The organism is Frigoribacterium faeni (genome assembly GCF_007988805.1).
GTDB lineage: Bacteria > Actinomycetota > Actinomycetes > Actinomycetales > Microbacteriaceae > Frigoribacterium > Frigoribacterium faeni.
Map to the genome: position 1 here is coordinate 1 of NZ_BJUV01000022.1, position 47,813 is coordinate 47,813.

Annotated in this window: 40 protein-coding genes and 1 tRNA gene; 16 read left to right on the plus strand and 25 right to left on the minus strand. The window is 71.9% G+C overall.

What is annotated here, in order from left to right:
* Positions 1-232: 232 nt before the first annotated feature.
* Positions 233-305, minus strand: a tRNA-Lys gene (locus FFA01_RS10990).
* Between the two features lie 98 nt (positions 306-403).
* On the opposite strand from FFA01_RS10990, the gene bcp reads away from it, so the two are divergent.
* Positions 404-874, plus strand: a complete 471-nt coding sequence (gene bcp / locus FFA01_RS10995; RefSeq protein ID WP_146856040.1) for a thioredoxin-dependent thiol peroxidase — start codon at positions 404-406, stop codon at positions 872-874.
* An 18-nt stretch (positions 875-892) separates the two neighbouring features.
* Here the strand turns inward: bcp and FFA01_RS11000 are convergent, their stop codons facing one another.
* The gene (locus FFA01_RS11000; RefSeq protein WP_146856042.1) at positions 893-1,351 is read right to left on the minus strand and encodes a hypothetical protein; all 459 of its coding nucleotides are present in this window, start codon (positions 1,349-1,351) and stop codon (positions 893-895) included.
* Positions 1,352-1,519: 168 nt separating this feature from the next.
* Here FFA01_RS11000 and FFA01_RS11005 point away from each other — a divergent pair, with 168 nt between their 5' ends.
* Complete coding sequence (locus FFA01_RS11005; protein WP_055796236.1) at positions 1,520-1,768, plus strand: WhiB family transcriptional regulator; 249 nt, start codon at positions 1,520-1,522, stop codon at positions 1,766-1,768.
* A 51-nt stretch (positions 1,769-1,819) separates the two neighbouring features.
* Here the strand turns inward: FFA01_RS11005 and FFA01_RS11010 are convergent, their stop codons facing one another.
* Positions 1,820-3,313, minus strand: a complete 1,494-nt coding sequence (locus FFA01_RS11010; protein WP_146856044.1) for a sensor histidine kinase — start codon at positions 3,311-3,313, stop codon at positions 1,820-1,822.
* Positions 3,314-3,471: 158 nt separating this feature from the next.
* Here FFA01_RS11010 and FFA01_RS11015 point away from each other — a divergent pair, with 158 nt between their 5' ends.
* A complete protein-coding gene (locus tag FFA01_RS11015) occupies positions 3,472-3,981 on the plus strand; it encodes an Rv3235 family protein (RefSeq protein ID WP_146856046.1) in 510 nt (169 codons plus the stop codon).
* An 80-nt stretch (positions 3,982-4,061) separates the two neighbouring features.
* On the opposite strand, the gene secA is transcribed toward FFA01_RS11015, so the two are convergent.
* The 6 genes from secA to mtrA all read right to left on the minus strand — a co-directional run bounded on the left by secA (position 4,062) and on the right by mtrA (position 12,790).
* Positions 4,062-6,896 (minus strand): preprotein translocase subunit SecA, encoded by a 2,835-nt coding sequence (secA, locus tag FFA01_RS11020; RefSeq protein ID WP_146856048.1) that lies wholly within the window; start codon positions 6,894-6,896, stop codon positions 4,062-4,064.
* Between the two features lie 211 nt (positions 6,897-7,107).
* Positions 7,108-7,809 carry a ribosome hibernation-promoting factor, HPF/YfiA family gene (hpf, locus tag FFA01_RS11025; RefSeq protein WP_146856050.1) on the minus strand — a complete coding sequence of 234 codons (702 nt, stop codon included), beginning with the start codon at positions 7,807-7,809 and terminating at the stop codon, positions 7,108-7,110.
* Between the two features lie 134 nt (positions 7,810-7,943).
* Positions 7,944-8,591 (minus strand): ComF family protein, encoded by a 648-nt coding sequence (locus FFA01_RS11030; RefSeq protein WP_146856053.1) that lies wholly within the window; start codon positions 8,589-8,591, stop codon positions 7,944-7,946.
* A gap of 103 nt (positions 8,592-8,694) precedes the next feature.
* Positions 8,695-10,380 (minus strand): LpqB family beta-propeller domain-containing protein, encoded by a 1,686-nt coding sequence (locus FFA01_RS11035; protein WP_146856055.1) that lies wholly within the window; start codon positions 10,378-10,380, stop codon positions 8,695-8,697.
* Complete coding sequence (gene mtrB / locus FFA01_RS11040; RefSeq protein ID WP_146856057.1) at positions 10,373-12,058, minus strand: MtrAB system histidine kinase MtrB; 1,686 nt, start codon at positions 12,056-12,058, stop codon at positions 10,373-10,375. Before mtrB ends, FFA01_RS11035 begins: the two co-directional genes overlap by 8 nt.
* A 51-nt stretch (positions 12,059-12,109) precedes the next feature.
* Positions 12,110-12,790 (minus strand): MtrAB system response regulator MtrA, encoded by a 681-nt coding sequence (gene mtrA, locus FFA01_RS11045; protein ID WP_146856059.1) that lies wholly within the window; start codon positions 12,788-12,790, stop codon positions 12,110-12,112.
* A gap of 149 nt (positions 12,791-12,939) precedes the next feature.
* On the opposite strand from mtrA, the gene FFA01_RS11050 reads away from it, so the two are divergent.
* From FFA01_RS11050 to FFA01_RS11070, 5 genes are all read left to right on the plus strand, one after another.
* Positions 12,940-14,157, plus strand: coding sequence for a hypothetical protein (locus FFA01_RS11050; protein WP_146856061.1), 1,218 nt, complete (start codon positions 12,940-12,942; stop codon positions 14,155-14,157).
* Positions 14,154-14,792 carry a DUF4129 domain-containing protein gene (locus tag FFA01_RS11055; protein WP_146856062.1) on the plus strand — a complete coding sequence of 213 codons (639 nt, stop codon included), beginning with the start codon at positions 14,154-14,156 and terminating at the stop codon, positions 14,790-14,792. Before FFA01_RS11050 ends, FFA01_RS11055 begins: the two co-directional genes overlap by 4 nt.
* Entirely contained in the window at positions 14,789-15,952 is a 1,164-nt protein-coding gene (locus FFA01_RS11060; protein WP_146856064.1) for a DUF4350 domain-containing protein, read from the plus strand. The genes FFA01_RS11055 and FFA01_RS11060 overlap by 4 nt, the downstream gene beginning before the upstream one ends.
* 64 nt (positions 15,953-16,016) lie before the next feature.
* Positions 16,017-16,970, plus strand: a complete 954-nt coding sequence (locus FFA01_RS11065) for an AAA family ATPase (RefSeq protein ID WP_146856066.1) — start codon at positions 16,017-16,019, stop codon at positions 16,968-16,970.
* Positions 16,971-16,972: 2 nt separating this feature from the next.
* On the plus strand, positions 16,973-18,265 hold the full coding sequence (locus FFA01_RS11070) for a DUF58 domain-containing protein (protein WP_146856068.1): 1,293 nt from the start codon (positions 16,973-16,975) through the stop codon (positions 18,263-18,265).
* Between the two features lie 66 nt (positions 18,266-18,331).
* Here FFA01_RS11070 and FFA01_RS11075 read toward each other — a convergent pair whose 3' ends face one another.
* On the minus strand, positions 18,332-19,327 hold the full coding sequence (locus FFA01_RS11075; protein ID WP_146856070.1) for a stage II sporulation protein M: 996 nt from the start codon (positions 19,325-19,327) through the stop codon (positions 18,332-18,334).
* Between the two features lie 18 nt (positions 19,328-19,345).
* Here FFA01_RS11075 and FFA01_RS11080 point away from each other — a divergent pair, with 18 nt between their 5' ends.
* Positions 19,346-20,230 (plus strand): RDD family protein, encoded by an 885-nt coding sequence (locus FFA01_RS11080; protein WP_146856072.1) that lies wholly within the window; start codon positions 19,346-19,348, stop codon positions 20,228-20,230.
* Between the two features lie 32 nt (positions 20,231-20,262).
* Here FFA01_RS11080 and FFA01_RS11085 read toward each other — a convergent pair whose 3' ends face one another.
* The 3 genes from FFA01_RS11085 to FFA01_RS11095 form a co-directional block, all read right to left on the minus strand.
* Positions 20,263-20,577, minus strand: coding sequence for a metal-sensitive transcriptional regulator (locus FFA01_RS11085; RefSeq protein ID WP_182501098.1), 315 nt, complete (start codon positions 20,575-20,577; stop codon positions 20,263-20,265).
* 66 nt (positions 20,578-20,643) lie between these two features.
* Complete coding sequence (locus FFA01_RS11090; RefSeq protein ID WP_146856076.1) at positions 20,644-22,062, minus strand: phosphomannomutase/phosphoglucomutase; 1,419 nt, start codon at positions 22,060-22,062, stop codon at positions 20,644-20,646.
* Positions 22,052-22,264 carry a DUF3499 family protein gene (locus tag FFA01_RS11095; protein ID WP_146856078.1) on the minus strand — a complete coding sequence of 71 codons (213 nt, stop codon included), beginning with the start codon at positions 22,262-22,264 and terminating at the stop codon, positions 22,052-22,054. The genes FFA01_RS11090 and FFA01_RS11095 overlap by 11 nt, the downstream gene beginning before the upstream one ends.
* Positions 22,265-22,334: 70 nt before the next feature.
* On the opposite strand from FFA01_RS11095, the gene FFA01_RS11100 reads away from it, so the two are divergent.
* The gene (locus tag FFA01_RS11100; RefSeq protein ID WP_146856080.1) at positions 22,335-22,784 is read left to right on the plus strand and encodes a metallopeptidase family protein; all 450 of its coding nucleotides are present in this window, start codon (positions 22,335-22,337) and stop codon (positions 22,782-22,784) included.
* Here FFA01_RS11100 and FFA01_RS11105 read toward each other — a convergent pair whose 3' ends face one another.
* The 5 genes from FFA01_RS11105 to manA all read right to left on the minus strand — a co-directional run bounded on the left by FFA01_RS11105 (position 22,785) and on the right by manA (position 29,853).
* Positions 22,785-24,194, minus strand: coding sequence for a DUF5719 family protein (locus FFA01_RS11105; RefSeq protein WP_146856082.1), 1,410 nt, complete (start codon positions 24,192-24,194; stop codon positions 22,785-22,787).
* The gene (locus FFA01_RS11110) at positions 24,187-27,027 is read right to left on the minus strand and encodes a glycosyltransferase family 2 protein (RefSeq protein WP_146856084.1); all 2,841 of its coding nucleotides are present in this window, start codon (positions 27,025-27,027) and stop codon (positions 24,187-24,189) included. The genes FFA01_RS11105 and FFA01_RS11110 overlap by 8 nt, the downstream gene beginning before the upstream one ends.
* Positions 27,028-27,175: 148 nt before the next feature.
* Positions 27,176-27,493, minus strand: a complete 318-nt coding sequence (locus FFA01_RS11115) for a WhiB family transcriptional regulator (protein WP_146856086.1) — start codon at positions 27,491-27,493, stop codon at positions 27,176-27,178.
* A 192-nt stretch (positions 27,494-27,685) separates the two neighbouring features.
* On the minus strand, positions 27,686-28,645 hold the full coding sequence (gene galE / locus FFA01_RS11120) for a UDP-glucose 4-epimerase GalE (protein WP_146856087.1): 960 nt from the start codon (positions 28,643-28,645) through the stop codon (positions 27,686-27,688).
* A 41-nt stretch (positions 28,646-28,686) separates the two neighbouring features.
* On the minus strand, positions 28,687-29,853 hold the full coding sequence (manA, locus tag FFA01_RS11125; RefSeq protein ID WP_146856089.1) for a mannose-6-phosphate isomerase, class I: 1,167 nt from the start codon (positions 29,851-29,853) through the stop codon (positions 28,687-28,689).
* A gap of 155 nt (positions 29,854-30,008) precedes the next feature.
* Here manA and FFA01_RS11130 point away from each other — a divergent pair, with 155 nt between their 5' ends.
* The 3 genes from FFA01_RS11130 to FFA01_RS11140 all read left to right on the plus strand — a co-directional run bounded on the left by FFA01_RS11130 (position 30,009) and on the right by FFA01_RS11140 (position 33,987).
* Positions 30,009-31,205 (plus strand): acyl-CoA dehydrogenase family protein, encoded by a 1,197-nt coding sequence (locus tag FFA01_RS11130; protein ID WP_146856091.1) that lies wholly within the window; start codon positions 30,009-30,011, stop codon positions 31,203-31,205.
* 65 nt (positions 31,206-31,270) lie between these two features.
* Positions 31,271-32,656 carry an O-antigen ligase family protein gene (locus FFA01_RS11135; protein ID WP_146856093.1) on the plus strand — a complete coding sequence of 462 codons (1,386 nt, stop codon included), beginning with the start codon at positions 31,271-31,273 and terminating at the stop codon, positions 32,654-32,656.
* A gap of 38 nt (positions 32,657-32,694) precedes the next feature.
* Positions 32,695-33,987: an exopolysaccharide production protein gene (locus tag FFA01_RS11140; protein WP_146856095.1), complete on the plus strand. Its 1,293-nt coding sequence runs from the start codon at positions 32,695-32,697 to the stop codon at positions 33,985-33,987.
* A gap of 48 nt (positions 33,988-34,035) precedes the next feature.
* Here FFA01_RS11140 and FFA01_RS11145 read toward each other — a convergent pair whose 3' ends face one another.
* Together FFA01_RS11145 and FFA01_RS11150 are read right to left on the minus strand one after the other, a co-directional pair.
* Positions 34,036-34,800, minus strand: coding sequence for a polyprenol monophosphomannose synthase (locus tag FFA01_RS11145; protein WP_208720907.1), 765 nt, complete (start codon positions 34,798-34,800; stop codon positions 34,036-34,038).
* Between the two features lie 48 nt (positions 34,801-34,848).
* Entirely contained in the window at positions 34,849-36,252 is a 1,404-nt protein-coding gene (locus FFA01_RS11150; RefSeq protein ID WP_146856097.1) for a hypothetical protein, read from the minus strand.
* Between the two features lie 126 nt (positions 36,253-36,378).
* Here FFA01_RS11150 and FFA01_RS11155 point away from each other — a divergent pair, with 126 nt between their 5' ends.
* On the plus strand, positions 36,379-38,922 hold the full coding sequence (locus FFA01_RS11155) for a glycosyltransferase (protein ID WP_146856098.1): 2,544 nt from the start codon (positions 36,379-36,381) through the stop codon (positions 38,920-38,922).
* 95 nt (positions 38,923-39,017) lie between these two features.
* Here FFA01_RS11155 and FFA01_RS11160 read toward each other — a convergent pair whose 3' ends face one another.
* The 3 genes from FFA01_RS11160 to FFA01_RS11170 form a co-directional block, all read right to left on the minus strand.
* On the minus strand, positions 39,018-39,635 hold the full coding sequence (locus tag FFA01_RS11160; RefSeq protein WP_146856100.1) for a hypothetical protein: 618 nt from the start codon (positions 39,633-39,635) through the stop codon (positions 39,018-39,020).
* Positions 39,632-41,734: a hypothetical protein gene (locus tag FFA01_RS11165; protein WP_146856102.1), complete on the minus strand. Its 2,103-nt coding sequence runs from the start codon at positions 41,732-41,734 to the stop codon at positions 39,632-39,634. Before FFA01_RS11165 ends, FFA01_RS11160 begins: the two co-directional genes overlap by 4 nt.
* A gap of 219 nt (positions 41,735-41,953) precedes the next feature.
* Positions 41,954-43,663, minus strand: a complete 1,710-nt coding sequence (locus FFA01_RS11170) for a glycosyltransferase family 61 protein (RefSeq protein WP_167627353.1) — start codon at positions 43,661-43,663, stop codon at positions 41,954-41,956.
* A 192-nt stretch (positions 43,664-43,855) separates the two neighbouring features.
* On the opposite strand from FFA01_RS11170, the gene FFA01_RS11175 reads away from it, so the two are divergent.
* Complete coding sequence (locus tag FFA01_RS11175; RefSeq protein WP_146856106.1) at positions 43,856-44,821, plus strand: glycosyltransferase family 2 protein; 966 nt, start codon at positions 43,856-43,858, stop codon at positions 44,819-44,821.
* A 35-nt stretch (positions 44,822-44,856) separates the two neighbouring features.
* On the opposite strand, the gene FFA01_RS11180 is transcribed toward FFA01_RS11175, so the two are convergent.
* Positions 44,857-45,594, minus strand: coding sequence for an ABC transporter ATP-binding protein (locus FFA01_RS11180; RefSeq protein WP_146856108.1), 738 nt, complete (start codon positions 45,592-45,594; stop codon positions 44,857-44,859).
* The gene (locus tag FFA01_RS11185) at positions 45,591-46,427 is read right to left on the minus strand and encodes an ABC transporter permease (RefSeq protein ID WP_146856110.1); all 837 of its coding nucleotides are present in this window, start codon (positions 46,425-46,427) and stop codon (positions 45,591-45,593) included. The genes FFA01_RS11180 and FFA01_RS11185 overlap by 4 nt, the downstream gene beginning before the upstream one ends.
* Positions 46,428-46,530: 103 nt before the next feature.
* Between FFA01_RS11185 and FFA01_RS11190 the strand changes: the two genes are divergently transcribed.
* Positions 46,531-47,685, plus strand: a complete 1,155-nt coding sequence (locus tag FFA01_RS11190; protein WP_220478053.1) for a glycosyltransferase family 4 protein — start codon at positions 46,531-46,533, stop codon at positions 47,683-47,685.
* Positions 47,686-47,813: the final 128 nt, after the last annotated feature.

Consider the following 47,813-nt stretch of genomic DNA (forward strand, 5'->3'; position numbering starts at 1 on the left):
CTGACGAGCGAAGCAAAGTCCCCCCGCCCCTCCCCCTGCTGACGAGCGAAGCGAAGTCCCCCACCTCAGGTGACGAGCGAAGCGACGTCACCCCCACGTGCAACCGGTACCTGGCGGCAAGAACCCCCCGCCCCCGCCAGGTACCGGCCGCACGTCGGCGGAGCCGACCAGACCCGTACGACGACAAATCCCCCCGTTCATCGTTGGATGAACAGGGGGATCCGATTTGTCGTGCACCCCCTCGGACTTGAACCGAGAACCCACTGATTAAGAGTCAGTTGCTCTGCCAATTGAGCTAGAGGTGCGCGCCGCGGTATGCCCCGCAACGAGGATCAACATTAGCATGACTTTCGACCCACTCAGAACACCCGGGCGTCGTGCGGCGCCCGCAGAACGGAGCACCATGTCCATCAAGCTCGAGAAGGGCGCTCCGGCGCCGTCGTTCACCCTCGACGACGAGAACGGTTCGCCCGTGTCTCTCGCCGACTACTCCGGCCGGAAGGTCATCGTGTACTTCTACCCGGCGGCGTCCACGCCGGGGTGCACGACCGAGGCGTGCGACTTCCGCGACAACATCAACTCGCTGAAGTCCTCGGGCTATCAGGTGCTGGGCGTCTCGAAGGACGCCCCGGCGGCCCTGCGGACGTTCAAGGAGGAGCAGGGCCTGAACTTCCCGCTGCTGAGCGACCCCGAGCTGACCGTGCACGAGGCGTACGGCGCGTACGGCGAGAAGAACAACTACGGGCGCATCGTCACCGGGACGATCCGGTCGACGTTCGTCGTCGACGAGCAGGGCGCGGTCCAGCTGCCGCTCTACAACGTGAAGGCCACGGGCCACGTCGCGTCGCTGCGGAAGAAGCTCGGGCTCGACTGAGCCTGGACCGCGCCGGTCTCAGTAGGTGCGGGGCGGCACGTCGTCGCGGCGCGACGTGGCCGCCACCACCTGCGGCACGAGCAGGAGGACGACGACGACCACGGCGGGAACGATGAGCCAGAGGCCGATGGAGGCGTTGGCGAAGGCCCCCTGCAGGCTCCCGATCCCGACGGCGAACTGCAGCACCTGCCAGACGATGGCGGCGCCTCTGATCCAGGCGCGACCCCGGAGCGTGCCGACGACGATGGAGCCGATCCAGGCGGCCGCGATGAGGGTGAGCACGAGGACGGCGACCGCGGAGGCGTACGACGAGGGCTGCGCCACGACGAGCTCGACGAGCAGGTAGCCGGCGGCGGCGGCCACCACGGCGAACTCCGCGGCGAGCAGCACGACGAGCACCCAGAGCAGCGCGGGACGCCGGGGGGCGGTGGACCGATCGGTCGGCGTTCCGGGGTCGTTCTCGCCTGTTCCGCTCATGCGTGGCCCTCCACAAAATCCTTGATTTGGCCGTACCAGTATGGGACCATATTCGAGGTCGAAGTGACGTGCACATCGCGGTGCGCGCCTCCCGAATTCTTTCTCTTTCCCCCATCCGGAACCTGGTGCTTCGCTGCGCCGGTTCAGCATTTTAAGGAGTACCCATCGATGGATTGGCGTGACAAAGCCGCCTGCTTGACCGCTGACCCGGAGCTGTTCTTCCCCGTGGGGAACACCGGCCCGGCGGTCGATCAGATCGACAAGGCCAAGACCGTCTGCGGTCGCTGCACCGTCACCGAGACGTGCCTGCAGTACGCGCTCGAGACGAGCCAGGACTCGGGCGTCTGGGGTGGCCTGAGCGAGGACGAGCGCCGCGCCCTCAAGCGTCGCGCCGCTCGCGCCCGCCGCGCCAGCTGACCCCGCGTCCACGACGAGGCCGGTTCCTTCGGGAGCCGGCCTCGTCGGCGTTCACGGCTGGGTGAGCCAGCGGAACGGGATCTCGATGGTGACCTCGGTGCCGCTGCCCACGAGGGTGTGCCAGTCGATGGTGCCGCCCAGCTCGCCCTGGATGAGGGTGCGCACGATCTGCGTGCCGAGTCCGGAGCCGACCTTGCCCTCGGGGAGCCCGACGCCGTTGTCGCGGACCTTGACCGTGAGCTGCTCGTCGTCGCGCTCGGCGACGATCTCGACCTCGCCGTCGCGTCCGTCGAGGCCGTGCTCGACCGCGTTGGTCACGAGCTCGGTGAGCGCGAGGGCGAGCGGCGTGGCGTACTCGCTCGGCAGCGCGCCGAAGCTCCCGACGAGGGCGGGCCGGACCGTCGTGTTGTGACTCGACGCCACCTCGGCGATGAGCATCAGCACGCGGTCGAACACCGTGTCGAAGTCGACGTTCTGGCTGAGCCCCTCGGAGAGCGTGTCGTGGACGACCGCGATCGAGGCGACCCGGCGCATCGCCTGGGTCAGCGCCTCGCGCGCCACGTCGGTGTGCGTGCGTCGGGCCTGGATGCGCAGCAGCGAGGCGACGGTCTGCAGATTGTTCTTGACCCGGTGGTGGATCTCGCGGATCGTGGCGTCCTTCGTGATGAGCTCGCGCTCCTGGTGACGCAGCTCAGTCACGTCGCGGCAGAGGACGATCGCGCCCATCCGCTCGCCGCGGTCGCGGAGCGGGATCGCCCTGAGCGAGACCGTGACGCCGCGAGCCTCGATGTCGGTGCGCCACGGCGCCCGTCCGGTGACGACGAGCGGCAGGGACTCGTCGATCACGAGCTTGCCCTGGAGGAGTCCGGTCGTGACCTCGGCGAGGGACTCGCCCTCGAGCTCGCCGTCGAAGCCCATGCGGTTGAAGGCCGACAGCCCGTTCGGACTGGCGAACGTGACCGTCCCGTCGACGTCGAGACGGAGGAGGCCGTCGGACGCCCGGGGCGCGCCGCGGCGGGGGCCGGTCGGGGCGCCGAGATCGGGGAAGTCGCCGGCGGCGATCATGGCGAACAGGTCGTTCGCGCATTGGTTGAAGGTCAGCTCCTGGCGGCTCGGCGTCCGGGCCTCGCTGAGGTTCGTGTGCCGGGTGATGACGGCGATGGGGGCGTCGGTGACGTCGGGCCGGCTGGCGCCGAGGCGACGGAGGACGGGCACGGCGCGGACCCGGGTCGGAGTCTCCTCGTACCAGTCGGGTGCGGCCGAGTCGACGATGCGGGTCGACGTGAACGCCTGATCGATCTGCACGCGCCACTCGGGGCGGACCTCCTGTCCGACGAAGTCGCGGTAGAAGAGCGTCGCGCTGCTGGACGGTCGCGCGTGGGCGACCGCCACGAAGCTCCCCGTCTGCGTGGGCACCCAGAGGACCATGTCGGCGAAGGCGAGATCGGCCAGGAGCTGCCAGTCGCCGACGAGCAGATGCAGCCATTCGACGTCCGCCTCGCTGGAGCGGCCCTGGGCGAGAACGAGATCACTGAGCGTCGACACCGACCCAGTCTAGGTCGGTCGTCCGGCGGCCCGGGAACCGTCCGCTCCCCCGGTTCGTCGGACGGACTTCTCCACACGGCGTCATAAATCTCGCAATTCCATACCGGATGTCATATGTTGAGTGCGACCCGAGCCTCATCCACGAAAGTTCGAGCACCATGTCACGCTCCTCACGAGCCCCTTCCTCTCCCATCCCCACCTCCCCCGACGACGGCGGAGGCGGGCCGACCACCACCGAGAGCCCCGAGTCGGACCGTCACCTCCGGGCCGTCCCCGGTTGCGGGGTCCTCTCGGCGGCGTCCCCCGACCCGTTCTCGGGGAGCACGCGGCCGATCACCGCCGCCGAGGCGGTCGAGGCTCTCGCTCGGTCGGTCCTGGAGGTCCTGGCCGGCGCCCGGGATCTCGAGCAGCTCTCACGCTGGGTCACGGCGGACGTGTACGCCCTGCTCCAGCGCCGGGTCCGCCTGTCGGCCCGTGCCCGGATGGCCCACGGCATCCGGGCCTATCGCCCGATCCTGAGGCTGGGGCCCGTGCGCGTCACCGAGCCCTCGCCCGGAACGGTCGAGGCCGTCGTCGTCGTGCACGGACGGGGGCGCAGCCGCGCCGTCGCGGTCCGGCTCGAGACGACGCGCGGGCGGTGGCGGGCCTGCGCCCTTCACGTCATCTGAACGACGGGTCGCCGCAGACAACGGAGGCGCATCCACCGGGGTGGATGCGCCTCCGTCCTGACCTCACGGCTCTCGCCGGGCTACTTCTTGCCGGCCGCCCGACGCTCGGCGCGGTTGACCGGGGCGGCGCCGTCTTCTCCGCCGGTCTTCTGACCGAAGGCTCCGGTGGTGGACGCGGCGGGCGACGTCCCGCTCGCCGCACGGGCCGCGGCGACCTCGGGGGCGGCGTTCCGCTCGGCGGAGTCCTGCTGACGCTGGGCGCGGGCCGTGGCCGCCTTCTCGAGACGACCCTTCTGGTCGCGCACCTCGACCTCGCCGTCGATGTTCGGAGCGGAGTACTCGAGCGCGGGCGGAGCCTGCTCGCTGCCGAGACCCTTGGCCGCGATGACGGGCGCCTTCTCGGAACCCACCTGGCCCTGCACCTCGACCTCGAGGTTGAAGAGGAATCCGACGGACTCCTCGCGGATCTGCCCCATCATGCTCTGGAACAGCGCGTAGCCCTCCCGCTGGTACTCGACGAGGGGGTCGCGCTGGGCCATGGCCCGCAGACCGATGCCGTCCTTCAGGTAGTCCATCTCGTAGAGGTGGTCGCGCCACCGGCGGTCGATCACCGACAGCACGACGCGTCGCTCGAGCTCGCGCATCGCCGGCTCGCCGAGGGACTCCTCTCGGGCCCGGTAGGCGACCTTGGCGTCCGAGAGGATCTCCTGACCGAGGAACGCGCGGGTGGCCTTGCCCTTCGACCCGGCCTCGGTGATCACCTCGTCGATCGTGATCGAGATCGGGTACAGGGTGCGGAGCTCGGTCCACAGGGCGTCGAGGTCCCAGTCGTCGGGGCTGCCTTCGCCGGTGTGCTGGTCGATGACCTCGTTCACGACGTCGTCGAGGAACTTCGACGCGCGGTCCTGGAGGTCGTCGCCCTCGAGGATGTGGCGACGGTCGCCGTAGATCGCCTCGCGCTGACGATTCAGGACATCGTCGTACTTCAGGACGTTCTTGCGGATCTCGGCGTTGCGCGACTCGACCTGCGACTGCGCCGAGCGGATGGCGCGCCCCACGATCTTGTTCTCGATGGCGAGGTCGTCGGGGACGTTGCCGCGGCCCATGAGGGATTCGGCGGCGCCGGAGTTGAACAGACGCATGAGGTCGTCGGTCAGCGACAGGTAGAAGCGGCTCTCGCCGGGGTCGCCCTGACGTCCGCTCCGGCCTCGCAGCTGGTTGTCGATTCGGCGCGACTCGTGGCGCTCGGTGCCGAGCACGTAGAGTCCACCGGCCTCGATCACCTTCTCGGCCTCGCTCTGGACGGCCTCCTTCTGGGCAGCGAAGACGTCGTCCCAGGCGGACTCGTACTCCTCCGGAGTGTCCACGGGGCTCAGGCCCTTGGCGTTCATCTCGGCCACGGCGAGGAACTCGGCGTTGCCGCCGAGCATGATGTCGGTGCCTCGACCGGCCATGTTCGTCGCCACGGTGACCGCGCCGGCGCGCCCGGCCTGGGCGACGATGGCGGCCTCACGAGCGTGGTTCTTGGCGTTCAGCACCTCGTGCTTCACGCCCTTCTTCGCCAGAAGGCGCGACAGGTACTCGCTCTTCTCGACGCTCGTCGTGCCGACCAGGACCGGCTGGCCCTTCTCGTGCCGCTCGACGATGTCCTCGACGACCTGGTCGAACTTGGCCGTCTCGTTCTTGTAGACGAGGTCGGTCTGATCGATGCGCTGCATCGGGCGGTTCGTCGGGATCGGGACGACGCCGAGCTTGTAGGTGCTCATGAACTCGGCGGCCTCGGTCTCGGCCGTGCCCGTCATGCCCGAGAGCTTCTTGTAGAGGCGGAAGTAGTTCTGCAGGGTGACGGTGGCGAGGGTCTGGTTCTCGGCCTTGACCTCGACGCCCTCCTTCGCCTCGATGGCCTGGTGGATGCCCTCGTTGTACCGGCGGCCGCTGAGGATGCGGCCCGTGTGCTCGTCGACGATGAGGACCTCGCCGTTGATGACCACGTAGTCCTTGTCGCGCTTGAAGAGCGCGTCGGCCTTGATCGCGTTGTTGAGGAACGAGATGAGCGGCGTGTTCGCGGACTCGTAGAGGTTGTCGATGCCGAGGTAGTCCTCGACCTTCTCGATGCCGGGCTCGAGCACGCCGACGGTGCGCTTCTTCTCGTCGACCTCGAAGTCGACGCCGGACACGAGTCGACGGGCGATCGTGGCGAACTCGGCGAACCAGCGGTTCGCCTCGCCGCTCGCCGGGCCCGAGATGATCAACGGGGTGCGGGCCTCGTCGATGAGGATCGAGTCGACCTCGTCGACCACCGCGAAGAAGTGCCCGCGCTGCACCATGTCCTGCGACTGCCAGGCCATGTTGTCGCGCAGGTAGTCGAAGCCGAACTCGTTGTTCGTGCCGTACGTGATGTCGGCGGCGTACTGCTCGCGACGCTGAGCCGGGGTCTGACCGGCGAGGATGCAGCCCGTGGTCATGCCGAGGGCGCGGAAGACACGGCCCATCAGCTCGGACTGGTAGCTCGCGAGGAAGTCGTTGACCGTGATGACGTGCACGCCCCGGGACGCGATGGCGTTCAGGTAGGCGGCCGTCGTGGCGACCAGGGTCTTGCCCTCACCCGTCTTCATCTCGGCGATGTTGCCGAGATGGAGCGCCGCCCCGCCCATCAGCTGGACGTCGAAGTGACGCAGACCCAGGGTGCGCTTGGACGCCTCGCGCACGGCGGCGAAGGCCTCGGGCAGCAGGTCGTCGAGGGACTCGCCGGCGGCGTAGCGCTCGCGGAGCTCGACGGTCTCGTTCTTGAGCTCGTCGTCGGTGAGGGTGGTGAAGTCGTCCTCGAGCTCGTTGACGGCCTTGGCATACGCCTTCAGCCTGCGGAGGGTTCGACCCTCGCCGACGCGAAGGACCTTCTCGAGAACGTTGGCCACCGGTACTCCCTGTGATTCGGTCGAGCGCGCGGGGGGAGCCGCACGCCCCGTGAGGCGGGTCCGAAGGGCCCCGCCGGGAACGGCTCGACCCGCGGACGGACGAGCACAGAATGGTAACAAGACTAGCGGCCGCGGTCCTGGGAACCGACAGATTCGACATCCTGTCGCGTTCCCGGACCGCGGCCGCGTCACCTGCTCCGGATCGCGGACCTCAGAGCGCGAGGCCGGCGCGGAGCGCCGTGGCCGCCTCCTGCAGATCCGGTGCGGTCTGGTCGAGGCCGATGACGCCGTAGTCCCAGCCCTTTCGCCGGTAGACCACGCTCGGCCGATCGGTCTCGGAGTCGATGAACAGGTAGAAGTCGTGTCCGACGAGCTCCATGTAGTAGAGCGCATCGTCGACGGTCATGGGGGTCGACGAGAAGACCTTCGTGCGGATGACGACGGGCGAGTACTCCTCTTCGACCTCGGTCTCGCCCTCGTCGGCGACGACGGCGATCGAGCCGGTCCGCACGGCGTCCAGCGTCTCGGCGGCCGCCGGGGTGACGCCGTGCGTGCTGAAGTCGGCGGTGGCCGCTTCGCGGAGCGACGTGGGACGGTGCTGACCCCGGTGGACCTTCTTGCGGTCCTTCGCGCGCCGCACCCGCTCGAGGAGCCGGGCGATGGCGAGGTCGAAGGCGACGTACTTGTCGCCTGCGGTGGACTCGGCCCGAACGAGGGGTCCCGGTCCGATGAGCGTGATCTCGACCCGGTCGTCCCCGGCCTGCCCGCTGGACTTCTCGTGATGTCTCGAGACCTTGATCTCGAGTGCCAGTGCCTTCGTGGCGAGCTGCGCCACCTTGTCGGCCTTGTCAGTGGCGTAGTCGCGGAAACGATCGGTGATGCCGACGTTTCGACCCGTGACGGAAATTTCCATGACGACCTCCTTTGGCTATCGACGTGCCGCCTGTCAGCCAGGCGGATGTGCTTTCACGCCTTTCGCACCACCGTAACGGTGCGGGCACCTCCTGGTAACCCCCGCGCCACCGCGTCGTGCCACGCCCAGGCGATTCAGATCTGCGACCCGGTCGACGGCGTGGACGCGACGCAGGCGGCGCCCAGCACGTGGGCGCCGCGTTCCGTGAGCGCGCGCTGGGCCTCGAGCAGCGTCGAACCCGTGGTCACGACGTCGTCGACGATCACCACCCGACGGCCCGTCAGGTCGGCACGGCAGCGAAGCGTGCCCTGCCGTTCGCGCTGACGCTGGACGCGATCGAGGCGCTTCTGCGGCCCGCCGCCGCCGACGGACACGAGGAGGCGCGGGTCGGGACCCAGCCCCGCGTCACGCAGCAGGATGCCCATGGGGTCGTACCCGCGCCTCCTCAGCCCGGACGCCGACGCCGGGACGGGCACCACCAGGCTCGCTCCCGTCCCCGGGGCGTCGACCTCGGCGAGCGCCGCCCGGAGGGCGGGGGCGAGCCGGGGACCGAGCCGGAGCCGACCCTGCTGCTTGAAGGCGACCACGACGCGGCGCACCTCGAACCGGTACTCGAGCCCCCACGCGACGGTCAACCCGCTCGTCAGGTCGCGGGTGCCGACCGTCGGCACGAGCCGCCGCCGACAGTCGACGCAGAGCTCGACGTCGGGCCGACCGCAGCCGGCGCAGGCGATCGGCGAGACGACGGAGAGGGCTTCACGGAGGACGCTTCGACAGGACATGCCGACAGGCTGCCGGAGGTCGACCCGGCGGCCGTCGGATCGGCGGACCGTTCCACCGACGGAGGTCGCGCCGGTCGTCTGTGGAGGGAGCCCGGCGGCCGGCTCAGCGCTGGGTCGCGAGCAGGTCCGCCCGGATGCCGGTGTCCTGCCAGCTGCTGCCGCGCGGCTCGAGCACGGTGCCGTCGGCGGTGAGCACCTGCAGCCTCGTGACGCCGTTGCCGCCGACGATCGTGGTGGGGTCGCCCGGGGGTCTGCCCCGCGTGGCCGCCGGGCCGCCGACCTCGGACAGGGTGACCTGGGGCTCGTCGTCGGCCCGGGTGAGCACGGCGATGGACGACTGGTCGGCCCAGGTGGCGTCGAGGGGCTCACCGGTCGGGGCGGCGAGCTCGAGAGGGGCGCCGAGTCCGGTCGGCGTGCCCTCGGCGTCACGGACGACCGCGGCGACCAGGAGCCGGGCGTCGCCGTCGTCGTCGAGGAGGGCGAGGACGCGCGTCCCGTCGCGCGAGACCCGGAACGTGACGACGTCGGTGCCCGCGGGGAGCGACGACGTCACCGGGTGGACCCTGCCGTCCGGGCCGACGGCCTGGACGCCCTTCGGATCGGACGACGGCGTGCTCCAGACGTACCCGGCGTCGTCGAGCGACGGCGCGGCGAGGCCGGGGCGGCGGTCCACGACCCGGCTGCTCCCGTCGGCGCGGACGACGACGCTGCCCTGCGCCGTGCCCACGGCGGCCGAGGTCTGGTCGCCGGCCAGCTCGATCGACGTCGGCTCGAGACCCGCCACGGCGGACGAGAGCCCCGGGAGCTCGCTCACCGAGCTCCGCGAGGCGAAGCCCAGGACGCCGTCGGCGAGCACCAGGGGACGGGCGTCGACGGTCGGGTCGCGCAACGGCGACGCGGGCCCCAGATCGGGCACGTCGAGGACGGTGGACTCGACGCTGAGCTCGACCGCCGTGATCGTCGCCACGGTGGAGAAGCTCGCGAGGAGCTGCGCCTGCATGCGGGCCCGGGCGTCGTCGCCTGCGCCGAGGGCGTCGGCGGTGAGGTCGACCCGTGCCGTGCCGTCGTCGACCGTGATCGCCGTGAGCGAGAGCCGGGTGCCGTCGGGGAACGCCGAGACGACGGCCCCCTGCAGCCAGGACGACGGCCCGTCGAGCAGCGCCGACGCGATCCGCGTGCTGGTGGAGGACCGGGCCAGGAACCAGCGTTCGTCGGGCACCAGGTACGTGTAGGTCGGATCGTAGAAGTACACCGAATGCGACCGGAAGACCGACTGGAACGTGGCCGGGGTGAGCACGATCCCGTCGGGCGCCTCGCTGAGCCGCCACTGGCCGTCCTCCTGGACGAACGCGTAGTCGAGGGTGGTGGGCACGGACGACGTCGCCGGCGTGTAGTGCCCGCTGTCGTCGACCGTGGCCGAGCCGACGAAGGTGTAGTCGAGCTCGTCGTCGGCGACCCGCGTGATCGTCCCCGTCCCCGGGCGGACGGTGACGTTGGCGCGAGGGTCCCACGAGTCGGCGAACCCCGAGGAGAGGAACTGCCGGGCCACCGCGTAGTCGTTCTGCGGACCCGTGCCCGCGGCGAGGAACCCGTTGAGCAGCTGCTCCTGCGAGCTGTCGACCGCGGGACCGTTCGGCGTGTAGACCACGTCGCTGTCGACGACGTCGTTCGTGATCGGCTCGCCCTGCTGGACGCTGCCGCTGTCGGGGATGGCCGCGCAGCCCGTCAGGACCGCGAGCACCGCGGCGAGAGCCGCCGCGGTCGCCCGGCGTCGGGATCGGTCAGACATGGGCGTCGTCCTCGTCGTCGGGCACGGTGCCCGCCCAGGGCTCGCCCGAGACCACGTCGTCGGGGTCGTCGGCGGGGCGGACGGGGAGGGGATGGGTCGTCAGGGCGCCGCCGACCGTCCGGGGCAGGGTCACCACGAAGCGGCTCCCCTCCCCGACGCGGGACCAGACGTCGATCCGGCCGCCGTGCAGCGCGGCGTCCTCGCGGCTGATGGCGAGGCCGAGCCCGGTGCCGCCGATGGTCCGCCGCCTGGAGGGGTCCGCCCGCCAGAAGCGGTCGAACACGCGCTCGGCGTCGGCGGCCGTCATCCCGACCCCGCGGTCCCGGACGGCGATGGCCACGGCGTCCGGGTCGGAGTCGACCTCGATCGTGATGGGGCGTCCCTCTCCGTGCTCGATGGCGTTGCCCAGGAGGTTGCGGAAGATGCGACGGAGTCGCCGGGCGTCGACCTCGGTCTCGAAGTAGCCGCCGTGCGCGACGATGTCGATCCTGCTGCCCGTCTCGAGCGCCAGCGGCTCGTACTCGGCCACGCCGTCCTCGACGAGGCGCACGAGCACGATGCGCTCGAGCTCCAGCTCGACCGCGCCGGCATCGAAGCGCGAGATCTCCAGCAGGTCGGCGAGCAGCAGCTCGAACCGGTCGACCTGGGTGTGCAGCAGCTCGGTGGTCCGGGCCGCCGAGGGCGTGAACGCCCCGCGCTGGTCGTACAGGACGTCGCCGGCCAGGCGGATCGTGGTGAGCGGCGTGCGCAGCTCGTGCGAGACGTCGCTGACGAAGCGCTGCTGGAGACGCGAGAGCTCGGCGAGCTGCGAGATCTGACGCTGCATGGCGTCCGCCATGCCGTTGAACGACCGGCCGAGGGTCGCGACCACGTCCTCGCCCTTCTCGGGGATGCGCTCCTCGAGATGCCCGGCGGCGATCTTCTGACTCGTCTCGGCGGCGAGGCGGACCGGCCCGACGACGAGCCGCACGACCGCGTACGTGATGACGCCGATCAGCACCACGAGCGCGATCGAGCCGATCGCGAGCGTGCGCTGCATGAGGGCGAGGGTCGCCTCGGCATCGGCGAGGTCGTAGACGAGATAGAGCTCGTACTGGCCCGCGGTGGGCACCTGCAGGGTGGAGCCGACGGCGATCCCCGGCGCCGTGCCTCCGGAACCGGACGTCAGCGACACCGGCTGGAGGGCGAGCGACCCGGTGTCGGACGCCACCTGCTCGCGGAGCTCCGGCGTGACGACCGATGCCGGGAAGTCGGGGCTGGCGATGTTCTGGATCGTCCGCGCCGTCGTCTGCCCCGGCGTGCGGAGGATCGCGATCCTGGTGCCGCCGGGGCTCGAGGTGGAGCCGAGGATCGCGCTCTGCGCCTCGTTCTGCAGCGAATCGAGCTCGACCTGGTCGGCGTCCTCGGTCGCGGTCGCGGAGTCGAAGATGTTCTGGGCGAGCAGCGTCGCGCGGAGCGACTCGGACTGCACCTGGTCGCGGCGCTGGTCGTAGAGGTTGGCGCCGATGCTCACCGAGATCGAGGCGGCGATGATCGACGCGCCGACGCCGGCCAGCACGACGGTCAGGGCCACGGTGCGGAGCTCCAACGAGGACCGCCAGACGTGCGCCAGACGCTGCCCCCCGGCCACGAGCCGCCTCGACCGCGCACCCGGCAGGGCCAGCCGCGGGGAGGTCATCGGACCGCGCGCCTCGCCGGGCCGGGCCGGGCGCGGTCGGATCGCATGGCGCTACGCGCTCGCGCCGGCGCGGTAGCCGACGCCGCGGACGGTCGTGACGATGCGCGGGTTGTCGGGGTCGTGCTCGACCTTGGCCCTCAGCCGCTGGACGTGCACGTTCACCAGACGGGTGTCGGCCTTGTAGTGGTAGCCCCAGACCTGCTCGAGCAGCATCTCGCGGGTGAACACCTGCTGGGGCTTGGACGCCAGGGCCAGCAGCAGCTCGAACTCGAGCGGGGTCAGCGAGATGGCCGTCTCACCGCGGCGGACCTCGTGAGCCGCCACGTCGACCCTCAGGTCGCCGACGGTCAGGACGTCGTTGGTGGGCTCGGTCGCCGGACGGAGCCGCGTGCGGATCCGGGCGACGAGCTCCTTCGGGTTGAACGGCTTGACGACGTAGTCGTCCGCGCCGGACTCGAGCCCCTTGACCACGTCGACCGTGTCGCCCTTGGCGGTCAGCATGATGATCGGGACGCCGCTCTCGGCCCGGATCGCCGTGCAGACCTCGAGGCCGTCCATGCCGGGCAGCATCAGGTCGAGCAGGACGAGGTCGGGGGTCGAGTTGCGGAACGCGTCGAGGGCGGCGCTGCCGTCGCTGCAGAAATGGGGTTCGAACTCGTCGGCGCGGAGGACGATGCCGATCATCTCGGCGAGAGCGGGGTCGTCGTCCACCACCAGGATGCGCGGGGTCATGGTCTCCGTCTTCGGCTGGGCCGCTCGGGAGGCGGCACGTCGAACCAGATTAGTGCAGGAGGCGCGCTCGGCTGGCACCCCGGCCCCCGCTGTGAAAACATGGCAGCACTCGCGAGGACGACCTCGCGTGCGGACCACCGGGGGAGCACATGACCGATCCGAACGGCTGGGCCGCTCCGGGCGGCGGCGACGAGCCACGCTGGGGCGAGCGCCTCCCACCCGTCGCGCCGCCTCCGGCCGGCGCCCCGTCGCCCCGACCGGCCCCGGGACCCGGACCGCTGCCTCCGCATCAGGGCGGCTGGGCCCCGCCGCCGAAGCCGGGGCTCGTCCCTCTCCGCCCCCTGACCTTCGGCGAGATCCTCGGGGCCGCGTTCCAGGTCTTCCGTCGCAATCCGCGCACGACGTTCGGCACCTCGCTCCTGGCTCAGGTGGTGATCGCCGTCGTGACCGCCGTCGTCGTGGGAGCCGCCACCTTCGCCGCCCTCGGCCGGATCGACTCCGCACGCGAGTCGGACCTCGAGACCGTCACGGCGGGTGCCGTCGCGGTCATCCTCCTCTCGGCCCTCGTCCCCGCCGCGCTCTCGATCGTGGTCGGCTCGGTGCTGCAGGGGCTCTTCGTGCTCGAGACGTCGCGGCAGATCGTCGGCGAGCGCCTCCGGCTCGGCGGCCTGCTCACCCTCGCGCGCGGACGGATCGGCGCCCTGATCGGCTGGTCCGCCCTCGTGGCTCTGGCGAGCGCCGTCGCCCTCGGCGTCGTGGTCGGCGTCGTCGCCCTCGGCGTCTCGATCGGATCCGGCCCGAGCATCGCCGTGGGCATCATCGCGGGCCTGCTCGCGGGGCTCGGCGCGACCGCCCTCGGGGTGTGGCTGAGCGTCCAGCTCTGCCTGGTGCCGAGCGTGCTCCTGCTCGAGCGGACGACCCTCCGCGCCGCCGTGGCCCGCTCCTGGACCCTCGTCCGCGGGTCGTTCTGGCGCACCTTCGGCGTCGTCGCGCTCGTCCTCGTCATGGTGCAGGTCGCGGCCCAGGTCGTGGCCACGCCGTTCTCGATCCTGTTCGCCCTGCTCGGCGGGGCGTTCGCCCCCACGGGCGACACCCTCGACCCGACGTCGCTCGTCGTGACGGGCGTCGGCTACCTCGTCACGATCCTGGCCACGTCCGTCGTGACCGCGATCGGCGCGGTCGTCCAGTCCGCCTCCACCGGCCTCGTCTACGTCGACCGTCGGATCCGCCTCGAGGGCCTCGACCTCGAGCTCGTGCGCTTCGTCGAGCGGCGTGGCGACGGGGTGACCGACCAGCCCGACCCGTACCGCACGCCCGCGCGGCACGACCCCTCCCCCGACGCACGACCCGAGGCGCCGCACCGGTGACCTCGACGACGGCCGCGGCGGCCCCGCTCCTGCCGGCCCCCGACGACGCCCGTCGCGAGCTCCTGCGCGAGCTGACCGGCCGCGACTACGTGGCCGCGCAGCCGAACTGGCTCGACCGTCTGGCGCAGTCGTTCTGGGACTGGCTCTCGGGGATCCGCTTCGGCGGCGTCGACGGCGCCCCCGGTGCGGCGCTGCTGGTCGGACTCGTCGTCGTCGTGGTGGTCGTCGTGGTCGTCCTGGTCGTCTACGGCGTCCCGCGCCTCGATCGCCGGTCCACGTCGACCGGTGTCCTCTTCGGCGACGACGACGACCGGTCCGCCGACGACCTGCGCGCCGCGGCGCGCACCGCGGCGGCGAGGGGCGACATGGCGACCGCGACGATCGAGGCGTTCCGCGCCCTCGCGCGGTCCTCGGTCGACCGGGGCGTCGTCAGCACGTCGCCCGGCACGACCGCCCGCAGCGTGGGCGTCCAGGCGGCCCGCGCGTACCCCGAGCGGCGCGAGGCCCTGCAGACGGCCGCCCGGGCGTTCGACGGCGTCCGCTACCTCGGATGGCCGGGATCCGAGGCGGACTACCGGGCCGTCGTCGAGCTCGACCTCGCCCTGCGGGACGAGCCCGCGCGGGCCGTCGCATGACCGTCGTCACACCGACCGTCGGGGCCCGGCTCCGCAGCGCCCGCTTCTGGCTGGTGCTCGGCGGCGTCGCCGTCGCCGGAGCGGTCGCGGTGGCCGTGATCGGGTCGGGAGGCGGCACCGGCGGCCGCCCGCTGGGCCCGGCGAACGCGGCGCCGGCCGGCGCCAAGGCCGTGGTCGAGGTGCTGCGCGACGAGGGGATCGACGTCTCGGTCACCACGACCCTCGACGCGACCTCCACGGCGGTGTCCGGGGACCCCGAGCGCACGAGTCTCCTCGTCGACGACGCCGACGGATTCCTGACCGACGGCCAGTGGGACGATCTGGGCCGTCTCGACGCCGACGTCGTGCTCCTCTCCCCCGGGCAGAGCGCCCTCGACGCCCTCGCGCCCGGGGTGACCGCGCTCGGCCCGTCCGCGGGCGGGGTCGCCGCCCCGCGCTGCGACGTCCCGTCGCTCGCACGCCTCGACCGCGTCGACGTCACGGGGTCGGCCTTCGCGATCGACGGCTCCGACGCCGCGGGGTGCCTGCCCACGGACGCAGGTCTCGGGCTCGTCGAGTACGCCGACACGACGTCGAGCGTCACGGTCGTCGGCGCCACCCGGGCGCTGACCAACGGCTCGATCGCCGACGAGGACAACGCCGCGTTCGCCCTCTCGGTGCTGGGCCGGTCGCCGTCGCTCGTCTGGTATCTGCCGAGCGCCGCCGACGTCCCGGAGGGCGGCGGCACGCTCGCGACCCTCACCCCGTCCTGGGTGACCCCCTCCCTGGTGCTGCTGTTCCTGGCCGGCGTGGCCGCCATGGTCTGGCGGGGCCGCCGTCTGGGTCCGCTCGTCGTCGAGCGCCTGCCGGTCACCGTGCGGGCGTCCGAGACGACGGAGGGGCGGGCCCGACTGTACGAGCGGTCCGGGCAGCGTCTGCACGCTCTCGACCAGCTCCGGATCGGCACGCTCTCCCGCCTCTCGCGCGCCACCGGCCTCGCCGCCGGCGCCTCCGTCGACGAGGTCGTCTCCCGGGTGTCGTCGCTGCTCGCAGCCGATCCCGCCGGGGTCCGCTCCGTCCTCGTCGACGCCCACCCCGCGGACGACCGCGACCTCGTCGCCCTGAGCGACGCACTGCTCGATCTGGAGCGGGCCGTGCACCGGGCGACGACTCCCCCGTGACCCACCCCGCGCCTCCTCGGCTCCCCCGCCCGCCCGCCACGACACCCCCGGAGATGACCACGACATGACCTCAGACCTCCAAGAGACCTTCTCGCGCGTCCGCGCCGAGGTCGGCAAGGCCGTCGTGGCGCAGGACGGCGCGGTGACCGGGCTGATCGTCACGCTGCTCGCCCAGGGGCACGTCCTGCTCGAGGGCGTGCCGGGCGTGGCCAAGACCCTGCTCGTCCGCGCGCTCGGACACGCCATGTCGCTCGACACGTCGCGCGTGCAGTTCACCCCCGATCTCATGCCCGGGGACATCACCGGCTCGCTCGTCTACGACGCGAAGGCGGGCGAGTTCGAGTTCCGCCCGGGGCCCGTGTTCACCAACCTGCTCCTGGCCGACGAGATCAACCGCACCCCGCCCAAGACGCAGTCCGCGCTGCTGGAGGCGATGGAGGAGCGCCAGGTCTCGATCGACGGCGTCAGCCGCCCGCTGCCGACCCCCTTCGTCGTGGCCGCCACGATGAACCCCGTCGAGTACGAGGGCACCTACACCCTGCCCGAGGCGCAGCTCGACCGGTTCCTGATGAAGCTGACCCTGGATCTGCCGTCCCGGGACGCCGAGGTCGACGTGCTCGGCCGCCACGCCGCCGGATTCTCGCCGCGCGACCTGCGGGCCGCCGGGGTGACGCCCGTGCTCGGACCGGAGGACCTCGCCCGCGCGCAGGCCGAGGTGACGCGCGTCGGCGCCTCGCCCGACGTCCTCGCGTACATCGTTGACCTGGCCAGGGCCACCCGCGACAGCCCGTCGGTCGTCGTGGGCGTCAGCCCCCGCGGATCGACGGCTCTCCTCGCGGCGTCGAAGGCGTGGGCCTGGCTGACCGGGTTCGACCGCATCACCCCTGACCACGTCCAGGCGATGGCCCCGCCCGTGCTGCGCCACCGGCTGAAGCTCCGCCCGGAGGCCGAGCTCGAGGGCGTGGACGCGGACGGCATCGTGCGCTCCGTCCTCCAGCAGGTGCGGGTGCCGATCTGACCATGGCCGTCACCGGATGGTTCGTCGCGCTCGTCGCCCTGGGGGTCGTCCCCGTCATCGTCACGGACAGCTCGTGGGCGCTCGTGGGGTGGCTCGCGCTCGTCGCGGTGCTGACCGCGCTCGACGTCGCCCTGGCCGGGTCGGCACGGGCGCTGACGTTCCGACGGGACCAGCCGGGACCGGTGCGGCTCGGCGAGAGCGTCGCGGTCCGTCTCACCGTGGTCAACACCGGCCGTCGCACGGTTCGCGGGGTGCTCCGCGACGCGTGGCAGCCGTCGGCCGGAGCCGCCCCGACCCGACGCCCTCTCTCGTTGCGGCCCGGCGCCGCGGCGACCCTCACCGCCACCCTGACGCCGTTCCGACGGGGTGAGCGCCGAGCGGACTCCGTCACGGTCCGCACGCGCGGCCCCCTGCGTCTCGCCGGCCGCCAGGCGACGCACGCCGTGCCGGGGGCGATCCGCGTGCTGCCGCGCTTCGCCTCGCGCAAGCACCTGCCCTCGCGGCTGGCCCGACTGCGCGAGCTCGACGGCCGGACGAGCGTCATGATCCGCGGGCAGGGCACCGAGTTCGACAGCCTGCGCGAGTACGTGCGCGGGGACGACGTGCGCTCGATCGACTGGCGCGCGACCGCGCGCCGGGACGAGGCCGTCGTCCGGACCTGGCGCCCCGAACGCGATCGTCGCGTCGTCGTCGTGATCGACAGCGGCCGCACGTCCGCGGCGCGCATCGACGACGAGCCCCGCCTCGACACGGCCTTCGAGTCGGCGCTGCTGCTCGGGGCCCTGGCGTCGCAGGCCGGCGACCGGGTCGACGTCGTCGTGGTCGACCGTCGCGTCCGGGGCCGCGTCCAGGGGACCTCGGGCCCGGCTCTGCTCTCGTCGATGGTCGAGACGATGGCGCCGATCGAGCCGGAGCTCGTCGAGACCGACTGGGCCTCGGTCCCGGCGCTGGTGCGCTCGGTCACGACCCAGCGCGCGCTCGTCGTCCTGGCGACCACCGTCGACAGCCCGGGAGCCTCGCACGCGCTCCTCGCCGCCATGCCGCAGCTGACCCGGCGGCACCTCGTGGTCGTCGCCTCGGTCACCGATCCGTCCCTCGAGCGGCAGAGCGTCGAACGGGGTTCGCGCGACGAGCTCTACCGGGCCGCGGCGGCGGAGCGGGCTCGTCTGGACATCGCCCGCGTGCGAGCCGCCCTGGGGCAGGTGGGCGCGGACGTGGTGACCGGGGCGCCCGCCGATCTCCCCCCGGCCCTCGCCGACCGCTACCTCGCGCTCAAGGCCGCCGGGCGGCTCTGAAGCCCGGCCGCGCGGCGACCGACACCGGCGGAGCGACCGGCACCGGCGGAGCGACCGGAGATCCGCTCAGCCCGAGACGAGCTGGGTCGCGCCCGCCTCGAACTCGTCGAGGTCGCCGGTCTGGCCGGCGCGGTGCGCGCGTCCGCCGAGACCCCACTGGTAGGCCAGGAATCCGGCCAGCGCGATCGTGCCGATCCCGATCTTGACCGGCCAGGGCCAGGGCTGGCGCGTGACGAAGCCCTCGATGACGCCCGAGACGAGCAGGGCCAGCAGCAGACCGATCGCGATCGCGATCAGCGCGCGCCCGTCCTGCGCCAGGGCCTGGCCGCGGGTCCTGGCGCCGGGCGCCACCCACGACCAGAAGATCATGAGCCCTGCGGCTCCCGCGACGAAGATGCTGTAGAGCTCGAGCTGACCGTGCGGCGCGATGTACAGGAAGAAGAAGTCGAGTCGACCCTGATCGGCCATGATCCCGGCCGACACGCCGAGGTTGACCGCGTTCTGGAGGATCACGTACGGCACCCAGACCCCGGTGATGCCGAACGCGACGCACTGGGCGGCGATGTAGGCGTTGTTCGTCCAGACCTGCCCGGTGAACGACGTCGACGCGCTCTCGGAGTAGTAGTCCACGAAGTCCTGCTCGGCGAACTGCCGACGGAACTCGTCCGAGCCGAAGGTCGCCAGCACCGCGGGGTTCTGCGCGGCCCAGACGGCGAGGACGACGGCCACGACGGCCGTCGCGAGAGCGACCACGAGAGAGGCCCAGCGCACCCGGTACAGCGCGGCCGGCAGCTGGGCGACGAAGAAGGACGGCAGCTGACGGAGGAGGTTCCGGCCCGCGCCGGTGAACCGCAGGCGAGCACGCGAGAGCGTCAGCGAGAGCCGGTCGGCCGCGACGGACGGGCCGGTCGCGGTGGTGAGCGACGACAGCTCGCTCGCGCCCGACTGGTAGAGCGAGATCAGCTCGTCCGCCTGCTCGCCCGTGAGTCGGCGGCGGCGGGCGAGCCGCTCGAGTTCGGCCCAGTCGTCGCCGTGGGCTGCGGCATAGGCGTCGATGTCCATTCTGCTTAGATACTAGGCATGCCTCGCCGCACCGCTCCACGCGCCTCCCCGGCCGTGCTGCGTCCCGACCAGATCGAATCGTTCGCGGCCGGCGGCGACGAGCTCGTCACGGGCGAGGCCGTAGCTCTGGATCTGCGGCCGACCAGCGTGATCCTGCGCGGTGCCGGGGTGGTCATCGACTATCTCGCCTACGTGGCCCTCCTGATCGGTCTGATCGTGCTGATCGGTCTGCTGAACGAGGGCGGCGTCCTCGACGACGCCCTCTCCCAGGCGTTCCTGATCGGCGCGGTCGGGTTCTCCCTCATCGTCGTCCCGGCGATCGTCGAGACGGCGAGCCGGGGGCGGTCGCTCGGCAGGCTCGCCGTCGGGGCGCGCATCGTCCGCACGGACGGAGGCGCGATCGGCTTCCGCCACGCCCTCACGCGGTCACTGGTCGGCCTGCTCGAGATCGTCTTCACGACCGGCGGCCTGGCATTCGTCGTCGCCCTGCTGAACGGGTCCTCCCGTCGTCTGGGAGACCTGATGGCGGGCACCTACAGCCGCAACGAGCGCGTGTCGAAGCGGACCACGGTCGCCCACGGCGTCCCCGTGCCGCTCCTGCCCTGGGCCGAGGTGGCCGACGTCGCCCGTCTGCCCGAGGGGCTCGCCCGCCGCATCGCCTCGTTCCTGCAGCAGGCGCCCCGCCTGTCGCCGACGAGCCGGCTCCGGATCGCCGCCGAGCTCGCCGACGAGGCAGGACCGTTCGTCTCGCCCCCGCCCTCCGCCGAACCGGAGCTCGTCCTGGCCGGCATCGCCGCGGTGCGGCGGGATCGGGAGGCCGCGGCCCTGGCCCGCGAGGCGGCTCTGCTCGACCGGCTCCGCCCCGCGCTCACCGGCACGGTCGGCGGCTTCCCCCGCCGCTGACGACCGGCCGGCCACCGACGACCGGCGCGCCGCTACGACCGGACGAGCCGCGCGATCGCCGCGGACGCCTCGCGGACCTTCGCGTCCGCCACGTCGCCGCCCTCCCGGGCGGCCTCGACCACGCAGTGCGCCAGGTGGTCCTCCAGCAGTTGCAGCGCGACGGTCTCGAGCGCCTTCGTGGCCGCGCTCACCTGCGTGAGCACGTCGATGCAGTAGGTGTCGTCCTCCACCATGCGCTGGATGCCCCGCACCTGGCCCTCGGCCCGACGCAGGCGCTTGACGATCTGCTCCTTGTCGCCGCTGTAGCCGACGTGGCCGGGGGCGGTGTGCTCGACGTGTCCTGTCACCGTGCCTCCTCGACGATCCCGAGGGCTCGGGCCCGCTGCGGACCCGATACCCCTAGGGGGTACAGCCTAACCGCGGATGAGCGCCAGGACGTCGTCGCGGATGCGCTCCATCTCGCCCGCGGTGGCCGCCTCGGCGTTGAGACGCAGCAGCGGCTCGGTGTTCGACGGGCGGACGTTGAACCACCAGAAGTCGCCGTTCTCGGACGAGCCGGTGACGGTGAGGCCGTCGAGCTCGTCGAACTCGCCCACCCCGGCGTACGCCTCGACGATCCGGGCGTAGGCCGCCGGGACGTCGGTGACGGTGGAGTTGATCTCGCCGCTGGCCGTGTAGGGCGTGTAGCGGTCGGTCAGCGTCGACAGCGGCTCGCCCTGACCGCCGAACTCGGCGAGGACGTGCATCGCGGCCAGCATGCCGTTGTCGGCGCCCCAGAAGTCGCGGAAGTAGTAGTGCGCCGAGTGCTCGCCGCCGAAGATCGCCCCGGTCTCGCGCATCTCGTCCTTGATCAGCGAGTGACCGACGCGGGTGCGCACCGGAGTCGCCCCCGACGCCGCGATGGCCTCGGGGACCGCCCGCGACGTGATGAGGTTGTGGATGACGGCGATGTCGGCGTCGGGCTCGAGCGCGCGCACCCGGGCGATCTCGCGCACGGCGACGATGGCGGCGACCGCCGAGGGGGTGACGGCGTCGCCGTTCTCGTCGACGACGAAGCAGCGGTCGGCGTCGCCGTCGAACGCCAGCCCGAGATCGGCGCCGTGCTCGACGACGGCCTTCTGCAGATCGACGAGGTTGGCCGGCTCGAGCGGGTTGGCCTCGTGGTTCGGGAACGTGCCGTCGAGCTCGAAGTACATCGGGACGATCTCGATCGGCAGCTCCGCGAGCCCCGCAGCCGTGCCGAGCACGGCGGGGACGGTCAGGCCGCCCATGCCGTTGCCGGCGTCGACGACGACCCGGATGGGCCGGATGCCCGACAGGTCGACGAGACCGCGCAGGTACGCGGCGTAGTCGCCGAGCGCGTCGTACTCGCGCAGCGAGCCCGGCTGCTCGACCGAGTCGATGCCCTGGTCGAGATACGAGGAGGCGCGGTCGCGGATCGAGGCGAGCCCGGTGTCGAGGCTGATCCCCTGGGCACCCGCACGGCTCATCTTGATGCCGTTGTAGCTGGCCGGGTTGTGGCTCGCGGTGAACATCGCGGCGGGCGCCTGGAGGGAGCCGGAGGCGAAGTACGACTCGTCGGTCGAGCAGAGACCCAGGGCGACGACGTCCGCCCCGCGGGCCCGGGCGCCCCGGGCGAACGCGGCGGCGAAGGCGGGAGAGGAGTCGCGCATGTCGTGCCCGACGACGAGCTCGGAGCCGGCGGCCTCGATCTCGTCGGCGAAGGCCGCACCGAAGGCCTCGACGACCTCGTCGGTCAGTTGACTGCCGACCAGCCCCCGGACGTCGTAGGTCTTGACGAAGGCGGTGAGGTCGTGGCTCTCAGATGTCATTCCCCAAAACTACCCGGCGGAGGACCTCCCACCCCTGCGGAACCGACAACGACGACGCGTGTCGCGCGCACAGGTCGTATCCGTGGGGCTCGACCACTCCGCTGAGCGGCCCGACGACGACCATCGAGTCGGAGTAGACGTACGTGAGCGTGGCCACCGCCTCCTCGTGGCAGGTGACCTTGCTGCAGGGACGTCCGTTCATCGGTGACGAGACTAGCCCGTGCGGACCGGGAGGCCGCTCGGCGCCGGCCGTCCGGGACTACGATGGCCCGATGGTCAGGCCCCACCGCGTCCGCGTCACCGACCGCTCGCGACACCGTGACCGGCACGGCCGGGGACTGCGGTCGTCCGCGGCCGGGCCGCATCTGCCGTTCCTCCGCACCCGGGTCGACCTGTTCGACGACATCGTGGCGTCGACCGCCGACTACCTGCGTGAGCTGTGGCCCGACGAGCTCGAGGGGGTCTCCTTCGAGGTGGCCGGACTGCCCGCGCGCCCCGACCGCAGGCGCGTGGAGCGATGGCTCGTCGATTCCGGGGCCCGGCGCGTGGTCCTGTACCGCCTCCCCATCGAACGGCTCGCCCCCGCGCTCGAGCACCGGAGCTCGCCCGACGCCGAGTGGGACCACCGCGTCCTCGTCGAGGGGCACGTCTTCCGCGCGGTCGCCGAGCTCCTGGGGAAGGACCCGTGGGAGCTCGCGCCCGACCGGTGGCGCGACCGCTGATCAGGGGTAGACGGTGACCGGCGAGGACGCCGGCAGGGGCGAGACGACCGGCCAGGCCGCGACGGCTCCGTCGGCCGAGAAGCTCATGCCCGCTCGGAGACCGTCGGCGTCGGTGATCAGCACCGACTCCCCCGAGGCCACCCGGACCGCCAGGTTGCTGCCGGGCGCTACCTCGACCTCGCGGGCCTCGCCGTCGATCGAGACCGAGGCCGTCACGGCCTCGTCGCCCGGGTTCGCCAGCGTGAGCCGCGCCCCGTCCCCCTCGGGGACGGACAGGAGCGTCTCGCCGCCGAGCGCGGGCGCCGACGGAGCCCACGAGACGTCCACCGCGCCGTCCGCCGAGAGCGCGGACGTCCGCGCCGCCGCGACGACGGGGACGTCCGCGGTCACGGTCGCGGTGTAGAGGCCGTCGGCGAGCCCGTCGATCGGCACGTCGGTCACGAGACCCGCCTCGATGCGCGTGTCGAAGGTCGTGCCCGTGCCGTCGTCGGAGGCCAGCGACACCGAGACCTGGGCCGCCTCGCCGCCGGGGGCGAAGAGACGCAGTGCGCTCTGGAGATCACCCGCGGCCGGGTCGGCGAGGGCGGCCTCGAGAGCCTCGCCGCCGCGCACGATCACACCGGGGACGACCGCCGTGGTGCTCGGGGCGGCGGCACCGCTGACGATGTCCACACCGCCGGGATCGAGGGTCCGGACGATCGACTCCTGCATCGAGGCGACGATCTGCCCCCCTCGGCTCTGGACGTGGACGACGGGCGACAGGAGCCCGGTGGAGAACCCCGACAGAGGGATGACGCGCTGACTCCGCGGGCCGACGACGATGCCGTCGATGCCGGGCCCCTGGACCGGACCGTTCTCGGCCGAGATGTCGAGGTCGACGGTCGAGTTGACGTCGCTGGGGTTGACGAGGGTGATCAGCGACACGCGACCGGTCTCGGTCGAGCCGCCGACGAGCCAGGTCGAGCTGGTGGGCTCGGCGCAGGGCGCGCTGACGAAGCCGACCAGGTCGTCGGACGACACCGACTGGCTCTGCGCCCCGGCCACGAGCGGCACGTCGGCGCCGTCGGTGGGAGCGGTGACGAGCTGAGGATCGGACGAGCTGCCGTCGGCGCCCACGAGGGTCTGCGCGACCTCGGCGTCGGTGCTCGACGAGGTGACGACGTCGGCGGCGCCGACCGCGCTGGCGGTCGTGGCCTGCTGCCCCTCGGCGTCCGACAGGCGGAGGACGCTGCCTCCGCAGACCCGCTGCGGGTCGAGCGGGACGGGAGTCACGACCTGACCGGCCGGAGTCGTCTCGAGCGTCGGCAGGGGAAGCACGGTCGCGGCGGCGACGACGGCCGCGCCGACGGCGATGCCGACCACGCCGACGACGATGCGACCGGTGGTCGAGGCGATGGATCGATCAGTCATCTCGCTCCTCGTCGAAGGTGGTGGCGGGCTGCTCGGCCTCGGGGGTGCCGGCGCGGCTGCGTCGGCGACGGGGCGTCGTGGGGATCGCGAGCAGCAGAGCCGACCCGAGCACGAGCGCCCAGGTGATCCCGACGATCACGCCCAGCGGTCCGCCGTCGGGGTGCGGCTCGCGCTGGTCGGTCGCGTCGACGTACCGCCAGAGCAGGCCGTTCGACGTGTCGCCCACCGGGAGGAACGACGCGTCGGCGTCGAGCGCCTCGCTGGCGCGCTGGCCGAGCGCCGCCGCCTCGGCGTCGTCGCCGCTCTCGGTCAGCAGGACGAAGCCGACGCCCTGCCGTGCGAGGTCGGCCGACGGGTCGAAGCCGCTGCGGCTGACGAGGTTGCCGGCGAGCACCGTGAGGTCGTCGTTCGTCGAGCTGAGGCTCTGCGCCGTCGAGTCGAGCGTGGACTGGTCGTCGAGGGTGGCTCCCTGTCCGTGCTCGAGGGACACGGCGAGCGACCCGTCGGGCTGCGGCGTGAGCACGAGGGTGCCGATGTCGGGCGAGGCCTCCGCCTCGGCCGCGACGTAGGCGGACAGGATCCGGCCCGAGCTCGAGCGCACGTCGGCCGCGCCGGAGAGCGATCCGATCAGCACGGGGACGGCCGCGACGACGGCGAACACCGCGACCACGACGCCCGAGGCGGGGGCGACCCGCGGGAGACGGTCGAGGGTGACGGCGGCGGCGCCGATCAGGCCGAGGAGGTAGAGGCTGAGTCCGCTCCCCGCCCAGACGGTGGTGGTCTCGCTCCCTACGCCCGTGATGGACACCTGGGTGGCGGCGACGGCCGTCAGGTACCCGAGCAGTGCGAGGACCAGGGCGGGGACGGCCCGGGTGCGCGATCCGACGAACGGCGCGGCCAGCGCCAGCAGGGCGAGAGGCGCGACGGCCACGGCGACGAGCACGGCCAGCGTCGAGCCCTCGACCGCGCCACCGAGCAGAGCCGTCCAGCCGTTCGCGCCGGTCTCGGGCGAGGTGAGCAGCAGCTGGAGGGGCGAGGCGGCCTCGGTCCGGGACGGCACGCCCGGGTCGGCGACGATCCCCCACCAGGTTCCGCGCATGATCTGGACGATCGCCAGCGGCGCGAACAGGACCAGAGCCGGCAGCGGCACGGCGATCATGCGGTGGATGCCGCGGGGCCGGGTCGCCAGCGAGCCGATCCAGAGGACCACGAGCGCCGGCAGGAGGGACGGGGCGCCGGCCGCGACGAGGGCGAACAGGAGCGAGGAGGCGGCACCCGACGCCCAGGAGCGCGCCGAGCCGATCAGGGCCCAGACGAAGAAGGGCAGGGCCACGTGCGCGACGACCGCACCCAGATGGCCGGTCTGCAGGGCCGAGAAGAGCGGCGACGAGAGCGCGTACAGGGCGGCGGCGACCGCGGGGACCCACGAGCGGGACGTGATGCGACGGGCGGCGAAGAAGGTGCCGAGCGCCGCCACGGGAGCCGCGAGGAGGTAGAGCGCCAGGACCGACGTCGACGGCGACCAGAACGTGGCGCTGCCCAGGAGGGCCACGACGAGCGCGAACGGGTCGGACGGCCCGACGAAGCCGGCGCCGATCTCGCGCCAGCCCCAGCCGACCGATCTCCAGAGCTCGCCGACGGACGTGCTGAGCGGCAGCAGGCCTCCGCCGGTCAGAGCCGGTTCGCGCAGGAGGCGGAGGAAGGCGATCACGCCTACGACGGTCGTCGCGACGACGACCCAGAGGCCGCCCGAGCCGATGAAGCTGGCGCGGGGGTCGGCGGAGTCCTCGCCTCGTGCGACGAGGGCGTCCCGCTCGTTGACCCGCCTCTCGCGCACCTGGTTGTAGCTCGCCCGGAGGGGCTCGACGGCCGACCACGAGGTCGACCTGGTCCGATGGAGCGCCCGGCGCGCGGCCGGGATGCGTCCCCCGCCGAAGGCGACGCGCAGAGCGGTGGAGAACTCGCCCAGCACGGCGCCGGGGTTCTTGGTCAGCAGGTGCCACACCGAGCGGACCACGGCCAACGGCACGAGGCTGAGCCAGTGCAGGGGCAGCGCGGCCACGGGAGCGTAGACCAGACGACGGTGCAGCTGCGCGGCGCGGCGGAGGCGGGCGCGGCGCGCGTGGCCGCCGTGCTCCTGCCCGAAGTCCTCGGGGTGGCCGTCGTTCGACACCCGCGCGGTCGGCACGACGACGACGCGGTGTCCGGCGAGACGGGCGCGGACCGAGAAGTCGAGCGAGGCGTCGATGTGCGGCAGACCCGGGTCGAAGCCGCCGAGGGCCACCCAGACGCTGCGGCGGACGAGCATGCCCCCCGCGGCCACGCCGAGCACGTCGTCGTGGATGTCGTGCTGGCCCTGGTCGAGCTCGTTCTCGACCAGCGGCATCGACGCGCCGTAGCGCGTCATGGTCTCGCCGAACTCGGCGATCGTGCCCGGCTCGTCCCAGCGCATCAGCTTCGGACCGGCCACGGCGACCGACGGGGCCACCTCGACGGTGGACATGAGTCGTTCGAGGGCGTCCGGGGCGGGAGCGTTGTCGTGTCCGAGCAGCCACAGCCATTCGTCGTCCGCGTCGCGCGGCCGGGCATCCTCCGGCTGCGAGAGGCTCACGCCGTGCGCCACGGCCTCGCCGAAGGTCCGGGCGCCGGGCACGCTGGTCAGCTGCGCGGCGCCGCTGAGCGACAGCCGCCCCGCGGGCGAGTCGGGCCCGCCGGTGTCGACGACGACGAGGGCCTCGGGCGGTCGCGTCTGGCGCGACAGACCATCGAGGGTTCGGTCGAGGTAGGTCGCCCCTCCAGGGGCGACGAGGATCGCTGTGACTCTCGGCTGCATGACTCGTGAAGCCTAGGTCGACGGACCCGCCTCCGGGTTCCGCCGCGCCGGTCCGGGTGTTCCTGTGAAGCGTCCAAGACGCGGTGGAGACGGCGACGGCGTGCGACCCCGTCGGGGGCGCACGCCGTGATGGTCGAGGAGGCGCGGGTCAGGCCTGCTTGCGGAGCTTGCGTCGTTCACGCTCGGACAGACCGCCCCAGATGCCGAAGCGCTCGTCGTTCTGCAGGGCGTACTCGAGGCACTGGGCTCGGACGTCGCACGATGCGCAGATCTTCTTCGCGTCGCGGGTCGAGCCGCCCTTCTCGGGGAAGAAGGCCTCGGGGTCGGTCTGGGCGCAGAGCGAATCGGCCTGCCAGGCGAGCTGGTTCTCGTCGTCGTCGATCTGGATCCTGCGGACGCCGGGCACGCCCAGCAGGACCGGGTCGACGTGCCAGTCGTCGGGTACTCCGACGCGGTTGTCGTTCATCGTCACAGCACATCTCCCCTCGTCGTCGTCGCCCCCTGAACGGCTGCGATGGGACAATTACACCGGTGTAATTCGGCCACGTCAAGTCGAGGCCCAATAAACCCTGAACCCCCTATCGAGGGTCAAGCGGGCCCCGGCGTGTCGGGGTACGATTTCGCGGCCCGGGTGACGATGAGAGGCCGAGGGCCGCCGCTACGAGCGAGGGGCCGCGGCCCAGGCGCTCGTGACCATCTCGAGCAGGGTGTGGCGCATCGTCCAATCGAGATCGCGTGCCGCGAGGGTGCCGTCCGCCACGATCCGATCGGGGTCGCCGGCTCGACGCGGCGCGATCTCGGGGGTGAAGTCGATGCCGGTGCCCTCGCGCATGGCGTCCATGATCTCGCGCACCGACACCCCTCCCCCGGAGCCGAGGTTGTAGGCCGGCTCGACGGACTCGCCGGCGTCGAGCCGACGCGCCGCGGCCACGTGCGACACGGCCAGGTCCGCCACGTGCACGTAGTCCCGCACGCAGGTGCCGTCGGGGGTCGCGTAGTCGTCGCCGTTGATGCGCGGCGTCCGCCCGGCGGCGAGCGCGTCGAAGACCAGGGGGAACAGGTTGTGCGGGCTCGCGTCGTAGAGGTCGGGCGCGCCCGAGCCGACGACGTTGAAGTACCGGAGGCTGGTGTGGCGCAGACCGGTCGCCACGGCCTGATCGCGGAGCAGCCATTCGCCGATCAGCTTGCTCTCGCCGTAGGGCGAGGCGGGCGCCTTCGGGGTGTCCTCGGTGACGAGCTCGGTCGGGGGCGTCCCGTAGACGGCGGCGCTCGACGAGAAGACGACGCGGTCGACGCCGGTGTCGGCCATGGCCTCGAGGAGGCGCTGCGTGCCGGTGACGTTCTGGTCGTAGGTGTGCAGGGGGCGCTGGACCGACACGCCCGCGTACTTGTAGCCCGCGACGTGCACCACGCCCGTCACGCCGTGACGGGCGATCGTGTCGGCGACGAGCCCGCGGTCGAGGATCGAGCCGCGGACGAACGGGACGCCCTCGGGCACGAACGACTCGATGCCCGACGAGAGGTCGTCGAACACGACCGCGTCGATGCCCGCCGACCCGAACTCGCGGACGACATGAGACCCGATGTAGCCGGCGCCGCCGGTGACCAACCATGACATGAGGCCACTCTAGCCAGGGCTCGGAGTCCGCCCCGTCGCCGTCAGGCGGGGGTGGCCACGTAGAGCGTGCCGCCCCCGGTCACGGCGAGACGCACCTCGTCGGGCGAGACGAAGGCCGACTCGCCGGTGGCCAGGCGGATGCCGCCGTCCTGCCCCTTGACCTGCACCTCGCCCTCGGTCACGAGCACGATGCTGGGCCCGCCGATCTCGACGACCGCACCCGCGCCTCCCGCATCCACCCGGAGGAGGGCGAAGCCGACGCCGCTCGGGTCGAAGCGCTCGACGCCGCGGGCGACCTCGACGGGGCGCAGGTAGGGCACGGGCAGCGGCTCGAACTCGAGCACGCGCAGCAGCTCCGGCACGTCGACGTGCTTCGGCGTGAGGCCGCCGCGCAGCACGTTGTCGGAGGGGGCCATCAGCTCGACGCCCAGCCCGCCCAGATAGGCGTGCACGTTGCCCGCGGGCAGGAACAGCGCCTCGCCGCGGTTCAGGGTCACGCGGTTGAGCAGCAGGGAGACGACCACCCCGGGATCGCCCGGGTACCGGTCGGCCAGATCGACGACGGTCGCGATGCTCGGCGACGGATCGACTGCCGTCCGGGCGAGCTCGGAGACGGCGGCGATGACCCGCGCGGCCTCGTCCGAGCCGTCGAAGACCCAGGCCAGCGTCGACTCGAGCGACGACTGCACGCTGCCCCGGAGCGACGAGAGGCGGCCCGTGCCGGCGTCGAGGCGGTCGACGTCGCCGAGCGTCTCGCTCGGAGCGCGGAACCCGCAGAGCGCGTCGAAGGTCTCGCTCAGGGCGACGATGATCTCGGGCTTGGGGAACGGGTCCTTGTAGTTGCGCGACGGAGCGTCGATCGGCACCCCCGCGGCGTTCTCCGCGGCGAAGCCGGCGCGGGCCTGCTCGGGGGTCGGGTGCGCCTGGATCGACAGCGGCGCGTCGGCCGCGAGCACCTTGAGCAGGAAGGGCAGCTCGGTGCGACCCCGCCCCAGAGCGCGCACGGGCTCGGCGGCGAACCAGTCGGCGAGGGTGTCGGCGCCGTCGACCACGGCCGGGTTGACGACGATGCTCGGCGAACCGGGGTGCGCTCCCAGCCAGAGCTCGGCCTCCGGGCGGCCGGAGGGCCGTCGTCCGAGGAGCTGCGCGATCGCCGTCGTCGAGCCCCAGGCGTAGTCGCGGGGCGTGTTGGTGATGGCGAGGAACATGCTTTACCTGCTTGTCGAGTGGAGTGCTTGGGCCCCCTCTACAAAAGCGCCGGGTCGACACCGGGGAGGCGTTGGTCAAAACTACCAAGCCCGTTGCCGCCCGGCCCGACGCTCCTTAGGCTCGCCGGGTCCCGACAGAGAGCAATGGAGCACCGATGTCATCAGCGACCCTCACCTCGTTCAGCACCTTGGCCAGCGACTTCTACGGTTACGAGAACATGCTCTCGGACCGCGAGAAGGGCGTCCTGGCCGACCTGCGCGCCTACCTCGACTCCGAGGTCAAGCCGATCGTGAACCGGCACTGGGCCGATGCCACGTTCCCGCACGAGATCGTCAAGGGCCTCGCGGACCTCGGCCTGTTCGGCATGCCCTGGAAGGAGACCCAGCCCTTCGAGAACTCCGCCGTGTTCCGCGGCTGGGTCGCCCTCGAGCTGGCCCGGGTCGACGCGTCGGTCGCGACGTTCGTCGGGGTGCAGAACGGACTCGCCATGGGATCGATCGGCGTGGGCGGCTCCCCCGAGCAGCGTGCCGAGTGGCTGCCCCGGATGGCCAGCGGCGAGATCGTCGGCGCCTTCGGACTGACCGAGCCCCTGTCGGGCAGCGACTCGGCGCAGGGCCTGCGCACCGTCGCGACGCGCGACGGCGACGACTGGGTGCTGAACGGCTCGAAGCGCTGGATCGGCAACGCCACCTTCAGCGACATCACCATCATCTGGGCGAAGAGCGCGGAGGACGGTCAGGTCAAGGGCTTCATCGTGCCCACCTCGACACCGGGCTACTCGGCCACGAAGATCGAGGGCAAGCAGAGTCTGCGCATCGTCCAGAACGCCGACATCACCCTCACCGACGTCCGGATCCCCGACAGCCTGCGTCTCCAGCAGGCGACGTCGTTCCGCGACACCGCCGCCGTGCTGCGCCTCACCCGCGCCGAGGTCGCCTGGGCCGCCGTCGGGAACTCGATCGGCGCCTACGAGGCCGCTCTCGCCTACGCCGACGACCGCGTCCAGTTCGGCAAGCCGATCTCGAAGCACCAGCTCATCCAGGACCTCCTCGTCAAGAGCATCGGCAACATCACGGCGTCCATCGGCATGGTGGTCCGCTGCTCTCAGCTGCTCGACGAGGGCACCCAGCGCGACGAGCACGCCTCGCTCGCCAAGGCCTTCACCACGGCCCGGATGCGCGAGACGGTCGGCTGGGCTCGCGAGGTCCTCGGCGGGAACGGCATCGTGCTCGACTACGACGTCGCGCGCTTCTTCGCCGACGCCGAGGCCCTCTACAGCTACGAGGGCACCCGCGAGATGAACACGCTGATCGTCGGTCGCAGCATCACCGGCCAGGCCGCGTTCGTCTGAGACCGCTCCACCGCCGATCGACGGGCCGCTCCGACCGGGGCGGCCCGTCGTCTAGCCTGGTGCCCATGACGCCGACGCCGCCCGCCACCCCGCCGGTCGACACCGAGCCGGCCGACACGGCGCCGGACCTCCGCGCTCCCCGTCGTCAGGGCACCGTGTTCGCCACGCTGGCGTTCCTCGTGCTCTTCGGCGGCGACGTGCTGCGGAACGGGACCGGCTGGTGGGGCTGGGGCCTCGCCTGCGGAGTCATGGTCGTCGCCTCGGTGGTCGTGGTCGTGCGGAACCGGCCCGATCCGCGCAGTCTCCCGCGCCTCCTCGGGCTCTTCCTCCTCTTCGCGGTCGCCTCGATCGCGTGGTCGCAGTACCCCTCGGCGTCCATCGTCGGCATCCCCGCCACCCTCGCCACCACCCTCGGCGCCGTGGCCGTGGCCTGGTCGCTGCCCTGGCCGCTGATCGTCGCCGCCCTGGGACGCGCCCTCCGCATCCACATAGCGCTCTCGCTGCTGTTCGAGCTCGTCGTCGCCACGCTCGTCCGCCAGCCGGTCTGTCCCGTCTACCTCGACTGCTCCGGCGGCGTGCCCGACGCCTTCTACTGGTCGCGCGACGTCCTGTTCGAGGGCGGGCGCATCCAGGGGCTGCAGGGCAACAGCAACATCCTCGGCGTCCTCGCGCTGCTCGCGCTGGTCGTGACGGCCGCGCAGTGGTCGGCCCGCACGGTCAGCTCGCGGGTCGGCTGGGTCGGCGTGGTGCTCGCCGTGGTCGCGCTGGTGCTCACCCGGTCGGCGACGACCGTGGTCAGCGGACTCGCGGTGCTCGCCGTGCTGGGGCTGGTGGTGCTCGTCCGCCGCACCGCGCCTCCCCGGCGCCCGCGCCTCTACGCGGTCACGGCGCTCGTCGTCGCCGTGGCGGCGACCGCCGTCGTGCTGCTGCGAGCGCCCCTGCTCGGTCTGCTCGGTCGCAGCAGCGACCTCACCGGCCGCACCGACATCTGGGCCTCCGTGTCCGCGCTCGGCGCGCAGCACCCCGTCGCGGGCTGGGGCTGGGTGAGCTACTGGATCCCCTGGGTCTCCCCCTTCGACGACCTCGCCGAGCGCAACGGCGTCGTCTACCTGCAGGCGCACGACGCCTACCTCGACGTGTGGTTCCAGCTGGGCTGGATCGGGCTCGCCCTGTTCTCGCTCGTCTGCCTGGGGGTCCTCGCGCGGTCGTGGTGGTGGGCCACCGATCGACGGATCCTGGGCGTCGGGCGCGTCGCCCCGTGGGCGACCCTCGACCTGCTCCCCCTGCTGCTCGTCATCGCCATGCTCGTGCACGGCGTCACCGAGTCGCGGCTGATCGTCGAGTGGGGCTGGGCGCTGCTGGTCGTGATCGTCGTCGTCACGCGCCGCGACGCCTACGGCTGGACCGACCGCGACCGCGTGGCCGAGCCGACGCGCGTCCTGCGACCGTGACCGCCCGATCGCGCCCGATCGGCTGACACAATGGTGCGGTGAGGCCGACCCGAGACGAGCGCGACCCGATCCGCCGGTACGTGTCGGCCTGGATCGGCTTCTCGGCCGGGGGCCACTTCAGCCAGGCGCTGGCCGTGGCGATCGTGCTCTACGGCTTCTCGACCGAGGCGATCCGCTCGTTGATGGGCTGGCCCGGGTCGGTGGCCATCCTCGCCGCCCTGCTCGTGCTCGCGGCCGTGTCGCTGTTCGGCCAGCGCCACCACGTCGAATGGCGCGGCATCCTGCCCGTCTCGCTGCTGGCGCTGTTCGGCTTCATGGGCCTGAGCGTGTTCTGGAGCGAGTACACCTGGGTCACCGTGGGAGGCGCGGCGTACGCGGCCGCGTTCGGCCTGCTGGGCATCTACCTGGCCCTCGGACGGGACCTCGTCCAGGTCGTCCGCGCGGTCGGCGACGCGTTGCGCATCGTCCTCGTGACCTCGCTCGCGCTCGAGGTGCTGAGCGGACTCCTCATCGACCAGCCGATCGCGTTCCTGGGCATCCAGGGGAACCTCGCCTACGGCGGCCCCATCCAGGGCATCGCCGGGACGCGCAACTACATCGGGTTCCTGGCGGCGCTCGCCCTGGTGACCTTCGCCGTCGAGTTCCTCACCCGGTCGGTGCCGCGACCGCAGGCCGTCGCGTCCGGGGTCATGGCCGTGGCGACCCTGCTCTTCGCGAGGTCGCCGGTCACCGCCGTGGCCGTGCTCGCTCTGGTCGTCGCCGGCGTGGCGCTCAACGCTCTGCGTCGCGCCCCCGAACGACGCCGGCCGCTGATGCAGGGCGTGCTCGCGGCGCTGCTCGTCGCGGGAGGCGCCCTCGCCTACGCGGGCCGCACGCGCCTCCTCGACTCCGTGGACGCCACGGCCGACCTCTCCGCGCGCACGGCCCTCTGGGAGCGCATCCGCGAGCTGAGCTCGATGAAGGACATCACGGGCTGGGGCTTCGTCGGTCAGTGGCCGGGCGAGATCTTCCCGTTCTCGACCATCCTGTCGCCGAACGGGCGGCCCTACGCGACCGGGCTCAACGCGTTCTACGACATGGGCCTGCAGCTCGGTCTCGCCGGGATGCTGCTGCTGATCGCCGCCGGGACGCTGGCCTTCGTCCGGAGCTGGACGACCGCGTCGGGCCACCCGATCGTCGCCTACGTGTGGCCGGCCCTCGTGCTCGTGCTCATCGGAGTCACCGCCCTCGCCGAGAGCTACGTGCTCTTCGAGGGCTCGCTGATGCTCTTCGTCGCCGTCGCGACCATCGCGGCGCGCAAGCGCTCCTGGCGTTCGCGGCTGCCGGGCTGACCCGGACCGCTCGGCCCCCCGACGCTTCGGGCGGGGCCGACCGGGCCGCTACTCGCTGCGGACCGGGAGCCCGCGGATCCGGCGCCAGGCGCGCTGAGCGCCCCAGACGGTGACGTTGAGCATGGCCTCCTGCACGATGGACCCGCTCATCTTCGACACGCCCGCCTCGCGTTCACGGAACTCGATCGGCACCTCGACCACCGTGTGCCCGGCGTCGAGCGTCCGCAGGGTCATGTCGACCTGGAAGAAGTACCCGCGCGAGGCGACCCTCTCGAGAGGCATGGCCGCGAGCACGTCCGCCCGGTAGGCGCGGAAGCCCGCCGTCGCGTCGCGGACCGAGATGCGCAGGGCGAGACGGGAGTAGAGATTGCCCGCGCGGCTGAGGAACTCCCGGCGGCGGGGCCAGTTGACGACCGAGCCGCCCGGCACCCAGCGCGAACCGATCACGAGGCCCGGACGCGACGGGCCGTCGAGGGCCTCGAGCATCGCCGGGAGACGATCGGCCGGGTGGCTGCCGTCCGCATCGATCTCGACCAGCACGCGGTACCCGCGGTCGAGACCCCAGCGGAATCCGGCGACGTACGCGGCGCCGAGGCCCTCCTTGCCGGCGCGGTGCACGACGGAGACGCGGTCGTCGGCGGCGGCGATCTCGTCGGCGATGCGGCCCGTGCCGTCGGGGCTGGCGTCGTCCATGACGAGCACGTGCGCCGTCGGGACGGCCTCGAGGATCCGGTCGACGATGCGGCGGATGTTCTCGGCCTCGTCGTAGGTCGGCACGATGGCCAGGCAGGCCGCATTCACAGGTTCACGCACGGTCGTCCTCGGTGGATCGGGAAAGGTCGAGTCCGAGACTAACGCCCCTCAGCCGTCGAGGCGCCCAGCCTCGAGATCGTCGCACGACAGCTCGACGATCCACGGCGACGGCGGCCAGGCCTGGACCGGTGCCGTGGTCAGCACCGCGTCGTCCTCGCCGCCGCGACACTCCCCCACGGCGCTCGCGACCTCGACCGACCAGACCGGGCCGAGCTCCCGCCGGGTCTCGTCCGTCGGGAGGTGAGCCAGCTGCAGCGCCGCGGTCGCGACCATCAGGACCGCGCCGACCGGCCGTCGCCACCCGGTCGAACGCCACAGTCGCGCGGCCCCGACCACGACGATCGTCAGCAGGAACATGCTGGGCACGACGCCGTAGCGCAGCAGCACGAACTCGGGCAGTCCGCGCCCGATCAGCTCGGCGTAGCGGTAGGTCGGATCCGGGTTCAGGGTGATCGCGGCCGACCACAGCACGGGGGCGGCCACCAGGGCGACGACGACGATCGTCCGCTCACCACGGTCGCCGCGGAGCACGATCCCCGCCGCGCACGCGCTTACGACGACGAGGAGAGCCACGACCGGCCACCAGCCCGTGCTCGACACGAGCCGGGCGACGCCGTCGGAGTCGCCGGCGATCAGCGTCGCGACCGGTCCGAGCAGGAACCCCAGCGCCGTCGACGCCGGGCCGACCGGGTCGCCGGCCCCGACCGGGGTCCGAGGGGACGCGAGGGTCGCGATCAGCTGGACGGCGACGGACGCCCCGAGAGCGAGGACCATCGGGCGCGACGGTCGGTGCCGCCAGACGAGGAGCGCCAGGGGGAGGTAGAGCGCCGACTGGATCTCGGTCAGCCCCGCGACGGCGACGACGCCGGCGGCGGCGGATGCGGCGAGGCGTCCGCCGGGCCTCGAGAGCAGCACCCACGGCGTCGCCCAGAGCAGGTACCAGTGCAGGTTGGCCGTGGTGCCCAGCACCTCGATCGACGCCCCGGGCACCAGGACGGTGATGGACGCGATCAGGAGGCGCGGGGTCGTCGCGGGGACGACCGAGCGCGTGCAGACGAAGACGAGCGCCGTGACCGCGCCGACGACCAGACACGAGGCGGCGGTCGTCGCGAGAGCCCACGACTCGACGGGGACCGTCGAGACCACGAGGTCGGCGATCACGCGGGGAACCAGATGCAGGTACCCCTGATAGACCCGGAACAGCCCGACCACCGGGCCGTCGTCGAGCCGGTCGCCGATGAACACCCGGCCGTCCTCGGCCCAGAGGGTGTCGCGGGCCACTGCCGGCAGCCGCCGCCACGAGACGGCCGCGCCCACCACCGCCAGGAGGAGCGGGACGACGAGCCTCGCGGCGATCGCCCGCAGAGTCGGTCGCCCACGGACGGGCGGCGTGCGGGAGGCGACGGCGGACACGGGCTCCGACTCGGACGGGGCGGACGAGGACCCGTTCATGCTCTCATGGGCGGTGCCCGTCGGAACGGGAGCGGGCCGCTCCGCGCCTCCCCGACCGGGCAGGGCCCCGTTGCTAGACTCGGGCCTTCCTGCTCTCGCTCGAAAGCCCCGCTCGAAAGGCCGTCCGTGACTGAACGCCGCCCCGGAGTCGTCTCCGTCGTCCTCGTCAACTTCCGTGGTGCCGACGACACCATCACCTGCATCACCGAGCTCAAGGCGGTCGACTGGCCGGCCGAACTGCTCGAGATCGTGGTGGTCGAGAACGGGTCGGGCGACGACAGCGCGCGCCGCATCCGCGACGCCCACGGCGACGTCCTGCTGGTCAAGTCGAAGAAGAACCTCGGCTTCACGGGCGGCAGCAACCTCGGAGTGGCGAAGTCGAGCGGCGAGTTCGTCGCCTTCCTGAACAACGACGCCAAGCCCGACCGCGCCTGGGTGCGCGAGGCCATCGAGACGTTCCACCAGGGCCGCGACATCGCGGCGGTCGCGTCGAAGGTGCTCGACTGGGACGGTCGGAAGATCGACTTCGTCGACTCCGCGGTGGCGTGGTTCGGCATGGGACACAAGCCGCATTACCTCGAGCCCGACGACGGCAGCCACGACGAGGCCCGCGACATCCTGTTCGGCACCGGCGCCGCCCTCTTCGTCCGCGCCGAGGTCTTCGAGCAGGTGGGCGGCTTCGACGAGCGTCTGTTCATGTTCTACGACGACGTCGATCTGGGCTGGCGCCTCAACCTGCTCGGCTGGCGGGTGCGCTACCAGCCGGCCAGCCTCGCCTTCCACAAGCACCACGCCTCGATGAAGGCCTACGGCGACTTCCGCGAGATGTACCTGCTCGAGCGGAACGCGCTCTACACGATCTACAAGAACCTCGACGACGAGTCCCTGGCGACCGCCCTTCCCGGCGCGATGGCGCTGATCGCCCGTCGGTCGCTGGCCCGGGGCGGAGTCGACTCGGGCGTGCTCGACCTCCGCGTGCCCGGCGACGACTCCGAGCCGAACCTCTCGATGCCGAAGACCAGCGCCGCCGGCTTCTTCGCGCTCGACGCCTTCGTCGACGACCTCCCGTCGCTGACCGCCACGCGTCGCGAGCTGCAGGCGCAGCGGACCCGCAGCGACCGCGAGCTGGCTCCGCTGTTCGGCACGACCGACGCGCCTCTCGCCGACATGCCGCACTACCTCGACGGCTACGACGCCGTGGTGCGCTCGTTCGACGTGCTCGCCGGCGCGTTCGCGCCGGGCGCCGAGAGCGCCGACGCACCCCGGGCCGCCGGCGCCCGCCGCCGCATCCTCATCATCACGGGCGACTCGTTCGGCAAGAAGATGGCCGGACCGGCCATCCGGGTCTGGAACATCGCGACCCTGCTGAGCGCGGAGCACGACGTGCGCGTGATCAGCCTCACGACGGCCGAACCGCTCGACGCGCCCTTCGACATCCAGGTCGTGTCGCCCCACTTCCCCGCTCCGATGACCAAGCACGAGGCGTGGGCCGACGTCATCATCGTGCAGGGCTACGCCCTGCAGCAGTTCGAGGTGCTCGAGTCGACGTCGAAGGTCCTCGTGGTCGACATCTACGACCCCATGCACCTCGAACAGCTCGAACAGGGGCGCGAGAAGGCACTCGACGACTGGGACGACCAGATCCTCGGCGCCGCCGACTCGCTGAACAAGCAGATCGGCCTCGGCGACTTCTTCCTCTGCGCGTCCGAGCGTCAGCGCATGTTCTGGCTCGGTCAGATGGCCGCGATGGGCCGGATCAACGCCTGGAACTACAGCCGCGACGAGTCGCTCGACTCGCTCCTCGCCATCGCGCCCTTCGGTCTTCCGAGCACGCCGGCCGTCCACACGCGCAAGGCGCTGCGCGGCGTCGTGCCGGGCATCGGCGAGAACGACAAGATCGTGGTCTGGGCCGGCGGTCTCTACAACTGGTTCGACCCGAAGACCCTCGTCCGGGCCGTGGCCGATCTGGCGACCCGTCACGACGACGTCCGCCTGTTCTTCATGGGCACGAAGCACCCGAACCCGGACGTGCCCGAGATGGCGATCGTCCGCGAGACGCGCGAGCTCGCCCGCGAGCTGGGCGTCCTCGACCGCAACGTGTTCCTCAACGACTCGTGGGTCGACTACGACGACCGCCAGAACTACCTGCTCGAGGCCGACGCCGGGGTGTCGACCCACTTCACGCACGTCGAGACGACCTTCTCGTTCCGCACGCGCATCCTCGACTACCTCTGGACGGGACTCCCGATCGTGAGCACCGAGGGCGACAGCTTCGGCGACCTCGTGGCGTCGGCCGAGCTCGGCGTCGCTGTTCCCGAGCTCGATGTCGACGCGCTGTCCGCCGCTCTCGAGAGCGTGCTCTACGACGACGCCGCGGCCGCGGCCGCCCGTGCGAACGTCGAAGCCGTGCGGTCGCAGTTCGTCTGGGAGAACGCGCTCGCCCCGCTCGTCGAGTTCTGCCGGAACCCGATCAAGGCCGCCGACAAGGTGAAGACCGTCTCGCCGGTTCCCGCGGCCCCGCGGGCATCGGCCGCCAGCCTCATCACGCGCCGCCCGCCCCGTCGGCACGGTCTCGCGCACGACATCGAGCGTGCGGCCTTCTACCTCCGCCACGGCGGCGTCGACGCCGTCTGGTCGCGGGTCAAACGCCGTGTGATCAAGCCCCGCTGACCCGGAGGCGCCGACGAGAAGAGCCGCTCCCCTGCAGGGGAGCGGCTCTTCTCGTCGGCCGCGCACCGCGTCCGCCGGACGTGGCCCGCGGAGGATCAGCCCGAGACGGCGACCGTGGTGGCGTCGGAGTCGCCCACGGCGTCCGGGGACTCGTAGTGGACGTGCACCTGCCAGTCGCCCGCGGTCAGTCGATCGGACGACAGGGAGAGCGAGCCGCAGACGGTCGACTGCGCGTCGGCCTGGGCCGGGAAGGCCTCGGACTCGACCGACTCGCCTCCGCGCTCGGCGACGATCGTGCAGGTGCCGCCCTGTTCGACGATCGACCCCATGACGGCCGCACCCTCGATGGCCGACGTGCTCGGCTCCCAGACGAGCCGCGGCGTGAAGACGTCGGTCGTGGCGGGGCCGGCACCCGAGGTCGGAGACGCGACCGGGGTGGTCGGCGTCGCCGAGGGGTCGGTGGCCGTCGGGGTCGACGGCTCCGCGGTCGGCGACGACTCCCCCGTGGGAGACGGGGACTCCACGGGCTGCGTCGGCGACGCCGAACCGCTCGCGACCGGCTCGGGCGAACCGGAGCCCCCGACGAGGAACGCCACGATCAGCGCCACCGCGGCGACCAGGACGACGCCCGAGACCACCGCCCAGACGACGATCTGACGCGATCGCGAACGGTCGTCGTCCTGGTCGTCGAGGTCCTGTCCGAGGTCGCTCATCGGACCGTCACCGTCTTGCAGGTGAACGCCGTGTCGCCGCCGACGGCGCCGACGTTCTTCCCGACCGCGCAGACCTCGTGCGTGCCCGCCGTCATGTTCGGGATGGCGGCCGTGAAGCCGTGCGCGGCTCCGGAGGCCGGGTAGGCGCGTGCGATGTCGGGCCGGTCGCCCGACGCGGTGACGACCGCACGCGAGACGCCGTCGACCCTGACGTCGACCTTGATCGGTTTCGTGGTGTCGGTGTCGAGGGCCCAGCCGCTCACGTCGATGCGACCGGCCGTCGTGCTCGCCACGGTGTCGACCCGGCCGATCGGCCAGCTCGTGCTCACCTGCGCGGTGCGGCAGACGGGCAGCGTGACGTCCTTGCCGTCACCCACGTTCACCGCCGTGGCGCAGACCTGGTACGAGCCGGCGTTCATCCCGGACAGGACGGCCGTCCAGCCGCGGTTCGGACCCCAGCTGGGGTAGGCCCGAGCGACGTCGGGGCGAGCGGCGGTCGCGTTGACGGTGCTCACGGCCTTGCCGTCGACGCTGATGACCACCTTGGTCGCCGCGGTGGTCGACGGGTCGAGGGCCCAGCCCTTCGCGTAGAGCAGCCCCGTCGAGCGGTGCTCGAGCAGCTCGAGACGGCCCTGAGGCGACGTCTCGGCCACGGCGGCCGAGCTGGACACCGTCGCCACCTTGCACGACCCGAGCTGAGCGCTCTTGCCGCCGCCGATGTTCATGCCGTAGGCGCAGAACGTGTGCTTCCCCGGCGCCAACGCGACCGTGGCGCTGTAGCCGCGGGCGGGGCCCCAGTCGGGGTAGGCGCGCCCGATGTCGGGGCGGGACCGGTACGCGTTCACCGTGGCGACCTTGCGACCGTCGGCGTAGATCTGCACGCCGATCGACTTCGAGGCGTTCGGGTCGAGCGCCCAGCCGGAGACGGTCGCCTTGCCCGCCGCGTTCGACGTGACGCTGTCGAGACGGCCCTGCGGGTCGCTCGTCATCGTGAAGTTCTTGCAGCCGAGCTGGCTGTTCGAGCCGAACTCCCGGTTGATGCCGTAGACGCAGAACTGATGAGCCTTGGCCGTCGTCTTGGGGATGTCGATCGAGAACCCGTGCCGGGGGCCGTACTTCGGCTGCGCACGCCCCACGTCGGCCCGGTTGACGCTCGCGGTCGCGCTCTTCGAGTACCGGCCGTCGACGTAGACGTGCACCTCGATGGGATCGGCCGTGTCGGGGTCGATCGCCCACCCGGTGACGCGGGCCGTGCCCGCCTTGACGAACGAGACCGTGTCGAGACGGCCGATCGGGTTCACGTTGCCGGTCGTGCTGCCGAACCAGTCGGTGTAGATCCGGAAGAAGTTGCGGTTGCCGTACGCGCTGCAGCCGTCGCCGGTGCCGTACATGTTGCGCAGCGCCGCCGCGTTCGGCTGGTACGGCGTGTAGTAGTACAGCGCCGCCGTGGCCTTGTTCTGGATCGTGACCTGGCTCGAGCCGCAGGACGCGTCGGGGTTGTAGCGGACGTTGCTCACCTTGCCCACCGGGTACCAGTTGAAGAAGCTGCTGTTGCCGTACACCTTCATCTGGTGCGCCGACGAGTAGATCTGGTTGAACAGGCCGTAGTAGGTGCTGTCGCAGGCGCCGTTCGTGGTGTCGGGACAGGCGTAGCCCATGGCGCGTCCGAGGCGCTCGTCCGACGGGTTGCCCGAGTACGTGACGAGCGACTGCTCCTTCTCGAGGGTCGTGAGCAGCACCATCGCGCTGACACCGCAGGACGCCGACACCTTCTGGATGATCGTGGCGGTCGACTCGCTCGACGCCCCGGCGTAGCGACCGCAGTACTTGTCGGCGGCGCGGGTGTTCGAGGCGACCTTCTTCACCTTGAGGCAGTTCGCGCCGGAGCACGCGCCTCCCTTGCTGGTCAGGAACGACTGGATCTGACTCGCCGTCATCGCGTTCGACGCGTAGAAGTTCGCGTCGCTGATGATGAAACCGGGGCTGAAGTCCGAACCGGAGGCCGTGGCCGCCGCCGGAGCCGCCTCGGCGGGTGCGACCTCGGTCGCCACCATCAGACCGGTCGCGGCCACCGCCACGGCGGCGACGACCGCCGTCAACCGGAGGAGGCGCGTGCCGATCCTCCGCGGCGCGCGAGAGGACCCTGGACGTGTTGAGCGCATGTCGATACCTGATCTGTCGGACACGTCGCCGTCAGCCGCGCACGGATGCGCCCGGGATGGCCGGAAGACGAAGTAGCTGTGTGGACCGCTCCCGATCGGAAGCGCCCCCTGGGACCAGGGTACAAAATTCTCGGGCCGTGTCCAGTCACGGCGCGATCAGAAGGCCGACAGGACCTCTTCGAGGTCGCCCGTGTTGCGGGCGAAGTCGAACTCCCACGCCGACTTGAACGCGTCGGGGTTCCACGATCCCTCGACGCGGGGGACGTCGGCGGCGCTCCAGAAGACGTGCACCTGCGCGCCGGACAGCAGGCCGAAGAGCTGCTCGTCCTTCGCGAGGTACGACTCGTGGCTCAGCAGGATCACCGCCTTCGGCGCCGCGGCGAAGAGGACGTTGAACATGCCCGCGCCGCCGAAGCCGGCCACGACGTCGGCGCCCGAGAAGAGCGTGGCCTGCTCGGCGAGGCTCATGGTCTCGGGTCGCACGACGGCGAACCCGCGTCGACGGAAGTGCTCCTCGACGTCCTCGACGTTGCGGCAGGGTCGCGCCTCGAGCTCGGGCGGGCGCGACACGAAGATCTTGCGCACGACGGGAGCGGCGGGGTCGGCGAGCGACGTGCGCAGCGTCGACCAGATGTCGCGGAGCCCGGGGTGGGCGTAGTGCGGGTAGTCCTTCTCCCACATGGTCGTCGCGGCGACGAGCGACTCGACCTCCACGTCGTCGCGCACCCACTCGACGTCCTCGTCGGCGATGCCGAAGGCGCGGAAGAGGTCGCGTTCGAAGCCCGGCTCGGTGGTCTTCGGAGCCAGCCGATAGAGGGCCTTCAGCCCGGGGACGGCCCGCTTGGCCTCGGCCCAGCCCCACAGCTTGCCCACGGTGTCCGTGAGCACGTGCCCGTACTGACCGGGCCAGGCGCAGCGGAGGTCGTAGTAGGCGCCCTCCAGGCGACGCGCGGAGGAGTCCCCGACCGCGGCGAACGTCGGGGTGGGGTTCCGTCCGATCTCGGGTGCGACCTCCTTCTTGAAGGGCGACTTGAACGAACCGGGCAGCAGGGTCTGACCGACGCGGGTGATCAGCCGCTGACCCAGCACGACCGGTGCGCCGTAGCGGCGCAGCGGGAGCTCGGGCACCTCGTACTCCGCCGTGAGCACGGACTGCGGGTCGGTGCTGCGGTGCGACACGACGCCGCCGCCCGCAGCCGTGACGGTCGTGGCGGGCAGACGCGTGATCTCGTCGTGCCCGAGCTGCGGGAGGCGGGCAGGCAGGACGTCGTCCGCGCGGCGTTCGCCGACCTTGAGCTGGTGCGAGCCGCTCTTGGTGAAGACGATCCCGTCGGGCGTCGCGGTCATGTCGCTGGTCGAGCGGGCCGCCTCGGTCTCCTCGCGGCTGATGCCCTCGATCTCGCCGTCGCGGATGGTCGCGAGCCGGTCGAGGGCGGTCGTGGCCGAGGCGTTCGTGCCGTTGACGCTGGCCAGGACGAACGTGCCGCCGTCGGCGAGGTGCAGGTACGACCGGCCCCAGGTGGCGAGGGCCGCCTCGACCCGCACCCGGCGGAGGAAGACGAACGCGTCGAGCGTCCCGATGCGCTCGAGCAGCGGGCCCAGCGCGTCGTTGCCGGGCGCCGAGTGCCAGACCACGCCCTCGACGTCGGGACGGGGGACGTCGGGTCCGGGGAACACGACGTGCACCTCGGCCGAGGGGAAGAGCTCCACCACGCTGGCGACGAGACGCGTCTGGTCGGCGTCGACGACGATCACGGCGACGGCACCGGGTCCGAGGGCGGGCACCCGCGAGCGCCAGCTCACGCGCTCGCCCGCCGAGGACTCGTCGGGCGACTCGGTCTTCGTGCGCGGCTTCAGCTTCGGCATGGTGTCTTCTCCCTCTCGTCGACACGGGGTCGACGTGCTGCCGGGCTCGACGGAGGGCGCGCCCGGACCGTCGGCCACCGTAGCAGCCGGTTCTTGGCGAGCGCCGTCGCGCCACGGCGTCGCGACGACCCCGCGGGCCCTCGGCCGGTATCGTGGTGGACCGCCGCGACGCGCGGCCCGAGGAAGGACGCGATGACGACGGTCGACGTGGTGGTGGTCAACTGGAACGGCGCCGACGTGCTCGGCGACTGCCTCCGCTCGGTGGTCGAGCATGAAAGCGACCACTCCGTCCGGGTCGTGCTGGTCGACAACGACTCCCACGACGATTCCCTCGCCGTCGCCGCGACGACGGCCCCCGACGCCGTCGTGGTCCGGACCGGTTCGAATCTCGGCTTCGCCGGAGGCGTCCAGGCGGGCATCGAGGCCTCCGACGCCGAGGTCGTCGTCCTGCTCAACAACGACGCCACGCTGGTGGCGGGCTTCGTCGACCATGCCGTGGGGCGCCTCCTCGACTCCGAGGCGACGGGTGCGGTGACCGGTCGTCTGCTGCTCTCGGAGCTCCGGGCCGACGGCGTCCGGCTGATCAACTCGACCGGCGTCGAGATCACCGCGTCGGGCAACGGTCGCGACCGCGACTGGCTGCGCCCCGACGGCGACGGCGAGCGTCCCTCCCCCGACGTGTTCGGACTGTGCGGCGGAGCCGTCGCCCTCCGACGCCGGGCCCTCGACGACGTCGGCGGCTTCGATCCGTCGCTCTTCCTGTACTACGAGGACACCGATCTCAGCTGGCGGCTGCGCCTCGCCGGCTGGGCGATCCGCTACGAGCACGACGCGGTCGTGCTGCATCGCCATGCCCACAGCACGGTCGACGGCAGCCCGCTCTTCGTGCGCCAGAACGCCCGCAACCGACTGGTCGTGGCGACGCGCTACGCCCCCCTGCCGGTGGTGGCCCGCGCCTGGTCGGCGACGGTCGTCCGGGCCGTCAGGCTGCGGATCGCCGCGGCTCGGGGGCGAGGAGCCGGCGAGACCGCCGCTGCGGTGTCCGACGGCCTGCTCTCGGCGGTGAGGTCGCTGCCGCATGATCTGTCGTCACGACGAGCATGGAACGCCCGCGCCGTGGTCGGCGCAGCCGAGCGACGGGCGCTGATCAGCCGCTGATCGCCGGGGCGGTCGTCGACCGGAGAGAGCTCGGGTCAGCGGCTCTTCATGAAGTCCTCGTAGGCCGGTGCGACCTCGTCGACCGATCCGGCGTGGACCAGCTGGCCCTTGTCGATCCAGGCGACCTGGTCGCACATGCGGCGGATGTTCGCCATCGAGTGCGTCACGAGGATGACCGTGCGCCCGCCGTCGCGCAGCTCGTTGAACTTGTCCTGGCTCTTGCGCTGGAAGGCGCTGTCGCCGACCGCGAGGACCTCGTCGACGACGAGGATGTCGGGGCGCACGGTGATCGCCACCGAGAAGCCGAGCCTGACGTACATGCCCGACGAGTAGTTCTTGACCGGCTGGTCGATGAAGTCGCCGATCTCGGAGAAGTCGACGATCTCGTCGAAGCGCGCCGCGACCTCCTTGCGGCTGAGGCCGAGGATCGACCCGTTGAGGTAGACGTTCTCCCGGCCGGTCAGCTCGGGGTGGAACCCCGATCCGACCTCGAGCATCGCCGCGAGACGGCCGTTGTACTCGATCGAGCCCTCGTTCGGCGAGAGGATCTTCGCCAGGCACTTCAGCAGCGTCGACTTCCCCGAGCCGTTGCGGCCGATCAGACCGAAGGTCGACCCCTTGGGCACGTCGAAGCTGACGTCGCGGACGGCCCAGAAGTCCTCGCCGACGACGCGGCGGCCTCGCATGACCGTGGATTTCAGGGTCCGGTTGTTCTCTTTGAACAGACGGAACTTCTTCGACACGTTGTTGACGGTGACGGCGGGTTCGCTCACAGGAGTTCTGCCAATTTCTTCTCGTTCTTCCGGAAGATCCACAGCCCCAGGACGATGAAGACCGCCGCGTACCCGAGGCAGAACAGCGTGTCGTCGAGCTCGGGCAGTCGTTGGTCGTAGAGCAGCGTCCGGAAGGCGGAGATGAAGCGCTCGACGGGGTTGAGACGGTAGAGGTCGAACAGCGTGACCGACCCGAAGAGCGGTCCGATGCCGTTGCTGGCGTTCATCACCAGCGTCAGCGGGTAGACCACGGGGCTCAGGTACATCAGGAGGCGCAGGGCGATGCCGATGAGGTGCTGGGTGTCCTGGAAGTACACGTTCACCACGGCGAGCATGAGGCCGAGACCGGTGGCGAAGATCAGCATCAGGGCCATGAAGAGGAGGACGACCGGCAGGAAGACGAGCACGCCGGGCCCGCCGACGATCAGCAGGGCGATCACGAGGATGCCCATCTCGACGCTCCAGTTGAAGCCGGAGGCGGCGCTCGACGACAGGACGAGCGTCGTGCGAGGGAAGTAGACCTTCTTGACGAGGGCCGAGTTCGACCAGATGGCCCCCATGCCGCTGTTCACGGCGTTCGAGAAGAACTGGTAGGGCAGCAGTCCGCAGAGCAGCCAGATGAAGTAGGCGTCGATGCCGCTGGGATCGCCGGGGCCCGGGTCGTTGCGGAAGATGATGCTGAAGACGAAGGTGTAGACGAGCATCGAGGCCAGCGGGTTCAGCAGCGACCACAGCTGCCCCAGGACGGTCCTCTTGTAGCGCCCCGTGATCTCACGCTTGGTGAGATTGAAGAGGAGCTCTCTGGAGGACCAGAGTTCCTGGAAGTACGTCATTCGGATCCTTGCGGGACGGGAGGCGACGGGAGCGCCTGCAAAACTCGGCTAGCTTAGACTGGCCGAACCAGATCGCAATCCTAGCCGGAGCTCTTTCGACCTTTTGTCCACACACATCCGTGCCCTGGTCGACGCGACGGCGGTCCCCGACGATCTCGGCGGCGTCGGCCGCTACGTCACCGGCTTCGTCGAGGCCTTCCGGTCGGACGACGTCGAGCTGCACGTCGTCGCGAAGCCCGGGGCGCAGTCCGACTGGTTCGCGTCGAACGCGCCGCACGCCGTCGTGCACCGCGCCCCCGCGGCCCTGCGCCGCACGGCGGTCCGCCTGCTCTGGGAGCAGACCGGCCTCCCCCTCCTCGCCCGCCGCATCGGCGCCGACGTCGTGCACTCCCCCCACTACACGCTGCCGCTGCTCACCCGGCGCCGCCGCGTCGTCACCCTGCACGACGCCACGTTCTTCAGCGACCCCGAGTGGCACATCCCCACCAAGGCCCGCTTCTTCCGGCTCTGGACGCGGCTCGCGCTGCGTCTGGCCGACGCGGTCGTCACCCCGAGCCGGGCCACGGCCGACGAGCTCGAGCGGCTCGTCGGCGTGACGCCGCGCCTCCTCAAGGTCGCCCCCCTCGGCGTCGACCGCACGGTGTTCCGCGAGCCGACCGCCGCCGAGATCCGCGTGATGCGCGACGACCTCGACCTCGGCGACGAACCCTACGTGGCGTTCCTCGGCACGATCGAGCCGCGCAAGAACGTGCCTGCGCTGATCGCGGCGGTCTCGTCGTTCTCGACGTCGCGCGTCGCGGCGGGCGAGCATCCGTGGACCCTCGTCGTGGCCGGTGCCAGGGGGTGGGACTCCGAAACGGACGGCGCCCTGGCGGCCGCTCCGCGCCTCCAGCGGGTCGTCGTGCCCGGCTACCTCCCCCTCGAGCAGCTCTCCGCCTACCTGGGGGGCGCGGAGTGCGTCGCCTATCCCAGCCTCGGCGAGGGCTTCGGCCTGCCCGTCATCGAGGCCCTCGCCTGCGGAGCGCCCGTCGTGACCACCGACCGGCTCTCGCTCGCGGAGGTCGGCGGTGACGCCGTCGACTACACCGGTGTCTCGTCCGCGGAGATCGCGGCTACCCTGGAGCGCGTCGCCGCACCCGAGGTCGACCGCGTCGCCCGTCGCACGCGGGGCCTCGCGCGGGCCGCCGAGTTCACGTGGGCCCGGTGCGCTGCCGTGCACGACGACGTCTACCAGGCCGCCGTGAGAGGAACCCCGTGAACCAGACACCCCGGGTGGCCGTGGTCACCGTGTCGTACGACTCGGGCGAGTTCCTCGAGCGCTTCGCCGCGAGCATCGCGGCCTCGTCGGCCGAGCCGCTCTCGCTCGTGGTCGTCGACAACGGCTCG

What these genes read in the sequence shown, in the direction of transcription:
- bcp (WP_146856040.1), top strand. Translation starts at nt 404, where the DNA reads ATGTCCATCAAGCTCGAGAAGGGCGCTCCGGCGCCGTCGTTCACCCTC.
- FFA01_RS11000 (WP_146856042.1), bottom strand. Translation starts at nt 1,351, where the DNA reads ATGAGCGGAACAGGCGAGAACGACCCCGGAACGCCGACCGATCGGTCC.
- FFA01_RS11005 (WP_055796236.1), top strand. Translation starts at nt 1,520, where the DNA reads ATGGATTGGCGTGACAAAGCCGCCTGCTTGACCGCTGACCCGGAGCTG.
- FFA01_RS11015 (WP_146856046.1), top strand. Translation starts at nt 3,472, where the DNA reads ATGTCACGCTCCTCACGAGCCCCTTCCTCTCCCATCCCCACCTCCCCC.
- hpf (WP_146856050.1), bottom strand. Translation starts at nt 7,809, where the DNA reads ATGGAAATTTCCGTCACGGGTCGAAACGTCGGCATCACCGATCGTTTC.
- FFA01_RS11030 (WP_146856053.1), bottom strand. Translation starts at nt 8,591, where the DNA reads ATGTCCTGTCGAAGCGTCCTCCGTGAAGCCCTCTCCGTCGTCTCGCCG.
- FFA01_RS11035 (WP_146856055.1), bottom strand. Translation starts at nt 10,380, where the DNA reads ATGTCTGACCGATCCCGACGCCGGGCGACCGCGGCGGCTCTCGCCGCG.
- mtrB (WP_146856057.1), bottom strand. Translation starts at nt 12,058, where the DNA reads ATGACCTCCCCGCGGCTGGCCCTGCCGGGTGCGCGGTCGAGGCGGCTC.
- mtrA (WP_146856059.1), bottom strand. Translation starts at nt 12,790, where the DNA reads ATGACCCCGCGCATCCTGGTGGTGGACGACGACCCCGCTCTCGCCGAG.
- FFA01_RS11050 (WP_146856061.1), top strand. Translation starts at nt 12,940, where the DNA reads ATGACCGATCCGAACGGCTGGGCCGCTCCGGGCGGCGGCGACGAGCCA.
- FFA01_RS11060 (WP_146856064.1), top strand. Translation starts at nt 14,789, where the DNA reads ATGACCGTCGTCACACCGACCGTCGGGGCCCGGCTCCGCAGCGCCCGC.
- FFA01_RS11065 (WP_146856066.1), top strand. Translation starts at nt 16,017, where the DNA reads ATGACCTCAGACCTCCAAGAGACCTTCTCGCGCGTCCGCGCCGAGGTC.
- FFA01_RS11070 (WP_146856068.1), top strand. Translation starts at nt 16,973, where the DNA reads ATGGCCGTCACCGGATGGTTCGTCGCGCTCGTCGCCCTGGGGGTCGTC.
- FFA01_RS11075 (WP_146856070.1), bottom strand. Translation starts at nt 19,327, where the DNA reads ATGGACATCGACGCCTATGCCGCAGCCCACGGCGACGACTGGGCCGAA.
- FFA01_RS11080 (WP_146856072.1), top strand. Translation starts at nt 19,346, where the DNA reads ATGCCTCGCCGCACCGCTCCACGCGCCTCCCCGGCCGTGCTGCGTCCC.
- FFA01_RS11090 (WP_146856076.1), bottom strand. Translation starts at nt 22,062, where the DNA reads ATGACATCTGAGAGCCACGACCTCACCGCCTTCGTCAAGACCTACGAC.
- FFA01_RS11095 (WP_146856078.1), bottom strand. Translation starts at nt 22,264, where the DNA reads ATGAACGGACGTCCCTGCAGCAAGGTCACCTGCCACGAGGAGGCGGTG.
- FFA01_RS11100 (WP_146856080.1), top strand. Translation starts at nt 22,335, where the DNA reads ATGGTCAGGCCCCACCGCGTCCGCGTCACCGACCGCTCGCGACACCGT.
- FFA01_RS11105 (WP_146856082.1), bottom strand. Translation starts at nt 24,194, where the DNA reads ATGACTGATCGATCCATCGCCTCGACCACCGGTCGCATCGTCGTCGGC.
- FFA01_RS11110 (WP_146856084.1), bottom strand. Translation starts at nt 27,027, where the DNA reads ATGCAGCCGAGAGTCACAGCGATCCTCGTCGCCCCTGGAGGGGCGACC.
- FFA01_RS11115 (WP_146856086.1), bottom strand. Translation starts at nt 27,493, where the DNA reads ATGAACGACAACCGCGTCGGAGTACCCGACGACTGGCACGTCGACCCG.
- galE (WP_146856087.1), bottom strand. Translation starts at nt 28,645, where the DNA reads ATGTCATGGTTGGTCACCGGCGGCGCCGGCTACATCGGGTCTCATGTC.
- manA (WP_146856089.1), bottom strand. Translation starts at nt 29,853, where the DNA reads ATGTTCCTCGCCATCACCAACACGCCCCGCGACTACGCCTGGGGCTCG.
- FFA01_RS11130 (WP_146856091.1), top strand. Translation starts at nt 30,009, where the DNA reads ATGTCATCAGCGACCCTCACCTCGTTCAGCACCTTGGCCAGCGACTTC.
- FFA01_RS11135 (WP_146856093.1), top strand. Translation starts at nt 31,271, where the DNA reads ATGACGCCGACGCCGCCCGCCACCCCGCCGGTCGACACCGAGCCGGCC.
- FFA01_RS11150 (WP_146856097.1), bottom strand. Translation starts at nt 36,252, where the DNA reads ATGAACGGGTCCTCGTCCGCCCCGTCCGAGTCGGAGCCCGTGTCCGCC.
- FFA01_RS11160 (WP_146856100.1), bottom strand. Translation starts at nt 39,635, where the DNA reads ATGAGCGACCTCGGACAGGACCTCGACGACCAGGACGACGACCGTTCG.
- FFA01_RS11170 (WP_167627353.1), bottom strand. Translation starts at nt 43,663, where the DNA reads ATGCCGAAGCTGAAGCCGCGCACGAAGACCGAGTCGCCCGACGAGTCC.
- FFA01_RS11175 (WP_146856106.1), top strand. Translation starts at nt 43,856, where the DNA reads ATGACGACGGTCGACGTGGTGGTGGTCAACTGGAACGGCGCCGACGTG.
- FFA01_RS11185 (WP_146856110.1), bottom strand. Translation starts at nt 46,427, where the DNA reads ATGACGTACTTCCAGGAACTCTGGTCCTCCAGAGAGCTCCTCTTCAAT.